At 62.6% G+C, this 56,123-nt stretch carries 55 protein-coding genes and 1 pseudogene (2 of these 56 running past the window's edge); 25 read left to right on the plus strand and 31 right to left on the minus strand.

Features of this window, described 5'->3' with window-relative positions:
- The 5 genes from BLP99_RS05440 to BLP99_RS05460 all read right to left on the minus strand — a co-directional run.
- Positions 1-909, minus strand: the 5' portion of a protein-coding gene (locus BLP99_RS05440) for a CDP-6-deoxy-delta-3,4-glucoseen reductase (protein WP_072390479.1). The gene continues 60 nt to the left of window position 1, outside the view; the window shows 909 of its 969 coding nt (coding positions 1-909); the start codon lies at positions 907-909; its stop codon lies beyond the left edge, outside the window.
- The gene (ubiD, locus tag BLP99_RS05445; RefSeq protein ID WP_072458546.1) at positions 909-2,375 is read right to left on the minus strand and encodes a 4-hydroxy-3-polyprenylbenzoate decarboxylase; all 1,467 of its coding nucleotides are present in this window, start codon (positions 2,373-2,375) and stop codon (positions 909-911) included. The genes BLP99_RS05440 and ubiD overlap by 1 nt, the downstream gene beginning before the upstream one ends.
- A 124-nt stretch (positions 2,376-2,499) precedes the next feature.
- Complete coding sequence (rho, locus tag BLP99_RS05450; RefSeq protein WP_003206716.1) at positions 2,500-3,759, minus strand: transcription termination factor Rho; 1,260 nt, start codon at positions 3,757-3,759, stop codon at positions 2,500-2,502.
- 239 nt (positions 3,760-3,998) lie between these two features.
- On the minus strand, positions 3,999-4,328 hold the full coding sequence (gene trxA, locus BLP99_RS05455) for a thioredoxin TrxA (protein ID WP_072390882.1): 330 nt from the start codon (positions 4,326-4,328) through the stop codon (positions 3,999-4,001).
- A 121-nt stretch (positions 4,329-4,449) separates the two neighbouring features.
- A complete protein-coding gene (locus BLP99_RS05460; RefSeq protein WP_072390485.1) occupies positions 4,450-5,157 on the minus strand; it encodes a FadR/GntR family transcriptional regulator in 708 nt (235 codons plus the stop codon).
- Positions 5,158-5,411: 254 nt separating this feature from the next.
- Here BLP99_RS05460 and BLP99_RS05465 point away from each other — a divergent pair, with 254 nt between their 5' ends.
- The 5 genes from BLP99_RS05465 to ppx all read left to right on the plus strand — a co-directional run bounded on the left by BLP99_RS05465 (position 5,412) and on the right by ppx (position 9,972).
- Positions 5,412-6,197 carry a transporter substrate-binding domain-containing protein gene (locus BLP99_RS05465; protein ID WP_092179891.1) on the plus strand — a complete coding sequence of 262 codons (786 nt, stop codon included), beginning with the start codon at positions 5,412-5,414 and terminating at the stop codon, positions 6,195-6,197.
- Between the two features lie 21 nt (positions 6,198-6,218).
- Positions 6,219-6,899 (plus strand): amino acid ABC transporter permease, encoded by a 681-nt coding sequence (locus tag BLP99_RS05470; protein WP_092179893.1) that lies wholly within the window; start codon positions 6,219-6,221, stop codon positions 6,897-6,899.
- On the plus strand, positions 6,896-7,546 hold the full coding sequence (locus BLP99_RS05475) for an amino acid ABC transporter permease (protein ID WP_076405993.1): 651 nt from the start codon (positions 6,896-6,898) through the stop codon (positions 7,544-7,546). The genes BLP99_RS05470 and BLP99_RS05475 overlap by 4 nt, the downstream gene beginning before the upstream one ends.
- Positions 7,533-8,270, plus strand: a complete 738-nt coding sequence (locus BLP99_RS05480) for an amino acid ABC transporter ATP-binding protein (RefSeq protein WP_072430932.1) — start codon at positions 7,533-7,535, stop codon at positions 8,268-8,270. The genes BLP99_RS05475 and BLP99_RS05480 overlap by 14 nt, the downstream gene beginning before the upstream one ends.
- Positions 8,271-8,469: 199 nt before the next feature.
- Positions 8,470-9,972 (plus strand): exopolyphosphatase, encoded by a 1,503-nt coding sequence (gene ppx / locus BLP99_RS05485; RefSeq protein WP_072390500.1) that lies wholly within the window; start codon positions 8,470-8,472, stop codon positions 9,970-9,972.
- Between the two features lie 222 nt (positions 9,973-10,194).
- Here the strand turns inward: ppx and ppk1 are convergent, their stop codons facing one another.
- Complete coding sequence (gene ppk1, locus BLP99_RS05490) at positions 10,195-12,417, minus strand: polyphosphate kinase 1 (RefSeq protein WP_072390503.1); 2,223 nt, start codon at positions 12,415-12,417, stop codon at positions 10,195-10,197.
- A 17-nt stretch (positions 12,418-12,434) separates the two neighbouring features.
- The gene (hemB, locus tag BLP99_RS05495; protein ID WP_072390506.1) at positions 12,435-13,448 is read right to left on the minus strand and encodes a porphobilinogen synthase; all 1,014 of its coding nucleotides are present in this window, start codon (positions 13,446-13,448) and stop codon (positions 12,435-12,437) included.
- Positions 13,449-13,805: 357 nt separating this feature from the next.
- On the opposite strand from hemB, the gene BLP99_RS05500 reads away from it, so the two are divergent.
- Complete coding sequence (locus tag BLP99_RS05500) at positions 13,806-14,429, plus strand: DedA family protein (protein ID WP_072390509.1); 624 nt, start codon at positions 13,806-13,808, stop codon at positions 14,427-14,429.
- On the opposite strand, the gene BLP99_RS05505 is transcribed toward BLP99_RS05500, so the two are convergent.
- Positions 14,410-15,645 (minus strand): sterol desaturase family protein, encoded by a 1,236-nt coding sequence (locus tag BLP99_RS05505; RefSeq protein WP_072458544.1) that lies wholly within the window; start codon positions 15,643-15,645, stop codon positions 14,410-14,412. The genes BLP99_RS05500 and BLP99_RS05505 overlap by 20 nt on opposite strands.
- Before the next feature lie 123 nt (positions 15,646-15,768).
- Between BLP99_RS05505 and elbB the strand changes: the two genes are divergently transcribed.
- Positions 15,769-16,437 carry an isoprenoid biosynthesis glyoxalase ElbB gene (gene elbB / locus BLP99_RS05510; protein WP_072430933.1) on the plus strand — a complete coding sequence of 223 codons (669 nt, stop codon included), beginning with the start codon at positions 15,769-15,771 and terminating at the stop codon, positions 16,435-16,437.
- 55 nt (positions 16,438-16,492) lie between these two features.
- Here the strand turns inward: elbB and BLP99_RS05515 are convergent, their stop codons facing one another.
- On the minus strand, positions 16,493-18,391 hold the full coding sequence (locus BLP99_RS05515; protein WP_092179895.1) for a cytochrome c/FTR1 family iron permease: 1,899 nt from the start codon (positions 18,389-18,391) through the stop codon (positions 16,493-16,495).
- Between the two features lie 313 nt (positions 18,392-18,704).
- Between BLP99_RS05515 and BLP99_RS05520 the strand changes: the two genes are divergently transcribed.
- From BLP99_RS05520 to BLP99_RS05535, 4 genes are all read left to right on the plus strand, one after another.
- Positions 18,705-20,099, plus strand: coding sequence for a COG3014 family protein (locus BLP99_RS05520; protein ID WP_092179897.1), 1,395 nt, complete (start codon positions 18,705-18,707; stop codon positions 20,097-20,099).
- 18 nt (positions 20,100-20,117) lie between these two features.
- Positions 20,118-20,489 carry a YcfL family putative periplasmic lipoprotein gene (locus tag BLP99_RS05525; RefSeq protein WP_003206754.1) on the plus strand — a complete coding sequence of 124 codons (372 nt, stop codon included), beginning with the start codon at positions 20,118-20,120 and terminating at the stop codon, positions 20,487-20,489.
- A 64-nt stretch (positions 20,490-20,553) separates the two neighbouring features.
- Complete coding sequence (gene lpoB / locus BLP99_RS05530; RefSeq protein WP_072430935.1) at positions 20,554-21,141, plus strand: penicillin-binding protein activator LpoB; 588 nt, start codon at positions 20,554-20,556, stop codon at positions 21,139-21,141.
- 3 nt (positions 21,142-21,144) lie between these two features.
- On the plus strand, positions 21,145-21,888 hold the full coding sequence (locus BLP99_RS05535) for a hypothetical protein (RefSeq protein WP_053148498.1): 744 nt from the start codon (positions 21,145-21,147) through the stop codon (positions 21,886-21,888).
- Between the two features lie 59 nt (positions 21,889-21,947).
- Here BLP99_RS05535 and rhtB read toward each other — a convergent pair whose 3' ends face one another.
- From rhtB to BLP99_RS05550, 3 genes are all read right to left on the minus strand, one after another.
- The gene (gene rhtB / locus BLP99_RS05540; RefSeq protein ID WP_092179899.1) at positions 21,948-22,580 is read right to left on the minus strand and encodes a homoserine/homoserine lactone efflux protein; all 633 of its coding nucleotides are present in this window, start codon (positions 22,578-22,580) and stop codon (positions 21,948-21,950) included.
- Positions 22,581-22,680: 100 nt separating this feature from the next.
- Positions 22,681-23,262, minus strand: coding sequence for a mechanosensitive ion channel family protein (locus BLP99_RS05545; RefSeq protein WP_072390531.1), 582 nt, complete (start codon positions 23,260-23,262; stop codon positions 22,681-22,683).
- Positions 23,262-25,172 (minus strand): ATP-binding cassette domain-containing protein, encoded by a 1,911-nt coding sequence (locus tag BLP99_RS05550; protein ID WP_072390534.1) that lies wholly within the window; start codon positions 25,170-25,172, stop codon positions 23,262-23,264. Before BLP99_RS05550 ends, BLP99_RS05545 begins: the two co-directional genes overlap by 1 nt.
- A gap of 50 nt (positions 25,173-25,222) precedes the next feature.
- On the opposite strand from BLP99_RS05550, the gene BLP99_RS05555 reads away from it, so the two are divergent.
- Positions 25,223-25,687 carry a TIGR02444 family protein gene (locus BLP99_RS05555; RefSeq protein WP_072430937.1) on the plus strand — a complete coding sequence of 155 codons (465 nt, stop codon included), beginning with the start codon at positions 25,223-25,225 and terminating at the stop codon, positions 25,685-25,687.
- Here BLP99_RS05555 and BLP99_RS05560 read toward each other — a convergent pair.
- Complete coding sequence (locus BLP99_RS05560; protein WP_092179901.1) at positions 25,684-26,772, minus strand: AlgP family protein; 1,089 nt, start codon at positions 26,770-26,772, stop codon at positions 25,684-25,686. The genes BLP99_RS05555 and BLP99_RS05560 overlap by 4 nt on opposite strands.
- Before the next feature lie 193 nt (positions 26,773-26,965).
- Here BLP99_RS05560 and BLP99_RS05565 point away from each other — a divergent pair, with 193 nt between their 5' ends.
- Positions 26,966-27,631, plus strand: coding sequence for an FKBP-type peptidyl-prolyl cis-trans isomerase (locus BLP99_RS05565; RefSeq protein WP_072430939.1), 666 nt, complete (start codon positions 26,966-26,968; stop codon positions 27,629-27,631).
- A 57-nt stretch (positions 27,632-27,688) separates the two neighbouring features.
- On the opposite strand, the gene BLP99_RS05570 is transcribed toward BLP99_RS05565, so the two are convergent.
- From BLP99_RS05570 to BLP99_RS05600, 7 genes and pseudogenes are all read right to left on the minus strand, one after another.
- Positions 27,689-28,147, minus strand: a complete 459-nt coding sequence (locus BLP99_RS05570) for an Rsd/AlgQ family anti-sigma factor (RefSeq protein WP_072390546.1) — start codon at positions 28,145-28,147, stop codon at positions 27,689-27,691.
- A 174-nt stretch (positions 28,148-28,321) separates the two neighbouring features.
- Complete coding sequence (locus BLP99_RS05580; RefSeq protein ID WP_072390552.1) at positions 28,322-28,864, minus strand: disulfide bond formation protein B; 543 nt, start codon at positions 28,862-28,864, stop codon at positions 28,322-28,324.
- 242 nt (positions 28,865-29,106) lie between these two features.
- Entirely contained in the window at positions 29,107-30,351 is a 1,245-nt protein-coding gene (locus BLP99_RS05585; RefSeq protein ID WP_072390555.1) for a heme biosynthesis HemY N-terminal domain-containing protein, read from the minus strand.
- Positions 30,348-31,481 (minus strand): uroporphyrinogen-III C-methyltransferase, encoded by a 1,134-nt coding sequence (locus tag BLP99_RS26590; protein ID WP_256327665.1) that lies wholly within the window; start codon positions 31,479-31,481, stop codon positions 30,348-30,350. The genes BLP99_RS05585 and BLP99_RS26590 overlap by 4 nt, the downstream gene beginning before the upstream one ends.
- A gap of 36 nt (positions 31,482-31,517) precedes the next feature.
- A pseudogene (locus BLP99_RS26595) lies at positions 31,518-32,264 on the minus strand (uroporphyrinogen-III synthase); the annotation flags it as partial.
- Positions 32,261-33,202 carry a hydroxymethylbilane synthase gene (gene hemC, locus BLP99_RS05595; RefSeq protein ID WP_072390561.1) on the minus strand — a complete coding sequence of 314 codons (942 nt, stop codon included), beginning with the start codon at positions 33,200-33,202 and terminating at the stop codon, positions 32,261-32,263. The gene hemC and the pseudogene BLP99_RS26595, both read right to left, overlap by 4 nt.
- A 136-nt stretch (positions 33,203-33,338) precedes the next feature.
- Positions 33,339-34,085 (minus strand): LytR/AlgR family response regulator transcription factor, encoded by a 747-nt coding sequence (locus BLP99_RS05600; RefSeq protein WP_072390564.1) that lies wholly within the window; start codon positions 34,083-34,085, stop codon positions 33,339-33,341.
- A 462-nt stretch (positions 34,086-34,547) separates the two neighbouring features.
- Here BLP99_RS05600 and argH point away from each other — a divergent pair, with 462 nt between their 5' ends.
- Complete coding sequence (gene argH / locus BLP99_RS05610) at positions 34,548-35,942, plus strand: argininosuccinate lyase (protein ID WP_072390570.1); 1,395 nt, start codon at positions 34,548-34,550, stop codon at positions 35,940-35,942.
- 125 nt (positions 35,943-36,067) lie between these two features.
- On the opposite strand, the gene BLP99_RS05615 is transcribed toward argH, so the two are convergent.
- Positions 36,068-36,727, minus strand: a complete 660-nt coding sequence (locus BLP99_RS05615) for a glutathione S-transferase family protein (RefSeq protein ID WP_072458538.1) — start codon at positions 36,725-36,727, stop codon at positions 36,068-36,070.
- Between the two features lie 123 nt (positions 36,728-36,850).
- Between BLP99_RS05615 and BLP99_RS05620 the strand changes: the two genes are divergently transcribed.
- The 3 genes from BLP99_RS05620 to BLP99_RS05630 all read left to right on the plus strand — a co-directional run bounded on the left by BLP99_RS05620 (position 36,851) and on the right by BLP99_RS05630 (position 40,552).
- Positions 36,851-37,135, plus strand: coding sequence for a hypothetical protein (locus tag BLP99_RS05620; protein WP_072390577.1), 285 nt, complete (start codon positions 36,851-36,853; stop codon positions 37,133-37,135).
- 149 nt (positions 37,136-37,284) lie between these two features.
- Positions 37,285-37,533, plus strand: coding sequence for a TIGR02647 family protein (locus BLP99_RS05625; protein WP_072390580.1), 249 nt, complete (start codon positions 37,285-37,287; stop codon positions 37,531-37,533).
- Between the two features lie 175 nt (positions 37,534-37,708).
- Positions 37,709-40,552, plus strand: coding sequence for a class I adenylate cyclase (locus BLP99_RS05630; RefSeq protein WP_072430944.1), 2,844 nt, complete (start codon positions 37,709-37,711; stop codon positions 40,550-40,552).
- Between the two features lies 1 nt (position 40,553).
- On the opposite strand, the gene rnk is transcribed toward BLP99_RS05630, so the two are convergent.
- From rnk to cyaY, 3 genes are all read right to left on the minus strand, one after another.
- Positions 40,554-40,964: a nucleoside diphosphate kinase regulator gene (rnk, locus tag BLP99_RS05635; RefSeq protein ID WP_072390586.1), complete on the minus strand. Its 411-nt coding sequence runs from the start codon at positions 40,962-40,964 to the stop codon at positions 40,554-40,556.
- Positions 40,965-41,243: 279 nt separating this feature from the next.
- Positions 41,244-41,462 carry a DUF1289 domain-containing protein gene (locus tag BLP99_RS05645; RefSeq protein WP_092179907.1) on the minus strand — a complete coding sequence of 73 codons (219 nt, stop codon included), beginning with the start codon at positions 41,460-41,462 and terminating at the stop codon, positions 41,244-41,246.
- 4 nt (positions 41,463-41,466) lie between these two features.
- A complete protein-coding gene (gene cyaY / locus BLP99_RS05650) occupies positions 41,467-41,799 on the minus strand; it encodes an iron donor protein CyaY (protein ID WP_072390595.1) in 333 nt (110 codons plus the stop codon).
- A gap of 212 nt (positions 41,800-42,011) precedes the next feature.
- On the opposite strand from cyaY, the gene lptM reads away from it, so the two are divergent.
- The 6 genes from lptM to BLP99_RS05680 are packed head-to-tail and all read left to right on the plus strand — an operon-like array spanning position 42,012 to position 46,616.
- Positions 42,012-42,182: an LPS translocon maturation chaperone LptM gene (gene lptM / locus BLP99_RS05655; protein ID WP_072390601.1), complete on the plus strand. Its 171-nt coding sequence runs from the start codon at positions 42,012-42,014 to the stop codon at positions 42,180-42,182.
- Positions 42,183-42,191: 9 nt separating this feature from the next.
- Positions 42,192-43,439: a diaminopimelate decarboxylase gene (lysA, locus tag BLP99_RS05660; protein WP_072390604.1), complete on the plus strand. Its 1,248-nt coding sequence runs from the start codon at positions 42,192-42,194 to the stop codon at positions 43,437-43,439.
- Between the two features lie 4 nt (positions 43,440-43,443).
- Positions 43,444-44,274, plus strand: a complete 831-nt coding sequence (gene dapF / locus BLP99_RS05665; protein WP_072390607.1) for a diaminopimelate epimerase — start codon at positions 43,444-43,446, stop codon at positions 44,272-44,274.
- A 13-nt stretch (positions 44,275-44,287) separates the two neighbouring features.
- Positions 44,288-45,013 carry a DUF484 family protein gene (locus tag BLP99_RS05670; RefSeq protein ID WP_092179909.1) on the plus strand — a complete coding sequence of 242 codons (726 nt, stop codon included), beginning with the start codon at positions 44,288-44,290 and terminating at the stop codon, positions 45,011-45,013.
- Positions 45,014-45,015: 2 nt separating this feature from the next.
- Positions 45,016-45,915 carry a tyrosine recombinase XerC gene (gene xerC / locus BLP99_RS05675; RefSeq protein ID WP_072390611.1) on the plus strand — a complete coding sequence of 300 codons (900 nt, stop codon included), beginning with the start codon at positions 45,016-45,018 and terminating at the stop codon, positions 45,913-45,915.
- Positions 45,912-46,616: an HAD family hydrolase gene (locus BLP99_RS05680; protein ID WP_072390614.1), complete on the plus strand. Its 705-nt coding sequence runs from the start codon at positions 45,912-45,914 to the stop codon at positions 46,614-46,616. Before xerC ends, BLP99_RS05680 begins: the two co-directional genes overlap by 4 nt.
- Positions 46,617-46,827: 211 nt before the next feature.
- Here BLP99_RS05680 and sutA read toward each other — a convergent pair whose 3' ends face one another.
- From sutA to glnK, 4 genes are all read right to left on the minus strand, one after another.
- A complete protein-coding gene (gene sutA, locus BLP99_RS05685) occupies positions 46,828-47,148 on the minus strand; it encodes a transcriptional regulator SutA (protein WP_072390617.1) in 321 nt (106 codons plus the stop codon).
- Between the two features lie 101 nt (positions 47,149-47,249).
- Complete coding sequence (locus BLP99_RS05690; protein ID WP_072390620.1) at positions 47,250-47,675, minus strand: secondary thiamine-phosphate synthase enzyme YjbQ; 426 nt, start codon at positions 47,673-47,675, stop codon at positions 47,250-47,252.
- A 210-nt stretch (positions 47,676-47,885) separates the two neighbouring features.
- Complete coding sequence (locus BLP99_RS05695; RefSeq protein ID WP_072390623.1) at positions 47,886-49,220, minus strand: ammonium transporter; 1,335 nt, start codon at positions 49,218-49,220, stop codon at positions 47,886-47,888.
- Between the two features lie 33 nt (positions 49,221-49,253).
- Entirely contained in the window at positions 49,254-49,592 is a 339-nt protein-coding gene (glnK, locus tag BLP99_RS05700) for a P-II family nitrogen regulator (RefSeq protein ID WP_002555808.1), read from the minus strand.
- Positions 49,593-50,006: 414 nt separating this feature from the next.
- On the opposite strand from glnK, the gene BLP99_RS05705 reads away from it, so the two are divergent.
- Complete coding sequence (locus tag BLP99_RS05705; RefSeq protein ID WP_072390626.1) at positions 50,007-50,267, plus strand: accessory factor UbiK family protein; 261 nt, start codon at positions 50,007-50,009, stop codon at positions 50,265-50,267.
- Positions 50,268-50,311: 44 nt separating this feature from the next.
- On the opposite strand, the gene BLP99_RS05710 is transcribed toward BLP99_RS05705, so the two are convergent.
- Complete coding sequence (locus BLP99_RS05710) at positions 50,312-51,589, minus strand: sensor histidine kinase (RefSeq protein WP_092179911.1); 1,278 nt, start codon at positions 51,587-51,589, stop codon at positions 50,312-50,314.
- A 200-nt stretch (positions 51,590-51,789) separates the two neighbouring features.
- Here BLP99_RS05710 and BLP99_RS05715 point away from each other — a divergent pair, with 200 nt between their 5' ends.
- Positions 51,790-53,280, plus strand: coding sequence for a YifB family Mg chelatase-like AAA ATPase (locus tag BLP99_RS05715; protein WP_072390632.1), 1,491 nt, complete (start codon positions 51,790-51,792; stop codon positions 53,278-53,280).
- 5 nt (positions 53,281-53,285) lie between these two features.
- Here the strand turns inward: BLP99_RS05715 and BLP99_RS05720 are convergent, their stop codons facing one another.
- Both BLP99_RS05720 and BLP99_RS26960 read right to left on the minus strand, forming a co-directional pair.
- The gene (locus BLP99_RS05720; RefSeq protein WP_072458537.1) at positions 53,286-54,500 is read right to left on the minus strand and encodes an aldose 1-epimerase family protein; all 1,215 of its coding nucleotides are present in this window, start codon (positions 54,498-54,500) and stop codon (positions 53,286-53,288) included.
- A gap of 278 nt (positions 54,501-54,778) precedes the next feature.
- Positions 54,779-56,123, minus strand: the 3' portion of a protein-coding gene (locus BLP99_RS26960) for a methyl-accepting chemotaxis protein (RefSeq protein ID WP_072390638.1). The gene runs 632 nt beyond the window's last position; the window shows 1,345 of its 1,977 coding nt (coding positions 633-1,977); its start codon lies off the right edge, out of view — the gene reads right to left on this strand; the stop codon is at positions 54,779-54,781.

Consider the following 56,123-nt stretch of genomic DNA (forward strand, 5'->3'; position numbering starts at 1 on the left):
TTCGACCAGTGCATCGAGAGTGGCGTAGATCATGGCCGGCGAACCGCTGGCGTAGACATGCACACCGCAGAGATCGTCAATGTCCTGGCATACCGCTTCGTGGAGCATCCCACAGCGTCCTTCCCAGCCACACACGTCGCTGACGACTTTGTGCAGGAACAGATTCGCAAGCTTCTTCCACTCGTCCCAATGCTCGATTTCGTAGAAATCCTCCGGACGGCGCACGCCCCAGTACAGATGGACCGGGTGGTTGAAACCTGCTGCGCGGCAATGCTCGATCAGGCTGTGCATCTGCGCCATGCCGGTCCCGGCGGCAATCAGCACCAGCGGACCCTCCGGCAATTCGGACAAGTGAGTGTCGCCAAACGGCATTTCGACGCGCACGCTGGGGTTGCGACGCAACTGCTCAAGCAGCATTCGCGCACTGTTTTCACGCACCAGCACGTGCAGTTGCAGGTCTCGTCCGGAATGCGGCGCCGAAGCCAGGGAGAAAGCCGACTTCTCACCGTTCTCCCGTTCGATCATCAGGTATTGCCCGGCGTGATAACGCGGCGGCTTGCCCGCTGGCGCACGCAGGTTGACCCGCCAGACATCGCCGCCCACCTCGACGCACTCGACCACCTGGCAGGCCAGGTTGCGCACCGGCAACTCCCCCGGCGCCAGCACCCCATCCCATAGCACCACGCAATCTTCCAGGGGCTCGGCGATGCAGGTGAAAATCTCACCGTGATCGCGCACTTCGCCAGCCTGCTGGACGCGGCCTTCCACCAGCAGCGCACCACAGACATGGCAATTGCCGTTGCGGCAGCTTTGCGGGCATTCATAGCCCAGGCGCCGCGCACCATCGAGAATCCGCTCGGCGGGCTGTATCTCAAGTATCGCGCCGGAAGGCTGCAGGGTTACACGCATCAATCTATTCCTAACTGATTCCAGATGGCATCGATCCGTTGGGTAACGGCTTCATCCTTGACGATAACCCGGCCCCACTCACGAGTGGTTTCACCGGGCCATTTATGCGTGGCATCGAGCCCCATCTTCGACCCCAGGCCGGACACTGGCGAGGCGAAGTCGAGGTAGTCGATGGGCGTGTTGTCGATCATCACCGTATCGCGCTTGGGATCCATGCGCGTGGTGATGGCCCAGATCACGTCGTTCCAGTCCCGTGCATTGATATCGTCGTCAGTGACGATAACGAACTTGGTGTACATGAACTGTCGTAGAAACGACCATACCCCCAGCATCACCCGCTTGGCATGCCCTGGATATGACTTCTTCATGGTCACCACGGCCATCCGATACGAGCAACCTTCCGGCGGCAGGTAGAAGTCGGTGATTTCCGGAAACTGCTTCTGCAGGATCGGCACGAACACTTCGTTCAGCGCCACGCCGAGGATCGCCGGCTCATCCGGTGGACGTCCCGTGTAGGTGCTGTGGTAGATCGGTTTGGTCCGGTGAGTGATGCGCTCGACGGTGAACACCGGGAAGCTGTCGACTTCGTTGTAATAGCCGGTGTGATCGCCATATGGTCCTTCGTCCGCCATTTCGCCTGGGTGGATCACGCCTTCGAGGATGATCTCGGCGGTGGCCGGGACTTGCAGGTCGTTGCCGCGGCATTTCACCAGTTCGGTACGATTGCCCCGCAGCAGGCCGGCGAAGGCATATTCGGAGAGGCTGTCCGGCACGGGCGTGACAGCACCGAGGATGGTTGCCGGGTCCGCCCCCAGGGCCACCGAGACCGGGAATGGCTGGCCGGGGTGTTTCTCGCACCACTCGCGATAGTCCAGCGCACCGCCGCGGTGGCTCAGCCAGCGCATGATGACCTTGTTGCGACCAATCACCTGCTGGCGGTAGATGCCCAGGTTCTGGCGCTCCTTGTTCGGCCCCTTGGTAACCGTCAGGCCCCAGGTGATCAAGGGGCCCACGTCGCCCGGCCAACAGGTCTGCACCGGCAGCATGGCCAGGTCGACATCGTCGCCCTCGATCATCACTTCCTGACAGATCGCGTCCTTGACGACTTTCGGTGCCATGGAAATGATCTTGCGGAAGATCGGCAGCTTGGACCAGGCATCCTTCAGCCCCTTCGGCGGCTCGGGCTCCTTGAGAAACGCCAGCAGCTTGCCGATTTCCCGCAACTCGCTGACGGCCTCGGCCCCCATGCCCAGGGCCACTCGCTCCGGTGTGCCGAACAGGTTGCCCAGGACCGGGATGTCAAAGCCCGTCGGGTTTTCGAACAACAGCGCCGGGCCTTTGGCTCGCAGGGTGCGGTCGCAGACCTCGGTCATTTCGAGCACGGGAGACACCGGCACCTGGATGCGCTTGAGTTCACCGCGCTGTTCCAGACCGCTGATAAAGTCGCGCAGATCGCGATACTGCATGCAAAAGCCTCATGGTGGCCGTGGCGTTCGGGGGCCCGAGTTTAACGCCGCCCGTTCGGAATAGTGAATGCACAGATAGCAAAAAGCCGGGTTTCCCCGGCTTCTACTGCCTGTCCTGCCCGATTTACTTGCGTTTCATCGACAGGAAGAACTCATCGTTGGTCTTGGTGGTTTTCAGCTTGTCCACCAGGAACTCGATCGCTGCCACTTCATCCATCGGATGCAGCAGCTTGCGCAGGATCCACATGCGCTGCAGCTCGTCGTCGGCCGTCAGCAACTCTTCGCGACGGGTGCCGGAACGGTTGATGTTGATGGCCGGGAAGACACGCTTCTCGGCGATACGACGGTCCAGGGGCAGCTCCATGTTGCCGGTACCCTTGAATTCCTCGTAGATCACTTCGTCCATCTTCGAGCCGGTTTCAACCAGCGCGGTGGCGATGATGGTCAGCGAGCCGCCTTCCTCGATGTTCCGTGCGGCACCGAAGAAGCGCTTGGGCTTTTCCAGGGCGTGGGCATCGACACCACCGGTCAGCACCTTGCCGGAGCTCGGGATCACGGTGTTGTAGGCACGGGCCAGGCGGGTGATGGAGTCCAGCAGGATCACCACGTCCTTCTTGTGTTCTACCAGGCGCTTGGCCTTCTCGATCACCATTTCGGCTACCTGCACGTGGCGGGTCGGCGGCTCGTCGAAGGTCGAGGCGACCACTTCGCCGCGCACGGTGCGCTGCATCTCGGTCACTTCTTCAGGACGCTCGTCGATCAGCAGCACGATCAGATGAACTTCAGGATTGTTACGGGCGATGTTGGCCGCGATGTTCTGCAGCATGATCGTCTTGCCCGCTTTCGGCGGCGCCACGATCAGGCCACGCTGGCCCTTGCCGATAGGGGCGCACAGGTCGATGACACGACCGGTGAGGTCTTCGGTGGAGCCGTTGCCGGCCTCCATCTTCATGCGCACCGTCGGGAACAGCGGGGTCAGGTTTTCGAACAGGATCTTGTTCTTCGCGTTTTCCGGACGATCGAAGTTGATCGTGTCGACCTTGAGCAGTGCGAAGTAACGCTCGCCTTCCTTGGGAGGGCGAATCTTGCCAACGATGGTGTCACCGGTGCGCAAGTTGAAGCGACGGATCTGGCTCGGCGAGACGTAGATATCGTCCGGGCCGGCAAGGTAGGAAGCGTCCGCGGAACGGAGAAAGCCGAAGCCGTCCTGGAGAATCTCCAGCACGCCATCACCGGAGATTTCCTCGCCGCTCTTCGCGTGCTTCTTGAGCAGGGAGAAAATCACGTCCTGCTTGCGCGAACGGGCCATATTTTCTATGCCCATCTGTTCGGCCAATTCGAGCAGTTCGGTAATCGGCTTTTGCTTGAGTTCAGTCAGATTCATATAGGAATGACGTAATCATTTATGGAGGGGAAATTAAGCTTTTGGCTTAATGAGGCCGCGCCGCGGAGAAGGCGACAGGATCGCGTACTTATTCGAAAGGAGAGCGTCGGCGACGGCTTGCAGGGGGCACTGGAGAAACCAGTGCGGGGCCGAATGTAACACCTGGATTTACGAGCGTCTAGCCCCGGGGAACGAAAAAGCCCCGCGATTGGCGGGGCTTTTACAACGGCATTCAGCGCTTAGAGGTTGGCGTCGATGAAAGCCGCCAATTGCGACTTCGACAGTGCGCCGACCTTGGTGGCCTCGACGTTGCCGTTCTTGAACAGCATCAGGGTCGGGATACCACGCACGCCGTGCTTGGCCGGAGTTTCCTGGTTTTCATCGATGTTCAGCTTGGCAACGGTCAGCTTGTCCTTGTAGGTCTCGGCAATTTCGTCCAGGACCGGCGCGATCATCTTGCACGGACCGCACCACTCAGCCCAATAGTCGACCAGCACTGCGCCTTCGGCCTTGAGTACATCAGCTTCGAAGCTAGCGTCGCTAACGTGTTTGATCAGATCGCTGCTCATGGAAATCTCCGGGGTCATCAGCAAAAAAACGTGGCCCATCATAACGGCCCTTCCCGGGTTCAGGAAGCCGCAGTTGATTGAGTCTCGCTATGACGAGGCATGCAACCGTGTATCGCCCGGCTCACGAAGCGGCGGGCGCCACAAAGGCGATTCCAGTGCGCAGCGCAGCGTTACGTACATGTTCCTGCATGGCTTTTTGCGCGGGGCCCGATGCACGGCGGGCCAGGGCGCGCAGGATCTTGCGATGCTCCTGCCAGGTTTCCATCGCCCGCTCGGCCCGGATGAACGGTAGCTTCTGGCTCTCCAGGAAGATCTCGGCGCTGGCGGTAAGGATGCTCAGCATCGCCTGGTTGCCGCTGGCCAGCAGGATTCGTCGATGGAACTCGAAATCCAGCCGCGCCGCCGCGTCGAAATGCCCGGACTTCAATTCGCGGCGCATGGCCTCCACATTGTCCTCCAGCACATCGAGCTCGCCAGGGGTCAGCGTCACCGCCGCTATCCCGGCCGCGAAGCCTTCCAGTGCATAACGCAACTGGAAGATATCCATGGGCGAAGCCTGGGCCGCGAACGGCCAGCCCGGCGTCGACTCGTTGCGCGAAACCTCCACCAGCGATTGCACGAACACCCCTTTGCCCGGTTGCACGCTGATCATGCCCAGGGCGCTCAGTGATGAAAGTGCCTCGCGCAGCGACGCCCGGCTCACTCCCAGCTGCATGGCCAGGTCGCGCTGCGACGGCAGCGCATCGCCCGGCCCGATGCCCTGTTCGGCAATCAGTTTGCGGATGGCTTGCAACGCCACTTCAGGAACGGCGCGAGAGATGGAATTCATGTTTTTTTCGACGAACCGGGCCAAGGAGCGGCTAGTTGTAAAACTATTCGTCGTGCCCGGCAAGTCGTGCCCCGCCGGGGTTCGGCGGCCAACACCAACGCTCGATAACGGTGCAAAACCCGGCGCAACTGTTCAGACCAGTAAGACCGCGCGCCGCCTGTAAAACCGTGGCTTTGGCACCTCATGAATCGCTTTGGCACGGCCCGTGCTCTGTCGAAACCCAGAAATCACCTCATCGATTCCGGAGACTCGCCATGATCCAGCGTTGCAGCGCCCTGCTCACTGCCCTGTTTGCCAGCCTGATGCTCTGTCAGCTGCCCGCCCACGCTGATGGCCTGGAAGACGTGGTCAAGCGCGGCACCCTCAAAGTCGCGGTTCCCCAGGACTTTCCGCCATTCGGCTCGGTAGGTCCGGACATGAAGCCCCGCGGCCTGGACATCGATACAGCGCAACTGCTGGCCGACCAGCTCAAGGTCAAGCTCGAACTGACGCCGGTCAACAGCACCAACCGCATTCCTTTCCTGACCACCGGCAAGGTCGACCTGGTGATCTCCAGCCTGGGCAAGAACCCGGAACGGGAAAAGGTCATCGACTTCTCCAGCGCCTACGCGCCGTTCTACCTGGCTGTGTTCGGCCCGCCCGAAGCCGCCATCAATGGCCTGGACGACCTCAAGGGCAAGACCATCAGCGTCACCCGTGGCGCCATCGAAGACATCGAGTTGACCAAGGTCGCCCCCGAAGGCACCACCATCAAGCGCTTCGAAGACAACAACTCGACCATCGCCGCCTACCTGGCCGGCCAGGTGGACCTGATCGCCAGCGGCAACGTGGTGATGGTCGCCATCAGCGAACGCAACCCCAAGCGTGTTCCGGCGCTGAAGGTGAAACTCAAGGACTCGCCGGTGTACGTGGGCGTAAACAAGAACGAGCCAGCGCTGCTGGACAAGGTCAACCAGATCCTGGCCACCGCCAAGACCGACGGCAGCCTGGAGAAGAATTCCCAGACCTGGCTCAAACAGCCGCTGCCGGCCGATCTCTGATCGTCGCTTGAGAGGCTGAGCATGGCTTATCAGTTCGATTTTCTGCCGGTGGTGCAAAACACCGAGCTGCTGCTGCGCGGTGCGCTATTCACCCTGGAACTGACGGCCATCGGCACGCTGCTCGGGGTTGGCCTGGGCATCGTCGGGGCCGTGGTGCGGGCCTGGAACATTCGTCCATTCTCGGCGTTCTTCGGTGTGTACGTGGAATTGATCCGCAACACGCCGTTCCTGGTGCAGTTGTTTTTCATCTTCTTCGGCTTGCCGTCCCTGGGCCTGCAGATTTCCGAATGGCAGGCGGCAGTACTGGCGATGGTGATCAACCTCGGCGCCTACTCCACCGAGATCATCCGCGCCGGTATCCAGGCCATTCCGCGGGGCCAGCTGGAAGCGGCCGCAGCCCTGGCGATGAGCCGCTTCGAAGCCTTCCGCCACGTGGTGCTGCTGCCAGCATTGGGCAAGGTCTGGCCGGCCCTGAGCAGCCAGATCATCATCGTGATGCTCGGCTCGGCGGTCTGTTCGCAGATCGCCACCGAAGAGTTGAGTTTCGCCGCCAACTTCATTCAGTCGCGCAACTTCCGCGCCTTTGAAACTTACGCACTGACCACCCTGATCTACTTGTGCATGGCCCTGCTGATCCGCCAGCTACTGAACTGGCTGGGCCGGCGCTGCCTGTACAGGAACGGCACCGGGAGCAGCCAATGAGCGATTTCACATTCTGGGACGTGGTGCGCAATCTGCTCACGGGCCTGCAGTGGACCGTGGCGTTGTCACTGGTGGCGTTCGTGGGCGGTGGCGTGATCGGCTTGCTGGTGATGGTGCTGCGCATCTCCAGGAACGCCCTGCCCCGTCATGTCGCCCGTACCTACATCGAGCTGTTCCAGGGCACGCCCTTGCTGATGCAGCTGTTCCTGGTGTTCTTCGGCGTAGCCCTGGCCGGGGTGGAGATTTCTCCCTGGATGGCCGCGGCCATTGCCCTGACGCTGTTCACCAGTGCTTATCTGGCAGAGATCTGGCGCGGCTGTGTCGAGGCCATCCCCAACGGTCAATGGGAAGCGTCCTCGAGCCTGGCACTGAACCGGCTGGAGCAGTTGCGCTACGTGATCCTGCCCCAGGCCCTGCGCATCGCCGTGGCGCCGACCGTGGGTTTCTCGGTGCAAGTGATCAAGGGCACGGCGGTCACCTCGATCATTGGCTTCACCGAACTGACCAAGACCGGCGGCATGCTCGCCAACGCCACGTTCGAGCCCTTCATGGTGTATGGCCTGGTGGCTCTCGGATACTTCCTGCTCTGCTACCCCTTGTCCCTCAGCGCGCGCTACCTGGAAAGGAGACTGCATGCCTCTGCTTAGAATTACCGCCCTGCATAAATACTACGGCGATCATCACGTGCTCAAAGGCATCGACCTGAGCGTCGAGGAAGGCCAGGTGGTGGCGATCATCGGCCGCAGTGGCTCGGGCAAATCCACCTTGCTGCGCACCCTCAATGGCCTGGAATCGATCAACGACGGCGTCATCGAAGTGGACGGCGAGTACCTGGACTCGGCCCGTGCCGACCTGCGCAGCCTGCGCCAGAAAGTCGGGATGGTGTTCCAGCAGTTCAACCTTTTTCCGCACCTGACCGTTGGCGAAAACGTGATGCTCGCCCCACAGGTGGTACAGAAAGTCTCCAAGGCCAAGGCCACCGAACTGGCTCGACAGATGCTGGATCGGGTCGGGCTCGCCGAGAAATTCGACGCCTTCCCTGAGCGCCTCTCCGGCGGCCAGCAGCAACGGGTCGCGATCGCCCGCGCCCTGGCGATGTCTCCCAAGGTGTTGCTGTGCGACGAGATCACCTCGGCCTTGGACCCGGAACTGGTCAACGAAGTGCTCAGCGTGGTCCGGCAACTGGCCAAGGAAGGCATGACCCTGATCATGGTCACCCACGAAATGCGTTTCGCCCGCGAAGTGGGGGACAAGCTGGTGTTCATGCATCAGGGCAAGGTGCACGAGGTGGGAGATCCCAAGGTGCTGTTCGCCAATCCGCAGACACCGGAGCTGGCCAATTTCATCGGGACGGCCGAGCCTGTGGCCTGAGATTTGCGCTGCCGGCTCTGGCCTCATCGCGAGCAGGCTCGCTCCCACAGGTTCGCGGTTGCCGGCTATTGCGCAGGCGAGACAAAACAGGTGTGGGAGCGAGCCTGCTCGCGACGGACCGCGAAGCGGTCGCCTTTGCGTTGGCGTAAGCGAGCGATCGTGGCAGGATGGCAAGGTTATCGACCGAGACCTTTTGACCATGCCGCCATCCCAAGCCAAGAATCTGTCCCTGATCGCCGCCATAGACCTGGGCTCCAACAGCTTCCACATGGTCGTCGCCAAGGCCCAGAACGGGGAAATCCGCATTCTTGAGCGGCTCGGCGAGAAGGTCCAGCTGGCCGCCGGCATCGACGAAGAACGCAAGCTGAGCGAAGAATCCATCCAGCGCGGGCTCGATTGCCTCAAGCGGTTTGCCCAACTGATCAACGGCATGCCCTTGGGCGCGGTGCGGATCGTGGGCACCAACGCCCTGCGCGAGGCGCGCAATCGCGGCGAGTTCATCCGCCGTGCCGAAGAGATCCTCGGCCATCCGGTAGAAGTCATTTCCGGACGTGAAGAAGCCCGCCTGATCTACCTCGGCGTGTCCCATACCCTGGCCGACACCCCTGGCAAGCGACTGGTGGCGGACATTGGCGGCGGCAGTACCGAATTCATCATCGGCCAACGCTTCGAGCCGCTGCTGCGCGAAAGCCTGCAGATGGGGTGCGTCAGCTACACCCAGCGTTATTTCCGTGACGGCAAGATCACCCCGGCCCGCTACGCCCAGGCCTACACGGCGGCGCGCCTGGAAATCATGAGCATCGAACACGCCCTGCACCGCCTGACCTGGGACGAAGCCATCGGCTCCTCGGGCACCATCCGCGCCATCGGCCTGGCGCTCAAGGCCGGCGGCCATGGCAACGGTGAAGTGAACGCCGAGGGCCTGGCCTGGCTCAAGCGCAGGCTGTTCAAGCTGGGCGAGTCGGACAAGATCGACTTCGAGGGCATCAAGCCCGACCGCCGAGCGATCTTCCCGGCAGGCCTGGCGATTCTCGAAGCGATCTTCGATGCCCTCGAATTGCAGCGCATGGACCACTGTGAAGGTGCCCTGCGCGAAGGCGTGCTCTATGACCTGCTGGGCCGCCACCATCACGAGGACGTCCGCGAGCGCACCCTGGGCTCGCTCATGGAGCGTTACCACGTCGATCAGGAACAGGCCGTGCGGGTCGAGCGCAAGGCACTGCACGCCTTCGACCAGGTGGCCGACGACTGGAACCTGGGCGATGGCATCTGGCGCGAGCTGCTCAGCTGGGCCGCCAAGGTCCACGAAGTGGGGCTGGACATCGCGCACTACCATTACCACAAGCACGGCGCCTACCTGATCGAGCATTCCGACCTGTCGGGCTTTTCCCGGGAAGACCAGCAGATGCTCGCCCTGCTGGTGCGCGGCCATCGGCGCAATATCCCCAAGGACAAGTTCGCCGAATTCGGCGACGACGGCATCAAGCTGATTCGCCTGTGCGTGCTGTTGCGTTTCGCGATCCTGTTCCACCACATCCGCGGCACCCAGGAAATGCCCCAGGTCGCCCTGCGCGCCGATGGCGATCAACTGGATGTGATGTTCCCCGACGGCTGGCTGGAAGAAAACCAACTGACCCAGGCCGACTTCGCCCAGGAAGCCGAGTGGCTGACCCGGGTCGGGATCGTGCTGAACATTCACTGAGCCCCGCCACAACACAGATCCATTGTGGCGAGGGGATTTAGCGAAACGTCGCACCGCCCCGCCGGGCCGCGAAGCGGCCCCAGAGAGTTGGAAGGTAATCAACCTGACACAACGGGCTGGCAGGTTTCAGGGCTGCTTCGCAGCCCAGCGGGGTGGGGCGACGTTTCGCTGAATCCTTCGCCACAGATACCCTTTAACCATCAGAACTGCATCACCCCGACCTTAACGAACCGCCAGCACCGGGCTGCTCAAGCGCTCCAGCAATGTCGCCTGGGCGCTGCGTGGGTTCTGGTTGCCGGTCGGCGTGTTGCGGATGTATCGGCCATCCGATTGCAGGATCCAGCTGTGGGTATTGTCGGTGAGATAGCTTTCCAGCTCTTTCTTCACTCGCAGGATCAGTTTCTTGCCTTCCACCGGGAAGCAGGTCTCGACGCGCTTGTCGAGGTTGCGCTCCATCCAGTCGGCGCTGGACAGGAACATCTGTTCCTCGCCGCCGTTGAGGAAGTAGAACACCCGCGTGTGTTCCAGGAAGCGGCCGATGATCGAACGCACATGGATGTTATGGGAAACCCCCGGAATACCCGGTCGCAGGCAGCACATGCCACGCACCACCAGGTCGATGCGCACGCCTGACTGGCTGGCCTTGTACAGCGCACGGATGATTTTCGGATCGGTCAGCGAGTTGAACTTGGCGATGATATGCGCCGGCTTGCCGTCCAGGGCGAACTGGGTCTCCCGGGCGATCATGTCGAGCATGCCCTTCTTCAGGGTGAACGGCGCATGCAGCAGCTTCTTCATGCGCAGGGTCTTGCCCATGCCGATCAACTGGCTGAACAGCTTGCCCACGTCTTCGCACAAGGCATCGTCGGAGGTCAGCAGGCTGTAGTCGGTATACAGGCGGGCGTTAGCCGCGTGGTAGTTGCCGGTACCCAGGTGGGCGTAACGCACGATCTCACCGGCCTCACGGCGCAGGATAAGCATCATCTTGGCGTGGGTCTTGAAACCCACCACGCCGTAGATCACCACCGCACCGGCCGCTTGCAGACGGCTGGCCAGCTGCAGGTTGGACTCTTCATCGAAACGCGCCCGCAATTCGATCACCGCCGTGACTTCCTTGCCGTTGCGCGCCGCATCCACCAGGGCATCGACGATTTCCGAGTTGGCACCGCTGCGGTACAGAGTCTGGCGCACCGCCAGGACGTGAGGGTCCTTGGCGGCCTGGCGCAGCAGGTCGACCACGGGTGTAAACGACTCGAACGGGTGCAGCAGCAGGATGTCCTGCTTGCTGATCACGCTGAAAATGTTCTCGCTGTTTTGCAACAGCTTCGGAATCTGCGGTGTGAAGGGCGAGTACTGCAGCTCCGGATGGCTGTCCAGGCCGGTAATGCTGAACAGCCGGGTCAGGTTGACCGGGCCATTGACCTGATACAGCTCGGTCTCGTGCAGGTTGAACTGCTTGAGCAGGTAGTCGGACAGGTGCTTGGGGCAGGTGTCGGCCACTTCCAGGCGGACTGCATCGCCATAGCGGCGGGAGAACAACTCGCCACGCAGGGCGCGCGCCAGGTCTTCGACGTCCTCGGTATCCACCGACAGGTCCGCGTTACGCGTCAGGCGGAACTGGTAACAGCCCTTGACCTTCATGCCCTGGAACAGGTCATCGGCGTGAGCATGGATCATCGAGGACAGGAATACATAATTGTCGCCGGGACCACCGACATCTTCCGGCACGCGGATGATGCGCGGCAGCAGGCGCGGCGCGGGAATGATCGCCAGGCCGGAATCGCGACCGAAGGCGTCGATGCCCTCCAGCTCGACGATGAAGTTCAGGCTCTTGTTGACCAGCAACGGGAACGGGTGCGTCGGGTCGAGGCCGATCGGCGTGATGATCGGGGCGATCTCATCGCGGAAATAACGGCGCACCCAGGTCTTGAGCTTGGTGGTCCAGTAGCGACGACGAATGAAGCGGACCTGATGCTTTTCAAGCTCCGGCAACAGGATGTCGTTGAGGATCGCGTACTGGCGGTCGACATGACCGTGGACCAGCTCGCTGATGCGCGCCAGGGCCTGATGCGGCTGCAGACCGTCAGCGCCGGCCTGCTCGCGGGCGAAAGTGATCTGCTTCTTCAGGCCGGCCACACGGATTTCGAAGAACTCGTCCAGGTTGCTGGAGAAGATCAGCAGGAATTTCAGCCGCTCCAGCAAGGGATAGGACTCGTCCAGCGCCTGTTCCAGCACGCGGATGTTGAACTGCAGTTGCGACAGCTCACGATGGATGTACAGGCTGCTGTCATCCAGGTTGGGGATCGCAATCGCCGGGGCCGGGGTCGGAGCCGGCTCGGCGGCGACCGCAGGAACGGGGTCCAGCTCCGGCGGCGTTTCGGCGACCTGCTCGACCACGGGTTGAGCGTCTTTTACGGCAACTTCAGTGAGTCCTTCGGTATTCATCGCAAGTTCCTGGGAGGCTATTTCTGCTCTCGTAGCAATTGGGCGGCGCGCACGGCGAAGTAAGTCAGGATGCCATCAGCCCCTGCGCGCTTGAAAGCGGTCAATGATTCGAGGATCACCCCTTCACTCAGCCAGCCGTTCTGGATGGCGGCCATGTGCATGGCGTATTCGCCGCTGACCTGGTAGACAAAGGTCGGGACTTTGAATTCGTCTTTCACCCGGCAAAGAATGTCGAGGTAAGGCATGCCTGGCTTGACCATGACCATGTCGGCCCCTTCCGACAGGTCGGCGGCCACTTCGTGCAGGGCTTCCTGGCTGTTGGCCGGGTCCATCTGGTAGGAGGCCTTGTTCGCCTTGCCCAGGTTCAGGGCCGAGCCGACCGCATCGCGGAACGGGCCGTAATAGGCGCTGGCGTACTTGGCCGAATAGGCCATGATGCGCACGTTGACGTGACCGGCCACCTCGAGGGCTTCGCGGATCGCCTGGATGCGACCGTCCATCATGTCAGACGGCGCCACCACCTGGGCACCCGCCTCGGCGTGGGACAGCGCCTGCCTGACCAGCGCATCGACGGTGATATCGTTCTGCACGTAACCGTCTTCATCGAGGATGCCGTCCTGCCCGTGGGTGGTGAACGGGTCCAGCGCCACGTCGGTGATCACCCCCAGTTCAGGGAAACGCTCGCGCAAGGCACGGGTCGCGCGCTGGGCGATACCCTCCGGGTTCCAGGCTTCGGCGGCATCCAGGGACTTGAGCCCCGGTGGCGTCACCGGAAACAACGCCAGCGCTGGAATGCCCAGCTCCACCCAGTTGGCGGCCTCTTCCAGCAGCAGGTCGATGGTCAGGCGTTCCACGCCGGGCATCGATGCCACTTCCTCACGGCGGTTCTCCCCATCCAGTACGAACACCGGCAGGATCAGGTCGTTGGTGGTCAGAACGTTTTCACGCACCAACCGACGAGAGAATTCATCACGGCGATTGCGACGCAGGCGGGTGGCAGGGAACAGACGGTTGGCGGGGGTAAAGCTCACGGCAGACTCCTGAGCCCGCGCAGACGGGCGAGCGTGACAGTTATAAGCGGTCATTATGACGAACACATTACAGAAGTGTTGCATTTGAACCACAGGGCTGCTGCGGCGGCTTTACGGGCAGGCCGGTCGCCGTCTCCCGTCATGGCGGACCATGACCGGGCGCAGCACCTTGCCTGGCAACCGGATCCAATCGCCTCAGCAGGAACATTGCGACCCAGGAGCAGCACTTGCGCAACTGTGACCTGTCGTCGCAGTTATTGTCGTTGTAGGAATTGTTCACGTCGAGACACATTTCGATACTTTCCTGAATGTGTCTGAAGGGTTAGGCTGCGCGTTCATTTCGCCAGCACCCAGACAATGCTCCAACAATTTCTCAATGACTTCGGCTACCTGGCCCTGTTCATCGGCACGTTCTTCGAAGGTGAAACCATCCTGGTGCTCGCAGGCTTCCTGGCGTTCCGTGGCTACATGGACATCAACCTGGTGGTCGTCGTGGCGTTCTGCGGCAGCTACGCGGGCGACCAGCTATGGTACTTCCTGGGTCGCAAGCATGGTCGCAAGCTATTGGCGCGCAAGCCCCGCTGGCAATTGATGGGTGATCGTGCCCTGGAGCACATTCGTCGGCATCCGGACATCTGGGTCCTGAGCTTCCGCTTCGTCTACGGGCTGCGTACGGTCATGCCGGTGGCCATCGGCCTCTCGGGCTATCCGCCGGGCCGCTACCTCTTGCTCAACGGCATTGGCGCAGCCATCTGGGCCACGGCGCTGGCCGCCGCCGCTTATCACTTCGGCGCGGTCCTCGAAGGCATGCTGGGCAGCATCAAGAAATATGAACTGTGGGTACTTGGCGCACTGCTGGTGCTGGGCCTGTGCCTGTGGTTGCGACGCCGTATCAAGAATGCACGCCTGGCTCGCAAGACCCTCGAAGCCGAGCGGCTGGAGCAAGCCAGGCCAGGCGAACCTACGACGCCCAACGAGTGAGGCGATGGCGGCAGCAGTAAAGGCCGATGCAGCTGAGCAGGCTGTAGCAGAGCAAGCCGACCCAAGCCACCGGGCTGGCTGGCCATAATCCGACCAAGGGCGCCAGCCACACCAGGGGCAGGTTCGAAGCCAGGCGCAACAGTTCCAGCCGCCGCGCCCACGGCCGATCCTCCAGGGCCACGCCCAACACGAAGATCCCGAACGCAACCGTCCCCCAGCCCAGCACCAGGGCGGCGACCGGCAGGCTGTTCTCCAGGTTCATCAGATAACTGCCCAGCGCTATGTAGACACAGAACTGCAGCGCCACATACCACTGCTGGCGCCTGTCCAGCGGTACGTCGAACTTGCGGAAACGGCTCAGGTCCGGCTTGTTCAGCGGGTACCTGGCCGCGACGTCCGCCGGCCTCCAGCCTGTGGGCATGAACCAGATGCGCAGCTTGTCCCACCCATGCTCTGCCCGCCGGGCATCCGTCCACAATTGTGCGTAGAACTGCAGGTTGGCCCACAGCGGATTCCAGCTCGCCAGCGGCGTGGTCACGCCAAAGATCACCGGCTCGTTATCGTCTTCTTCCTGGAAGGTGCCGAACAGACGGTCCCAAATAATGAACACCCCTCCGTAGTTGCGATCCATATAGAGAAGGTTCTGCGCATGGTGGGCACGATGATTGGACGGCGTAACGAAGCACCACTCCAGCCAACCGAGCTTGGGAATGTGCTGGGTATGAACCCAGAACTGATACAACAGATTCAACGCCGCGACGCTGACGAACACCACCAGCGGCACGCCCAGCACCGCCAGCGGCAAGTAGAAAATCCAACTCAACACAAAGCCCGTGCTGGTCTGGCGCAAGGCGGTGGAGAGGTTGTAGTCCTCGCTCTGGTGATGCACAGAATGAGCGGCCCAGAGGATATTGCGTTCATGCCCCATGCGGTGCAGCCAGTAGTAGCAGAAATCGTAGAACACGAAGGCCAGCACCCAGACCCAGGTCTGGTCGGCAGGCAACCGCACAATGGCCAGGTGCTCCAGGGCGAAGGCATAGGTCACCAATCCCACGCCCTTGGTCAGCAGGCCGGTAGTGGTGGACAGCACGCCGGTGCTCAGGCTGTTGATCGCGTCGGCGACCCGGTAGTGGCTCACGCCACGCCAACGGTCGGCCAGCAGCTCGACGGCTATCAGGACGAAGAAGAACGGCACGGCATACAGAATGAAATTCATGACGCGACCCGGGCACGCGAGGCAAGGAGATAGTCGGCAGATTAGGTGTAGCCGCCCGAGAACCCTATGGCAACGAGTGACAAATTAGTGGACATTTAACGCCATGAATCTGGAGAAAAGCCCATGAGCAAAAAAGTTGCAGTGATCCTTTCCGGCTGTGGCGTGTACGACGGCGCCGAGATCCACGAAAGCGTGATCACCTTGCTGCGCCTTGATCAGCGCGGCGCGCAAGTGCAGTGCTTCGCCCCCAATATCGCCCAGTTGCATGTGATCAATCACCTGACCGGCGAGGAAATGCCCGAAAGCCGCAACGTGCTAGTGGAGTCGGCCCGGATCGCCCGGGGCAACGTGAAGGACCTGCGCGAAGCCAAGGTCGAGGACTTCGATGCCCTGATTATTCCCGGGGGCTTCGGCTCGGCGAAAAACCTGTCCAACTTTGCCGTCGAAGGGGCCGGTTGCACGGTGCAACCGCAAGTTCTGGAGCTGACCGAAGCCTTCGCCGAGGCCGGCAAGCCGGTAGGACTGATCTGCATTTCCCCGGCGCTGGCCGCGAAGATCTACGGCCCCGGCGTAACCTGCACCATCGGCACGGATGTCGACACAGCGGCGGCGGTGACCAAGATGGGGGGCTCCCACGAAGACTGCGCCGTCACCGACATCGTCGAAGACACTGCGCGCAAACTGGTGAGTACCCCGGCCTACATGCTGGCGCAGAACATCAGCGAAGCGGCCTCAGGCATCAATAAACTGGTGGACCGCGTGCTGGAACTGACCCACGAGAACGACATCTGAAACCGCCGCGGGGGCGAGCCGACTCGCTCCCGCAGCGAACCGAACGGGCAGTCCGTCAGGACGCCTGAACCCGCCGCTTCTCCGCCACCCAACTGCGTCCATACAACACGACAATCGCCACGATCGCGATCACCTGGGCCGCCAACGAATAGGCATCGGCGTGAATGCCCAGCCAGTCGAAGTCAAAGAACGCCACCGGACGAGTTCCGAAGATGCCGGCCTCCTGCAGGGCCTTCACGCCATGGCCGGCGAACACCACCGACAAGGCGCACAGCAACGCCGCGTTGATGCTGAAGAACAGCGCCAGCGGCAAGCGCGCCGAACCGCGCAGGATCACCCAGGCCAGCCCCACCAGTAGTACCAGAGCCGTCGCGCCACCCGCCAGCACGGCGTCATGCCCGGCAGGGCCAGCCTGCAGCCACAGGGTCTCGTAGAACAGGATCACTTCGAACAGCTCGCGATAAACCGAGAAAAACGCCAGGATGGCAAAGCCGAAACGGCCACCACCGCCGACCAGGCTGCTCTTGATGTAGTCCTGCCAGGCCGCGGCGTGACGCCGGTCGTGCATCCACACACCCAGCCACAGCACCATCACGCTGGCGAACAGGGCCGTTGCGCCCTCGAGCAGCTCACGCTGGGCGCCGCTGACGTCGATCACATAGGCAGCCAGGCCCCAGGTCGCCAGGCCGGCCAGCAGCGCCAGCCCCCAACCGACGTTGACGCTGCGAACCGCCGATTGCTGACCGGTATTGCGCAGGAACGCCAGGATCGCCGCCAGCACCAGGATCGCTTCCAACCCCTCGCGCAACAGGATCAGCAGGCCGGAAATGTAGCTCAGCGACCAGCTCAGGCCATCGCCGCCCAGCAAGCCCGCGGATTCCTCCAGCTTGGCCTTCGCCGCCGTCAGGCGCTGCTCGGCCTGCTCCACCGGCAGGCCGTCCTGCAAGGACTGACGATAGGCCATCAAGGCTTTTTCCGTATCCTTGCGCACGTTTGCATCCACGTTATCCAGCGAGCTCTCCACCAGCTCGAAACCTTCCAGATAGGCGGCTACCGACAGATCGTAAGCCTGGTCATGCTCACCGGCACGGTACGCCGCGATGCTTTTATCCAGGGTGGCGGCAGTGTAATCGAGCAATTGCGCCGGGCCGCGCTGGACCTGAGGCGGCTGGGCACGCTGGGCGCGGAAGGTGGCCGCAGCGGCCGGGCCTTGCGTCGCCAGGACTTCGGCCGGCGTCTGGCGAGCCAGGTCGGCGAGATTGAAGGTCTGCTCGCCCTTCGCGGCGGCAGGATCGGCACTGAAGCTGGCGATGTAGGTCGCCAGGTCCCAGCGCTGACGGTCGTCGAGCTGGTCGGCGAATGCCGGCATGTCGGTGCCTTCGACGCCCAGGCCGAGGGTGCTGTAGATGGCATAGAGGCTCAGGTTGTCCAGTCGTTTGCTGTCGCGCAGGTTGGCGGGCGGCGGCTCCAGGCCGACACCGGCAGGGCCATCGCCAGCGCCGCTGTCGCCATGGCAAACCGAGCAGTTCTGAGCGTACAGCGGTGCCCCGCGAGCAGGGTCCGGGGTGATGACCGGTGCCTGGCTGACCTCATAGGCCACCGCCAGCCGGGCCCCCATCTGGCGGGCCATTCGGGCCACCTCGGCGCCATCCTGGCGTTGGCTGATCGCGTTACGCAGGGCGCCGATGCCCTGTGTCAGCTCGGCCTTTTCCGGCTTGGCCGGCAGCGCAACGACCAGCCCCTCCAGCACCTGGATGAATTCCAGTTGTTCGCGGTATTCGGACTCGTCGATGACCTTCCCCGCCTCCACCGTCGCCGGGTAATCCGCACCGATGTAATCCAGCAGATGCAGCGCCTGTGGGGCGCCTTCAAGAGTATCGGCCAGCAAATGGGGGCTACACAGGGCCAGCAACGGTAGCGCAAGCCAGCCCAGAAAACGAAGCGGGGCAATCATCAACAATTCTCAGTTGGAAATAAGAAGTAACACATTGTTCACGTCCACAGCCTTCGACTCAAGCGCCGAGATGCTCCGCAGGTGCTTTTTCATCGGATCTTCATGCTTTGGAAGTGATGTCACAAAAACGGCATTTAGGAATTGAAAAGCCATTACATAGCCAACGGCCATGTTTATAATCCCGCCGCCTTCTCGATGTCCGAGGCAAAAAAAGCTCCTCCGAATGCGAGGAACCGACAGCGTTCCGACGCATGTCCGTGGATCGCCCCAGCCCGACCCGCACACCTGGCTGATACCTCAGGGAAGAATGTTCATGGCCTCCCGTGCCGTTTTCTCGGTCGCTCTCGGTGCGATCACCTTGCTGTCCGGCTGTTCGGTTTTCCGTAATTACGACAGCGAACTGGCCCAGACCAACCAACAGCTCGCCTCCGGCAACGTCGATGCGGCCCTGACCCTGCTGGAAAAGAACAACAGCAAGGACAAGGACCTGCTGTACTACTTCGAAAAAGGGGAGCTGCTGCGGGCCAAGGGCGATCTGTCCGGCAGCCAGACGGCCTGGACCAGCGCGGACCAGCAGGTCGGCCAGTGGGAAGACGCGGTCAAGCTGGACACCGCCAGGTATGCCGCCCAGTTCGGCAGCTTCCTGGTCAACGACAAGGTCCGGCGCTATGAGGGTTATGACTACGAAAAGGTCATGCTGACCACGCAGATGGCCCTGAACCTGCTCGCCGTGAACGACTTCGATGGCGCCCGGACCCAGATCAAGAAAACCCACGAACGCGAAGCGGTGATCGCCGACCTGCGGGACAAGCAGTACCTCAAGCGCGAAGAAGAGGCCGAGCAGCAAGGGGTCAGGACCGAGTACAAGGACCTGCAGGGCTATCCGGTGGCCAGCCTCGACGCGCCGGAAGTGGTCGGCCTCAAGAACAGTTATCAGAGCGCATTCAGCCATTATCTGGCCGGTTTCGTCTATGAGGCCCTGGGCGAGAAAAACCTGGCCGCACCGGGTTATCGCAAGGCCGCCGAGCTGCGTCCCAATACCCCGCTGCTGGAACAGGCACTGCTCAACCTCGACAAGCCTGCCGCAAAGAACGATGACAGCGACGTCCTGATCGTGGTGCAGAGCGGCCTGGCGCCGGCCCGTGATTCGATCCGCATCCCCCTGCCCCTGCCCATCAGCGGCAATGTCGTCATCACGCCATTGTCGTTCCCGGTGATCAAGCCCGACACCTCCACCGCCACCTTCGCCCAGATCGGCGTCGATGGCCGCCAGTTGGACCTGACCCAACTCAACAGCACCACCGCCATGTCCCGCCGCGCCCTGCGCGATGACATGCCGGGCATCATCCTGCGCACCACCGTGCGCGCCATCACCCGTGGCGTAGCGCAGAAACAGATCAACGAAACCAACCCACTGGCCGGCCTGGCCGTAGGCCTCACCTCGGCCGTGCTCGAAGGCGCAGACACCCGGACCTGGCGCACCCTGCCGGACTACACCCAAGTGGTACGCCTGCGCCTCAAGAAAGGCGAGCACGAAGTCACCCTGCCCAACGCCACAGGCGGCTCGGTGGTCAAGGTGATGGTCGACCAGCGTTACCAAGTGGTCAGCCTGCGGGCCGTGGGCAATCAGGTCTTCGCCGGTGGCCTGGCCGCCCGGGTGATCCCGAGCGCCAACCCGACCGCCATCGCCAGCCTCAAGCAACCTTAAGAACGGAGTCTTGCTCACATGCGTTTAAAACTGATCGCCGTCGGCGCCCTGGCCTTGCTGGCCGGTTGCGCCACCCCGCCGCCACCGGAGCCGGGCAGCGCTGCCAGCAAGGTCGTGGCCATGGGCAAAACCAAGAACATCGTGGTGGGTGCCATGCGCGTGGCACGGGAAAACGGCTATATGACCGTCAATGTGCAACTGAGCAATACCAGCTACAACAACAAGACGATGTACTACCGCTTCGCCTGGCTGGGACCTGAGGGTTTCCCTATCGCCGAGGAAGAAACCTGGAAAAGCCTGACGCTCTATGGCGAACAGACCAGCTTCCTGCCGGCCATCGCTCCGACACCAAAGGCCGTGGATTTCCGGTTGGAAATCAATACCCCTTAAAGACGCTCCCACAAAAAACGCCCGAGTGACGCGTTATCCCTTTTTCAGCTTTCGAGAGCCCTACATGTTCGTACGCATTTCATCCCTCGCCCTCGCCGCCCTGCTGGTCAGCGGCTGCGCCAATAACTCCCCGGTGCTGGGCAACAAGAACATCACCTACGGTGACACCAAGGCCGTGGAAACCGTGACCAACGAGTTCGGCTCCACCGACCTGCAGATGATCGCCGAGTCCATGACCCGCTCCCTGGCCCAGTCCGGAGTCCTGCAGGGTCGCCCTGTGGTCCAGGTCTATGACGTGAAGAACAAGACCAGCGAGTACATCGACACCCGCGAAATCACCACCAGCATCAAGACCCAGCTGATGAAGACCGGCGCGGCGCGTTTCGCCAGCGACAACAACGCCATGGACAGCCAGGTCGACCAGCTCAAGCTGCAGAACCAGAGCGGCCTGTACAAGAAGAGCACCGTGGCCAAGACCGGCAACATGATCGCCGCCAAGTACCGTCTCGAAGGTTCCATCAGCTCCATCGTCAAGCGCAGCAGCGACTACAAGGACGTCTTCTACAAATTCAGCCTGCAACTGATCGACGTCGAAAGCGGTCTGGCCGAGTGGATGGACGAGAAAGAAATCCGCAAGACCACGGAGCGCTAAGCCATGCGCACATGGATAGGCATCATGGCCCTGGCCTGTGCGTTCGGCGCGCAGGCGGCCCCGAAAGTCGCCGTCACCGACCTGGCGTACCAGGAGCGGGTGGAGGAATACATCCATACGGTGTCGGCCCAGAGCAACTTCCAGGCGGGCGCCTATAGCGCCAGCGCATCGTCGAGCTACGACGAGATGGAAGCCACCAGCAGCTACATCGAGCAGGGCGAACTGCGCAAATTCACCGGTGACATCAAGGGCGAGATCCTGCGCAGCGGGATGTTCCAGCTGGTGCAGGGCACGCCCTACACCGCGTCGTCCAAAGGCGATGTCTATGACGTGATCAAGCGCATCAAGGCCGGCCATTTCAAGGGCGCCGACTACGTGCTCTTCGGCACCGTGTCGGACATCGACTTCACCCGCGACGTCAACGAACTGGCCAACACCGACAGCTACTCGGCGGTGCTCGCCCTGACCCTGGTGGCCGACTTCAGCCTGATCAACACCAGGACCTTCGAGATCACCTCGGCGTTCACCGCCATGGGTGAAGGCCAGGACACCAAGCTGTTGAACCACCGGGACGTGCGCATCAGCCTGAATCGCCCACGGGTCGTGCGCGAGGTGTCCAAGGCGCTGGGCGAAGATGTGGCGCGGCAGATGAGCGAACAGCTCGGTGGCCCGAGCTACCAGCAACCCGGCGAGCCGGTGCAGCGCAATAACCTGCCCCGGGATAGCGCGCCGGTGATCCTGCGCTGAAGGTTCAGCGATCCCCTGTGGCGAGGGTATTTATCCCCTCGCCACAGGTTTCGTTCGCTTTACACCGCAGCCCTGCGAATCGTCGCCAGCAAGCCCGCCGCGCCGATGAACAATCCGGCAAAGGTCCGGTTCATCCGCCGTTGCTGCTTGGGCGTACGCAACAGGCGCAAGACCTTCGACGCCAGCCCGGTGTAGCCGGCCATGACGACAAGGTCGACACAGATCATGGTCACGCCCAGGATCAGGTACTGCTTGACCAGGGGTGCGTGGGGGTCGATGAACTGCGGCAGTACCGCCAGCATGAACACCAGGGCCTTGGGGTTGCTGATGTTGACCAGCAAACCGCGGAACACCAGCGCCATGGGTTTGCCGATAGGCCGTACGGCCGCATCGTCACTGATATCGCCAGGAATGGCGCGCCACTGCTTGACGCCCAGGTAAACCAGGTAGGCGACGCCAAACCATTTGATGGCATAGAACGCCGTGGCCGACGCGGTGAGGATCGCGCCGACACCCGCGGCGACGATCACGATCTGCAGCGCCAGGCCCAGTTGCAGGCCCAGGGCATTCCAGTAACCGCGCCAGAAACCATATTGCAGGCCGCTGGACATCGATGCGATGGCACCGGCGCCCGGCGACAGGCTGATCACCCAGCAAGCGGCGAAAAACGCCAGCCATGTTTCCAGCAGCATTGCACACCTCGGCCAAGATTCGTCGAAACGAATAAGCTAATGCTCCGCCGCGCGCTTGACCACCGTTATTTTTCAAGACCGGCGCCCCGCCAGGGGTGGGTCACTCGATCAGGCCACCCACCGGAAACGCCTCGCTACCGCGCCAGCGACGGACCGAGCGCTGGAAGAACAGGCTGTTCGGCACCTGGATCATGGAACTGCCGGTGCCGAGCTCCTCGGGCTCGATCAGAGTGGTGTAAAGCAGGTTGATCGCCACCACCCGGCCCTTGATACCGGGCTTGTCGGTGGCTTCCACCAGCTCGACCACATCCCCCAGGCGAAACGGACCGACGGTGTAGATCAAGACGGCGCACAGCAGGTTGGACAGCACGCTCCAGATGGCGAAGAACGCCACCGCCGCCACGGCGACAAACCCCGACAACGCGGTCCACAGCACCGTGGCGGAGACACCCAGGCGTTCGAGCACCACGAGCATCGCGCTGCCCATGATCAACCAGCGCAGCACGCCGCGCAGGATGATCACCAGTTGCGGTGGAATGGGGTAGCGCTCGCCAAGGCCGGTGAGGGCTCGCGCCACGAAACGCTGTGCGATGTAGCCGGCCAGCAGGATCAGCAGCACCTGTACACCGAGCCAGATCGGCTCGATCCACATCACGGGGATGGGCACGGTCAACGCTTCCATCAGGACAGTGCCTCCAGCTCCGCCTGCAGGGTTTCCAGCAACTCCAGGGCTTGCATCCACGCCTCCTCAAGTTCCGCTTCACGAATCTTCAACCGGGCCTGTTCGGCCAACAGATCGCGCAACTCATCCTTGCGCGCCGCTTCGTAGAGACCACTGTCGCCCAGGCTGGTTTCGATCTTCTGCAGTTTTTCGTGCACCTTGCCCAGCTCGGCCTCCAGCTTATCGGCCTCGCGCTTATGGGGCGCCAACTGTTGACGCAGCGCCGCCGCGGCCTGGCGCTGGGCTTTCTTGTCAGTCTTGTCCGGGTTCACCGGCGTGGTGCTGACCGGCGCGTTGCGCTGGCGGTATTCCACCAGCCAGCGCGCGTAGTCTTCCAGGTCGCCGTCGAATTCCTCGACCTTGCCGTCGGCCACCAGGAAGAAATTGTCCGTGGTGCTCTTGAGCAGATGCCGATCGTGGGACACCACCAACACAGCCCCGCTGAATTCCTGCAACGCCATGGTCAGGGCCAGGCGCATCTCCAGGTCCAGGTGGTTGGTCGGTTCGTCGAGCAACAGCAGGTTCGGCCGTCCCCAGGCGATCAAGGCCAATGCCAGGCGGGCCTTTTCGCCACCGGAGAAATTGAGTACCGGTTCGTCGATGCGAGCACCGCGGAAGTCGAAGCCGCCGAGGAAGTCGCGCAACGTCTGCTCGCGCTCGGTCGGCGCCAGACGCTGCAAATGCAGCAACGGGCTGGCCTTGGCGTCGAGGGAATCCAACTGATGCTGGGCGAAGTAGCCCACCACGGTGTTCTCGCCACGGGTCAGGCGTCCGGCCAGGGGCTCGAGCTCACCGGAGAGGTTCTTGATCAGGGTCGATTTACCGGCACCGTTGGGGCCCAGCAGGCCGATGCGCGCACCGGGGGTCAACTGCAGCCTGACCTTCTCCAGCACGGTCTTGTCGCCGTAACCCAGTCGAGCATCCGACAGGTCGATCAGTGGGCTGGAAATCTTGGTCGACTCGCGAAAGACGAAGTCGAACGGCGAATCGACGTGGGCCGCGGACAGCTCTTCCATCCGCTCCAGTGCCTTGATCCGGCTCTGGGCCTGCCGGGCCTTGGTGGCCTGTGCCTTGAAGCGTGCGATGTAGCTTTCCATGTGCGCACGTTGCGCCTGTTGTTTCTCGTAGGCCTGCTGTTGCTGGGCCAGGCGCTCGGCACGGGCGCGCTCGAAAGCGGTGTAGCCGCCGCGATACAGCACAAGCTTGCGCTGGTCGACATGGGCCACGTGATCCACCACGGCATCGAGGAAATCACGGTCGTGGGAAATCAGCAGCAGCGTGCCCGGATAACTCTTGAGCCAGTCTTCGAGCCAGATGATGGCGTCGAGGTCCAGGTGGTTGGTCGGCTCATCGAGCAGCAAAAGATCCGAGGGGCACATCAAGGCCTGGGCCAGGTTCAGGCGCATCCGCCAGCCACCGGAGAAATCGCCGACCTGGCGGTCCATCTGTTCATTGGTGAAGCCCAGGCCTGCCAGCAATTTACGCGCACGGGCGTCGGCGGTATAGCCGTCGGCGGTGTCGAGCTCCGAATGCAGGCGAGCCAGCGCGGCACCGTCGTGAGCCGCTTCGGCGGCTGCCAGATCCCGCTGGACCTGACGAAGGCGCACGTCGCCGTCGAGCACATAGTCCACCGCCAGGCGTTCGAGGGTGTCGACCTCCTGGCGCATATGGGCGATACGCCAGTCGGCGGGCAGCGAGCAATCACCGGAGTCCGGATGCAACTCACCGCGCAGCAGGGCGAACAGGCTGGATTTGCCGGCACCGTTGGCGCCGATAAGGCCGGCTTTGTGGCCGGCGTGCAGGGTCAGCTCGGCGTCTTCTAGCAGACGTTGCGGGCCACGCTGTAAAGTCAGGTTCTGAAGTCGGATCATAATGGCGGCGGAGTCTACCAGCTTCGCTCGCAACTGGCGCGAGTAGCACGATGTCCCCTGACCTGTGGAGTTTTTCCCTCGACCTGTACGCCAGGCCCGGCGTAGAGCAGGCTTGCCTGACGCTGCAAGACAGCGGCGCCAATGTCTGCCTGCTGCTTTGCGGCCTGTGGCTGGCAGAACGCGGCGTGACCTGCGATGAACGAAGGCTGGAGCAGCTTCGGCAATTGACCGAAACCTGGGACATGGAGGTCGTCCAGCCGTTACGCACCCTTCGCACCCAATGGAAAGTCCGCGCGCTTGATGACACTGCGCTCGATGAATTGCGCGAGCAGGTCAAGCAGCTGGAACTCGAGGCCGAGCGAAAGTTGCTGGAGCGATTGCAAGTCGCGACCGGGGAATGGCCTGGAGGGCCCCCCTTAGATTCAGCGCTGTGGCTGCAAGAAATAGTGGCGAGTATCGCCCAACCGAACCGCGACGCGCTGCATCAGCTGCGCGTCGCGGCATCCGGCCGTTAGGAGGCGCTGGTTGGGGTGCTGGTGCCCGACGTCGTGGTGACGCTCGGGTTCAGCGCCGGAGCCGGCGTGCTGGCGGTTGGTGCGGGTGTCGAGGATGGAGCTGGAGCGGCTGTCGCTGGCTTGGCTGCGGTAGGCGTCGCCGGTTTGGCGGCGGCTGGCTTTTTCACAGCCGGTTTCGCCGCAGGCTTGGCGACGGTCTTGGTCGCGGCGGGCTTGGCAGCAGCAGGTTTGGCTGCGGTCTTGGCAGGCGCCTTGGCAGCGGCCGGCTTGGCCGAAGCAGGTTTTGCAGCTGCTGTTTTGGTTGCCGCTGGCTTGGCTGCCGTTTTCGCGGCGACTGGTTTCGCAGCGACTTTTGCAGCAGGCTTGGCCGCGGCGGTTTTCGATGTTGCAGGTTTGGCGGCAGCGGGTTTGGCGACAGGCTTGGCAGCGGACGGTTTGGCTGCTGCAGGTTTGGCAGCAGGCGCTTTCGCGACCGGCTTGGCGGCAGCCTTGACGGCTGGTTTCTTCGCTGCGGGCTTGGCTGCGCTGGCAGCGACCGGCTTGGTCGCCGCAGGCTTGGCAGCCGGTTTGCTCGCCGCTTTGGCAGGCGCCTTCACGGCAGGTTTGGCTGCCACTCTGGCCGGTGTTTTTGCTGCGGCAGGTTTAGCGGCAGGCTTCTTGGCCGATACAGCGACAGGCTTGGCGGCGCGAAGCGTCAGCGCTTTGCCGGCGGCTTCCTGTACACGACCAACGCCTTGAGCCAGCTTCAGGCTTTCCTGGGCATCGCGTTTGAGTTGCAGGATGTAGGCGCGGGTTTCGGACTGACGATCCTTCAAGGCATCGAGCAGGCTCTCGAGTTCTTTCACTGCGTCTTTCGCCTTGGCTTGAGCCTTGGCCTTGCCGGCGGTTGCCGCCTCTTGCAACTTGGTGCGTGACTTGTGCAGTTTTTCCTGAGCCTTGCCGCGTTGTTTTTCCAGTTTGGCGAGCAGTTTTTCAGCATCAGCCAGGGCTTGGGAGCAGGCATTTTCCAAATGCTCGAGCAGGCTGCCCGACAGTTGTTGGAGCAAGTGCAACGGAGTGTTTACTGGCTTCTTGGGGGCCGACATGGTTTACCTCCTGACTGACGTGAGTGCGGCTCATACTAGACCTCTGCTGCAACCGCCGCTAGGGCATGTTGACAGTACACGGGACGTTGCGTTGCAAGGGACGAAAAATCTTCTGTGTCATTGCCAGAGCCACCCATGTCCATCGATACCAGCGCTGGCATAATTCCTCGATTCGAGGCCGGAGAAAGTACACATGTGGCGTCACCTGTTTTTATGTCTGTGCATGGTTTGCTCCATGGTCCAGGCCACCGAGAAAGCCGGCACGAACGATGACCGCGACCTGGCCTACAGCCTGGGCGCGAGCCTGGGAGAACGATTGCGCCAGGACGTACCGGACCTGCAGATCCAGGCGCTGGTGGAAGGTTTGAAACAGGCCTACCAGGGCAAGCCCCTGGCCCTCAGTGACGAGCGTATCGAACAGCTCCTGGCCGAACACCAGGCGCGACTGACCGCGCAGTCGACGACACCGCAGGTCGAAGTAGCGCTGAAGACGGAACAGAAATTTCTCGCTGAAGAAAGGAGCCGCCCTGGCGTGCAGCAGTTGGCGGACGGCATCCTGCTGACCGAACTCAAGCCAGGCCATGGCACGAAAGCCGGCCCCCATGGCAGGGTCCAGGTGTTGTATACGGGTCGACTGCCTGACGGCACCGTCTTCGACTCCAACCGCCAGGCGCAATGGTTCAGCCTCGACAGCGTGATCGATGGCTGGCGCAGCGCGTTGCCGCAGATGCCGGTGGGCGCGAAGTGGCGATTGGTGATTCCTTCGACACAGGCCTACGGCGCCGAAGGTGCCGGGGATGTGATCCCCCCCTTCACGCCGCTGGTGTTCGAGATCGAACTGCTGGGCGCAACGACCTGAAGCCCGGCAATAAAAAACGGTGCGCAATGCGCACCGTTTTTCATTGCCTCAAATCCTTCAAGCCTGGACCGCGGCCTCTTCCTTGTGGGCGTTGTGCAGCACTTCGATCAGGCAGTCCTCCAGCTCGAAACGCTCATGCAACAAGCCACCCAGTTCCTTGAATTTTTCCGCCACGCACTTGCCTTCATCACAGAGGTCGTTGAAGGCCAGCAGCTTTTCGGTGATGACATCGATACGTGGATAGATCTGTTCGGCGAGTTCCAGGCCACGCTTGTCGTTGAAGGCCTTGGCTTCGCTCGTCAATTGCTCGTAGATCTCGAAATGACCGGCAGAGACGTAGTCGACCAGCACACCGCAGAATTCCTGCAACGGCTTGCGGCTCTCTCCCAGCGCTTCAGGCTTGTCGCCGAGAGCATCATAGGCCCGAACCAGTTCGTGACGCTCCTGCAACCAGCGGTCGATCAGCAGATGCACTCCACCCCAGCGTTCCTGAGCATTCTGACAACTTTCGAGCATGGCGATTTCTTCCCTTGTGAGTCATGCCCCTCGCAGCCTGCATACGCCTGATGATTCATGGCAAGCCGGACACAACTTGATCGAGCGGCATAATTCCAATGATACGTGCGGGCCAGATTATGCCCGCACGACAGCTGCTTCAAGGTACGCAGGAGATAAAGTTCATACAAGTGTTTAATCCACAGCACGGACCAACTGCGACGTCTTGCCGCCCAGTGGTCGGATCAGCGCGTTCCAGACAAGGCGAAGCAGCAGGTAGGTCATGGCGATGGACACGGCGAGAAAAAACAGCAGGCTCCATTCGGGAACGCTCAAGTCGAACAACGTCCAGGTGACGCTCGCGCAATCGACCGCGCCGTCGATGACGCGATGCACAGCGCTCCACCATGAGCCCGCTCCCTCCATGCGGGTGAAGCAATCGGGCAACGGCTCGACCGAATGACTTTGTACCAGGACCTGGCGCCAGGCCAATGTCATCGCTCCCGACACCAGGATCAGCCCCACGCCCCCGTAGACGATGCTGCCCTTGTGGCCCGGGCCGTGCACACAGGCCGCCAGGCAGTTCCCCAGGAACAGCAGCAGGCACAACCGCTGCAGGACACACAGGCTGCACGGTGTCAGGCCGACCGCATATTCCAGGTAGCTGGCGATGCCCAGGGCCAGGGCCGCAGCGATGGAAGCCATGAAAAACAAGAAGCGTGAGCAGGCCAAAGACATGGCGGTTCCGTAACAGAAGAGACAGGTAGTTACGGTAGAGGAAAGCCCTCGGGCCTTTCAAGGCGGGCCCGCGCAGACACTTCACCAGGGGTGTAGGGAATTCCCGACAGACACTCGAGGATTCAGCGCGATCCCCTGTAGGACTTTCCCCAGGACATCATCCGAGCCTTGAACCGGACCATTATCGGCGGTCGAATCATTGGCGATGCCAAGACGAACCGCCGACACTGTTGATCGCGGCATCAGCCAGGCAAGGCCTGGGACGCCGGAAGCGGCGCGGCGAGCAGACGCTCGTCCAGCAAGCCCAGGCCTTCCTGGAACAGCTGGTTGCTGCGCTCGGCATCCCCCAGTTGCGCCAGCAGGCGCGCCAGTTCGGCACAGGCTTCCGGGTTGCGCTGGATCCGCAGGCTGCTTTCGAGGTAATCCCTTGCCTTGCCCCACAAGCTGTTCTGCAGACACAGGCGTCCCAATGTCAGCAGCAGGCTGGAGTCGGCCGGATGATCCTTGAGCCAGCCTTCGGCCGCCTGCAATTGCCGGATCGGATCGTTCCCACGGACCAGCCCGTACAGGCGTGCCAGGTGGCTGTCGTAGTGACGCTTGAGCGCCGTGCGCAACACCTCCTCGGCCTCGCCCTGGGCACCCAGTTGGCGCAGTTGTTCGGCGTAGGCCAATACCAGCGCCGACTCCTGGCGCTGTGCGGCGGTCAGTTGCTGCCAGGCACGGTTGAGCGATTGCAGGCCGACGCTACCGTCTTCGTCACGGTGGGCCGCCAGGGACAGGTTTTCCCCCCAGGCCCGACGCTCCAGCTCCGCCAATTCCGCCGGCGGCAGGACCTTGTCCTTGCGCAGTTCCGGCAACAGGCGAACCACCGCCGACCAATCCCCGCGCTGTTGATGCAGGCGCTGCAACTGGCGCAGGGTCTGGGCGTTATGAGGATGGCGATCGTGCATGGCTTGCAGGGTGACCAAGGCTCCGTCGGTATCGCCCCGGTCCATCTGCAACTGGGCGTGAGTCAATGCAATGGCCAGCTCCGCCTGGGGCTGTCGCTCCAGGGCCCGCTCCAGCAGGCTGTCGCTCTGCTCGTAAAGACCTTGTTCATTGGCCGCGCGAGCCGCGCCGAGGTAGTAGAGCAAGGGTTGACGCTCGGCTTCGGCGGCACGATGCAGATGCCGCTGGGCGCTGGCCCAGCGACCTTCGGCCAGATCCAGTTGGCCATGCTCGATCGCCACTTGTACGCGACGACTGCGATTGCGCCGCGACCAGGGATTGACCACCCCGCCGGACGTGGTCACCAATCCGAGCAAGGCCCTCAGGCCCCACCAGAGCAGCCAGAGCAACACCACCAATGCCAGGGTGACCCACAGGCCAGCCTCGTACCGGAAGTTCTTGTACGCCACCAGCACGTAACCCGAATGCTCGCTGATCGCGACGCCCAGCAAGGCGGCGACAGCGATGACCACGAACAGAATCACGTAGAGACGTTTCATGGCGTGGCCCCCTGCTCGCCAGGCTTGGCCAGCGGCTTGACCGACTCTTCGGCGTTCAGGTTGCGACGCTCCAGGTAAGCCTGGACGCTGCTCAGGGCACTCGTCAGGTCCGGTGTGACCACCGTGACCGGTTGCCGGGCCAGCTCAACCACGCGCTCGAGCATGATCCTGCTTTGCGGGTTGTCCTGGTTGAAGTTGTTCTTGAGTACATCGCGGGCCTCGGTCAGCGCCTGGGTGTAGACCGGCGCCTGGCCATTGAGGGCGGCCCACTGCGCCTGTTCCAGGGCGAGGCTCAAGGCCAGGCGCACCTGCATCAGGCTCTGCCCCGCCAGGAGCGGACGGACGTTCTCGTCGGCATTGAAATCGATGCGGATATAGCGCGAGATCTGATCCCACCACTGGGCCCAGCGGCTGGCGCCATCGCCATCGGCGGTCAGGCCCAGCAGCGACTCGCCGCGATCCTTGTATTCAGGTGCCAGTTCCGAGAGTTGCAGCACCTGCTCACGCAGGGCGCCCAGTTGCAGGAACAGCCCGGTCCGGTCCGGCTGTTCGGTGCTGCGCAACGCCGCGAGGGTCTTGGCCAATTGTTCCCGGGCAGCGAACGAGCCCGGGTCATTCTGCTCGCGCAGGATGTCGTCGGCGCCCTGGACCAGCGCCTGGGCACTGGTGATGTCCTGCAAGGCGGAAAGACGCAGGCTGGCCAGGCGCAGCAGGTGCTCGGCCTCGGCCAGACGCCAATCCTTGCGGCTGGCGCCCAGTACCGTCTCCAGGCGCTGGTTCAGATGCTGCTGGTCACTTTGCAACTGGGCGACCAGGCGCCGCCGCTCCTCCAGCTCCTCGGCGGCGGGCAACTGGGCGAGGCGATCAGTGAGGCGCTGCTCGTTGAGCTTGAGATTCTGCGCCTGGTCATTCAGCGCCTGGACCTGGGCGGCCTGCTGTTGGTTGTTGGCCTGCAGGTGCCGCACCTGCCAGACGCCCCAGCCACCCACGGCCACGCCAGCGGCCCCCAGCAGCAACGCAACAATGGCCAACCCGTTGCCGCGACGCGGCGCCGCTGGGGCCGGGGTTTCAACCGGCGCATCGATCGCAGGCCGGTCTTGATCTTCTTTTGGCAAGGCTGTTTCGCTCACGTGTCCATCCTTTGCATTAGAAAACGGCACGGCTTGTTCCCGTAACGCCGCCAGCAAAGCCGCGGCATTGGCGCCACGGCAATCCACAACTGTTCGGGCCCCGGCGGCACGCGCCATCTCGGCAACCCTTGGGCTTGGAACAAACAATGGCAGCCGCGCCAGGGCGGGCCACGCTGAGCCGGCCAGTCGGTGCAGATGCTCGAAACTCTGCCCACTGCTGACCATCAGCGCGTTCAGGCGTTCCGCTTGCACCTTCGCCGGCAATTCACCTTCGCGGTACCGTGGCAGGGTGCGCCGGTACAACTCCAGATAGTCGACACTAGCACCTTGCTCACGCAAACGCTCAGCCAGCAAACCGCGTCCACCCTCGCCACGCACGATCAACACTCGTGGCTCGGGCCCGGTGAGAGCCTGACGCAAGGCGGGAAGTTCAAGCAAGGCTTCGCTGTCGTCGCCATTGTCCGGGTAGAACACGCACAGGCCGGCATCGGCGAGGATCTGCCCGGTGGCGGCGCCCACGCTGAACCACGGCAGCGCCGGTGGTTCGGGCCAGTGCTGACGCAATTGCTCCACGCACAAGCGGGCTGCGGGCTTGCTGGCCACGATCACGGCACAGTACTGGTCCAGGCGCTGGAGAATCGCCCGTGCGGAATCGACGATGGGAAGCGGCTCGATATCCAGCAGCGGCAGGCTGCTGGTGAATATACCGGCATCGGCCAGTACGGCCGCCAGGGCCGACGACTCATCCGCCGGCCGGGTCAACAGCAGCCGCCAGCCCGTCACGCGTGGCCGGCCTCGCCGTAGACTTTCCTGAGGATGTCGTCGGCGCCCTGGCTCAGCAGGTCTTCGGCCACACGCACGCCCAGGGCTTCGGCGTCGGCGCGCGGCGCGCGGCCTTCGGCGCCCAGCAGTTGGCCGCCATTCGGATCGCCCACCAGGCCGCGCAGCCAGACCTGCTCGCCTTCGAGCACGGCATAACAGGCGATGGGAACCTGGCAGCCACCATTGAGGTGTTTGTTGAGGGCACGCTCGGCGAATACCCGGGTGGCGGTGTCGTCGTGGTGCAGAGGCGCGAGCAAGGCATGGATTTCGCTGTCGGCGCTGCGACACTCGATGCCCACCGCGCCTTGTCCGCCGGCGGGCAGACTGTCGTCGACGCTGATGGCCGAGGTGATGCGGTCTTCGAAGCCAAGGCGGATCAGGCCGGCGGCGGCCAGGATGATCGCGTCGTACTCACCGGCATCGAGCTTGGCCAAGCGCGTATTGACATTGCCGCGCAGGAAGCGGATCTGCAGGTCCGGACGACGGCTCAGCAACTGCGCCTGGCGACGCAGGCTGGAGGTGCCGACCACGCTCCCGGCAGGCAAGGCATCAAGGCTGGCGAAGGTGTTGGAGACAAACGCATCCCGCGGATCTTCGCGCTCGCAGATGCAGAACAGACCCAGGCCTTGCGGGAAATCCATGGGCACGTCTTTCATCGAATGCACGGCGATGTCGGCTTCGTTGTCCAAAAGCGCGGTTTCCAGTTCCTTGACGAACAGGCCTTTGCCGCCGATTTTCGACAGCGGCGAATCCAGCAGCTTGTCACCGCGGCTGACCATGGGCACCAGGGTCACGATCAGGCCGGGATGGGCCGCTTCCAGGCGGGCTTTGACGTATTCGGCCTGCCAGAGGGCCAGGGCGCTTTTACGGGTGGCGATGCGGATCTCGCGAGGGGACATGGATCAATCCGTACTTAAAAGATACGGCGAATAATAACAGCTCAGCCAAATACGCTTTGACTTGAATCACGACCCCGGGGCCTCCCTGCCCGTCAATATCCTGGAAAGGGAGCGCATGGACGCTCCGCAGTGGCGGTTAAAGCTGTTGCATCATCTTGCGCACGCCAGCCACGTGCCGCCGGCTGACGATCAGGGCATCGCCATTGAGGCCCTTGAGGAACAGTTGGAAATGCCCCAGTGGGGTCCGTTGCAGACGCTCGATACGCTCGCGTGCCACGAGGGCGTTGCGGTGGATGCGTACGAACCGCTCGCCGAACTCGTCTTCGAGGGCCTTGAGTGGCTCGTCCAGCAGGACTTCGCCGCTCTCATGGCGCAAGGTCACGTATTTATGGTCGGCAATGAAATAGACCACCTGATTGAGCGGAATCAGTTCGATACCCTTGCGGGTACGCGCGCTGATGTGACTGCGCGGACCGCTGCCGCTTTCGGCTGCAGGGCGGGTCAATGCCGCCAGTTGCGCCCGGTTGGGCCGCTCGGCCTTGCGCAAGGCGTCGAGCAACGCCTCGGAGGCCACTGGCTTGACCAGGTAGCCCACGGCACCGGCCTGCAACACATCGGGGGGAAAGTCGTCCCGTGTGGTGCAGAACACCACCGCGGGCGGCGACTCTCGCTCGCACAGCTTCGCCGCGACCTGCAAGCCATCCAGGCCAGGCATGCGGATGTCGAGCAGCACGATATCCGGCTTGTGGCTGTCGATAAGGGCCAACGCCTCTTCGCCATTGGTGGCGCTCGGCTCCAGGACACTGTAACCCTCGAGCTCGCCAACCATTCGGCTCAGGCGCTCGCGGGCCAGGGGTTCGTCATCAACGATCAGGACATTCATATTGCGCTGGATTCCTGCGTGAGTCTCGCACAAGGATAGCGTAGACAGGGGAAGTGACATCCGTCACCGCGATCCACGCTAAGACTCGTTCGAGGGCCAAAAAGTGCCGCGAGGCGGTTGCCTATCTTTACCAGCGCTTGCCGACCGATGCTCGGGGCCCGTTGTCGCACGGCGTCGCCGTAAGGGTTATCAAGACTCGATCCGATCAATATGAGCACCTCCGCGTCTGGGTTCGTCCGATGCACCATGGATTAAAAATCCGACGTCCTATCGTCCACTGTAGACGGTTGCCGGGATGATATTGCTCAATCGGAAAATATCGTTGTGCAAACCCTCCGTCGAAAGCCGGGGCCGCCACCGAAAAAACCTGCCGGGCAGTGCCAGCGCCAGCCCCGGTAACCCTGCTATCATCCGCCGCAGCCTTTACCGCTACTTTTTCCACAGCCGATCACGAGCGAATTCATGAGCACTGACAAGACCAATCAGTCCTGGGGCGGCCGCTTCAGTGAACCCGTCGACGCCTTCGTCGCCCGCTTCACCGCCTCCGTCAACTTCGACCAGCGCCTGTATCGCCACGACATCATGGGCTCGATCGCCCACGCCACCATGCTGGCCAAGGTCGGCGTACTGACCGATGCCGAGCGCGACAGCATCATCGATGGCCTGAAGACCATCCAGGGCGAGATCGAGGCCGGCCAGTTCGACTGGCGCGTCGATCTCGAAGACGTGCACATGAACATCGAGGCACGCCTGACCGACCGCATCGGCGTGACCGGCAAGAAGCTGCACACCGGCCGCAGCCGCAACGACCAGGTTGCCACCGACATTCGCCTGTGGCTGCGCGATGAAATCGACCTGATCCTGGGCGAAATCACGCGCCTGCAAAAAGGCCTGCTGGAACAGGCCGAGCGCGAGGCCGAGAGCATCATGCCGGGCTTCACGCACCTGCAAACCGCTCAACCTGTAACGTTTGGGCATCACATGCTGGCCTGGTTCGAAATGCTCAGCCGCGACTACGAGCGCCTGGTGGACTGCCGCAAGCGCACCAACCGCATGCCCCTGGGCAGCGCCGCGCTGGCCGGCACCACCTACCCGATCGATCGTGAATACACCGCGCAGTTGCTGGGCTTCGACGCCGTGGGCGGCAACTCGCTGGATAACGTCTCGGACCGCGATTTCGCCATCGAATTCTGTTCCGCAGCCAGCATCGCGATGATGCACCTGTCCCGGTTCTCCGAAGAGCTGGTGCTGTGGACCAGCGCGCAATTCCAGTTCATCGACCTGCCCGATCGCTTCTGCACCGGCAGCTCGATCATGCCGCAAAAGAAAAACCCCGACGTGCCGGAACTGGTACGGGGCAAGAGCGGCCGGGTATTCGGCGCACTGATGGGCCTGTTGACCCTGATGAAGGGTCAGCCGCTGGCCTACAACAAGGACAACCAGGAAGACAAGGAGCCGCTGTTCGACGCCGCCGACACCTTGCGCGACTCGCTGCGAGCCTTCGCCGACATGATCCCGGCCATCAAGCCCAAGCACGCAGTGATGCGCGAAGCAGCCTTGCGCGGCTTCTCCACCGCCACCGACCTGGCCGACTACCTGGTGCGCCGTGGCCTGCCGTTCCGTGATTGCCATGAGATTGTCGGCCATGCCGTGAAATACGGCGTGGACACCGGCAAGGACCTGGCGGAAATGAGCCTGGATGAACTGCGCCAGTTCAGCGACCAGATCGAGCAGGACGTGTTTGCCGTGCTGACCCTCGAAGGCTCGGTCAATGCCCGTGACCACATCGGCGGCACCGCGCCGGCCCAGGTCAAGGCAGCGGTTGTGCGGGGCCAGGCGTTGCTCGCCAGCCGCTGAAAGCCAGAAGCATCGCGAGCTCGCTCCCACGACGGATCTTTGGTGAACACCCCTAGTGAACATCCAGAGATTCAAACGCGGGAGCGAGCCTGCTCGTGATAGCCGGCTTCAACTCACCGAAAAGCTCACTTCTTGGCGGCGATCATCGCTAAAAACGTCGGCATCGCTGCTTCCTTGTCTGCCGCAATCCTTTGTACGTTCGGGTTCTGCTCCAGATGCTCCATCAGCGCCTTGGCTGCCGGCACGTCGGCCAACAGATCGATATCGAACAGCTTCCTGCCCACCTGTAACGCCAGCGAGACACTGTAGAGAAAGTACAGATCGGCAAGGCTCATGCTGTCACCCGCCACATAGGGTGCGAACTTGCCGTGGCGGCCGAGCGTGGCGAACCCCAGCAGCAGTTCGGTCCTGGTCTTTTCCTTGATGGCGTCGGGCAACGTCATGCCGAAAAATGCCTCGGCGTAACACGCCCGCCCCGGCAGCTCGATGTACAACTCGATTTCCCTGCACAGGGCCAGCACCTGGGCACGGGCGTACGGGTCTTCGGGCAGCAGGGGCTTGCCTGGCTGGGTTTGCTCGATGTACTCGAGGATCACGCTGGTTTCATTGATGAAGCCCTGGTCGGTCTTCAGTACAGGAACTTTGCCCCGGGGGCTGATGGCCAGGGTTTCGGGAGCCTGGTTGCCATAGAACGGCACCTCTGCGAAGGGCAGGCCCTTCTCCAGCAGCGCCAGCTTCACCATGTTGTAGTAGTTACTGACAGAGAAACCATAAAGCTCAAGCATTGCAAGCCTCCAGGCCGTGCGGGGTTGGCAGCCTTGCGTTATAGACGGTCGGGGCACTTCCCGCCAGGCCCATCAGCCTGGCGAATAGGGGTAGACTGGCGGCCTTTCTCAAAGGAGCCTGCCATGAGCGAGCCAACCGACATCGACAACGACGAAGAAGAGTTCGTCGAAACGACGCTGATCGAAGCCATCGAAAACCAGATCGAAAGCGACAACCCGCCCGCCGCCAAGGCAACCTTCAACAAACTGACCCTGGTCGGGTACGAACGGGAAGAAATCCTGAACCTCATGGCCCATGTGCTGGCCCATGAGATCGACGCCATGCTCGAACAGGATCGCCCGTTCGATGCCCAGTGGTACGAAACCGCGTTGCGTGCCCTGCCCGAGCTGCCACCGGAAAAGCAATGAGCCCCAGGCGCACGGCTCTTGTGCCTGGCAGAACAGCGGTGTTGCGTCACTCGAAACCAAAAAGCACGACACTGGTACTGGACAGTTCGCCAGAGTGCGCTCAACTTAAGGGCGCTGTCGTCCAAATTCCTAGAAAGTCTGGAGTCCTTATGTCGCTTACCCCTGAGCTGGTTGCCGAACTGGAAATCCTTGCACTCTTCAACCTGGACAGTTCCCAGGAAGGCCTGAAAATCCATCAGACCGCTGCCCCTTCTGCCATCGCCGCCGCCAAACGCCTTTACGAAAAAGACCTGATCACCCAGTCCGACGGCGGTTACCTGACCAGCCTGGGCCGGGATGCCGCCGAGCACGTGCAAGGCCTGTTGACCATTCTCAACGTCGTATCGCAAGCCGCCTGACCTTCCTGTCGCCCACGGAAATCCCTGCGCCGGGGTTTCCGCAGGCGCACTGCGCCCCCTGTAGAAATTCCGGCGTCAAAAATCATATTTCAGCTTAAGAATTCCACGCCCCGGACGCTAAACTGCCATCACCTTCGATCTCCCACGTTCGACGCCGCGAGCGGTTTGAGCCGACATGACCCGCAATCACGAAATACGCCCCGATCTGGATGAGGGAATCGACCGCAAGGTCTTGAGCCAGTTGCGCGCACGTTTTCTCAAGCTCAACACCATCCGGATGGAACGTGCCCTGGAAGGCCTCTCGCCTCGCCAGCAAAGCGTATTGACCTTGCTGCCCCTGTTTTTCCACGTCAATCACCCCTTGTTGCCCGGCTACGTCTCGAGCACGACTCCGGCAGGGCTGTCGAACTACGAACCCGACGCCAGCGTCCTCACCGAGGCCCAGCGGCTGACCCGCTCCTTCTCCTACAAGCCGCGCCACGGCAGCAACCCACCAAGGCCGATCCTCGGCCTGTTCCTGATGGGCAGCCTGGGCACGCTCGCCCAGGCGGATCAGAGCGACATGGACGTATGGGTCTGTCACGGACCGGACCTGAGCGACGATGAACTGGCCGAGCTGCGCAAGAAATGCCAGTTGCTCGAGGCCTGGGCGGCGACCCAGGGCGCCGAAGCCCACTTCTTCCTCATCGACCCGGCCCGGTTCGTACGGGGCGAAAGGGACAACCAGCTCAGCTCCGACGATTGCGGAACGACCCAGCACTACCTGCTGCTGGACGAGTTCTACCGCACCGCGATCTGGCTGGCGGGGCGTACGCCGATCTGGTGGCTGGTGCCGGTCTACGAAGAAGACAACTATGAGCAGTACACCCACACGCTGATTTCCAAGCGCTTTATCCGAGCGGACGAGACACTGGACCTCGGACACCTGGCCTACATCCCGCCGGGAGAGTTCATTGGCGCCGGCCTCTGGCAGTTGTTCAAGGGTATCGAGTCCCCTTACAAGTCCGTGCTCAAGCTGCTGCTGACCGAGGTCTATGCCAGCGAGCACCCCGACGTCCGGTGCCTGAGCCTGCGCTTCAAGCAGGCGGTATTCGCCAATCGCCTGGACCTGGAAGAACTGGACCCGTACATGCTGATCTATCGCCGCATCGAGGAATACCTCAAGGCCCGCGGCGAGCCCGAGCGTCTGGAACTGATCCGGCGCGCGCTCTACCTGAAGGTCAACCGCAAGCTCACCGGCCCGGCGCGCAGCAGCGGCTGGCAACGCACGCTGCTCGAGCGCCTGGCCAGCGAATGGGGCTGGGATCAGCGCCAACTGGCGCTGCTGGACAGCCGCAGCCAGTGGAAGGTGCGCCAGGTCAGCAACGAAAGACGGGCCCTGGTCAATGAACTGACCTACAGCTACCGCTTCCTGACCCAGTTCGCCCGCACCGAGAAAACCGTCAGCCTGATCAACAAGCGTGACCTCAACGTCCTTGGCCGACGGTTGTACGCGGCGTTCGAACGCAAGGCCGACAAGGTGGAGTTCATCAATCCCGGCATCGCGCCGGACCTGGCCGAAGACACCCTGACGCTGGTTCAGTCACCCAACAAGAAAGAACCCGGGCAAAACCAGTGGGGCCTTTATAACGGCAGCCTCAATGCCCTGGAGTGGGAGAATTTCGCGCCGATCAAGCGCAGCCGGGAATTGCTGGAGCTGCTGACCTGGTGCCATCGCAACGGCGTGATCGACAGCAGTACGCGGCTGGCGCTGCACCCCGGCGAGAGCGACCTGAGCGAGTTCGAGCTGTTCAACCTGCTGGGCAGCCTGCAACAGGCCATCGCGCTGCCCCTGGCCACGGTCGACGAAGAACGGCTGCTGCATGCCAGCGTGCCCAGCGAGGTGCTGATCCTGGTAAACGTCGGCATCGACCCGCTCAAGCATCACCGCGACCTGAACATCCTGATGACCACCGAACGCACCGACTCGCTGAGCTATGCCGGTGTCCGGGAAAACCTGGTGCTGACCCTCGACCAGGTCACGCTCAACAGTTGGAACGAAGTGCTGGTCAACCGCTTCGACGGCGAGCACGCGCTGCTCGACTGCCTGCGTGACTACCTCAACGACCTGCCCTCCGGGCCGCGCCAGCCGCGCTTGCAGGTCCGCTGCTTCTGCCACAACCGCGCGCAGTTCATTGCGCGAAGGGTCGAAGAAGTCATCGAAACGGCCCAGACGCTGCTGCTCAGCAACCTCAACCATCGCTATCTGCTTCAGGTCCAGCAGCACTACCATGTGCTGGAACTGGTGCCCGGCCAGGTCAACCACATTCCCCTGGCCAGCCTCTCGGCGCTGATGGATTACCTGGGTGAAGAGCTGGCCGCCTACAGTCCGCTGCACCTGGACTCGATGGCCCTGGAAGATCATGACCTGGCACTGGTCCTGCCCATGGGCCAACCCGAGTGCATCCAGGTGTTCTACCGGGTCAACGAGGACGACGCCGACCTGTACGTGCTCGACGAACTCAACGCCCTGTGGCAGCAGCGCCTGCCCTATCACGACGAGCAAAGCCTGCTGGTGCCGCTGCAACGCTTCCTGCAATCGGTGCTGTACCGCCGCGACGCCCTGCTGCCAATGGATGCCGCCCAGCCGTTGAACCTGGAAACCCTGTATTACCAGTTGCTGCCCTCGGGCAACGGACGGGCGCGGCGGATCGAGGCACGCCAGGCTCCGCAGACACCGGTGAACAAACCGTTCTATGACGTACAGGCCATCATCGGCAAAGCGGCCCATGGCCAGGTGCACGTCACCCTGTACTGCAACCAGCAGGAGTTCTCGGAACTGGAACACGGCGACCAGCTGTTCCGCGTGGTTGCCGGGGAAATCGTCGGCCAGCGCCGCGAGGCCGAACGCTATCGCTGCTACATCACCGACCTGGACCTCTCGGGCCTGGTGGGTGACGGTGCCTGCTCGAGCAATCTGTACCTGCGCTACAAGGCCGACCTGGAACGCGCCCTGAACGAGGCGCTGACCCTGGTCTGAATCAGAGGTGGAAATCGCCGCCCGCTTCGGGCTGGTATTCCACGGCCAGCAATGTCAGCTTCAGGGTCTTGCCGCCCGGCGCCGGCCAGTCGATGTGCTGGCCCACCTTCAGGCCCAGCAGCGCGCTGCCTACCGGCGCCAGGATCGAGACCTTGCCTTCATCGGCATTCGCGTCCTGTGGATAGACCAGCGTCAGGCGATAGTCCTTGCCGCTGCCTTCCTCGCGGCAATGCACACGCGAATTCATCGTCACGACGTCGGCGGGCACGTCTTCATGGCCCACCAGGGTCTCGGCGCGATCCAGTTCGGTCTGCAACGCGATCACGCCCGGGAGCGTTTCGTCCAGGCTGTCGATCAGACGCTCCAGACGCTGAACGTCCAGGCGGGTAAGGGTGATGGAAGGTGCGGTCATGATCCAGGCAGACTCCTTTCTTCTGCACGAAAAAAGCAAAACCCCGCCACAGGAAGACGGGGTTTTCACGGGCCTCGGCAAGGTGAGGCATAGCCGGACACTAACACAGCTCAATAAATATACAAGTCGGGGGGCTGGCACACCCAACTGTGGCGTGAGGATTTATCCCAGCTGGGCTGTGCAGCCCTGAACTTGCCTGCCCGATCGACCTGCCTGGCTGCGTTCAGTCTTTCGGGCTGCTTGGCAACCAGCGGGGATAAATCCCCTCGCCACGGATGGTTACACCTGAGGTTTGCGCCTGGCCGCCTCGGCACAGATGACCCGACGCCGCTCATCATCGGCCGAGCGCCACTCGCGGATATCCTCCACATGACGAAAGCATCCGAGGCAGACCTTTTGCTCGTCAAGTCGACAAAGGCTGATGCACGGCGACGGCACGGCGGGGCTGACGTTGCTGTAGAGCGGCTTGGGTGGCCGAACCGGGGCAGTCTGGCTCACGCGATCACAAGCCTTCGAAGTCGAATTCCACACCAGCCTGCTGCTTAACGATGCGTTCGAGCATCTCGCCCAGTTGCTCTTCGCTCTTGTCGCACAGCCAGCGTCCGCTCTCCTCGTCGTAGTCGAAGTGGAAGCCACCCGAGACCGCCGCCAGCCAAAGCTGGCGCAGTGGCTCCTGGCGACTGAAAATCAATTGGGTACCGTTTTCGAACTTGACAGTCAGCACGCCGGCGGAGCTTTCCAGGTCGATATCCAGCTCGCTGTCTTCGAATACATCCTCCAGGGTTTGCTGGGTCGCATCGACCAGATCGTGGAAACGGGCTTCAGTCAAACTCATTGCGGCAACCTCGAAAATGTCTGCTTATGCTCAAGCGCCGCAAGATACGGGCGCTTCCCGACGATTGCAAAGGATATACCGACCAACGACAACCGCAGCCACCGCAATCGATAACGGCGCCAGCCCCGCCGGACGGGAGGCCCGTTGCATAGGCAAGCCGCCGGGTGGCCGGTATACTCCGGCGCAATTAACGCATTTTCAAGGATTTCGCCATGAAGCGCCTGATCTCTTCCCTTGCTGCGCTCGTCGCGGTTGCCTGCCTTGTGACAGCCTGTGGTCAAAAAGGTCCGCTGTACCTGCCCGACGACAGCAAGTCTCCCGAAGAGCAGGCCAAGTCGTCACAATCCAGGTCCCACTCCCACGACACCCAGACCACTTACTAAGGGATTGCCATGGACGCTTTTAACTACCGTGGCGGGGAGCTGTTCGCGGAAGGGGTTGCCCTGTCTGCGATCGCCGAACGTTTCGGCACGCCGACCTATGTCTATTCCCGTGCCCACATAGAAGCGCAATACCGGACCTTCGCCGACGCCCTCGTCGGCATGCCGCACCTGGTGTGCTTCGCCGTCAAGGCCAACTCCAACCTGGGCGTGCTCAACGTCCTGGCACGCCTGGGCGCCGGCTTCGACATCGTCTCCGGTGGCGAGCTCGAACGCGTCCTGGCCGCAGGCGGCAGTGCCGACAAGATCGTGTTCTCCGGCGTCGGCAAGACCCGCGAAGACATGCGCCGCGCCCTGGAAGTCGGCGTGCACTGCTTCAACATCGAATCCACCGACGAGCTCGAACGCTTGCAGCTTGTCGCCGCCGAACTGGGTGTGCGCGCGCCGATTTCCCTGCGCGTGAACCCGGACGTCGACGCCGGCACCCACCCGTACATCTCCACCGGCCTGAAGGAAAACAAGTTCGGCATCGCCATTGCCGACGCCGAAGACGTGTACGTGCGCGCCGCCCAACTGCCGAACCTGGAAGTGCTGGGCGTCGACTGCCACATCGGCTCGCAGCTGACCACCCTGGAGCCCTTCATCGATGCCCTCGACCGCCTGCTGGCATTGGTCGACCGCCTCGGCGACTGCGGCATCTACCTGCGCCATATCGACCTGGGCGGCGGTGTCGGCGTGCGCTACCGCGACGAAGAGCCGCCCTTGGTGGCCGACTACATCAAGGCCGTGCGCGAGCGCCTCGAAGGCCGCGACCTGGCACTGATGTTCGAGCCTGGTCGGTACATCGTGGCCAACGCCGGCGTGCTGCTGACCCAGGTCGAATACCTCAAGCACACCGAGCACAAGGACTTCGCCATCGTCGACGCGGCCATGAACGACCTGATCCGCCCGGCGCTGTACCAGGCCTGGATGGACGTGTCCGCGGTTCGCCCACGCGATACCGCCCCACGCAGCTACGATATCGTCGGGCCGATCTGTGAAACCGGCGACTTCCTGGCCAAGGGCCGGGAACTGGCATTGCAGGAAGGGGATCTGCTGGCCGTGCATTCGGCCGGAGCCTACGGGTTTGTCATGAGTTCCAACTACAACACCCGGGGCCGTTGCGCCGAGGTGCTGGTGGACGGTGATCAGGCATTCGAAGTACGTCGCCGCGAGACGATAGCCGAGCTGTTCGCCGGCGAAAGCCTGCTGCCGGAGTAAGACCATGCTGCTGCGTTTCACCAAGATGCACGGCCTGGGCAACGATTTCATGGTCCTCGACCTGGTCAGCCAGCACGCGCACATCCTGCCCAAGCACGCCAAGCAATGGGGCGACCGGCACACCGGCATCGGTTTCGACCAGTTGCTGATCGTCGAAGCGCCCACCAACCCGGATGTGGACTTCCGCTATCGGATCTTCAACGCCGACGGCTCGGAAGTGGAGCAATGCGGTAACGGTGCGCGCTGCTTCGCCCGCTTCGTGCTGGACAAGCGCCTGACCGCCAAACGCAGGATCCGCGTCGAGACCAAGAGCGGCATCATCGAGCTGGACGTGCGCAACGATGGCCAGATCGGCGTCAACATGGGCGCCCCGCGCCTGAAGCCGTCAGAGATTCCGTTCGAAGCGCCGGCCCAGGCCCTGAGCTACCCGCTGGAAGTCGATGGCGCCACGGTGGAACTGGCCGCGGTGTCCATGGGCAACCCCCATGCCGTACTCCGGGTCACCGACATCAACAGTGCGCCGGTGCATGAGCTGGGGCCGAAGATCGAGCATCACCCGCGCTTCCCAGCGCGCGTGAACGTCGGTTTCCTGCAAGTCATCGACCGTCACCGCGCCCAACTGCGCGTCTGGGAACGGGGTGCCGGGGAAACCCAGGCCTGCGGAACCGGCGCCTGCGCCGCCGCGGTCGCCGCGATCAGCCAGGGATGGATGGATTCGCCCCTGCTGATCGACCTGCCGGGCGGGCGCCTGTCCATCGAATGGGCAGGCCCCGGCCAACCGGTGATGATGACCGGCCCGGCAGTTCGCGTATACGAAGGACAAGTTCGTCTTTGAATGAGCCAAACCCATGACCGACAAGCCACAGGTTCCAGCCTCGCAGCCCGACGAATCCCCTGGCCAGCTTCCGAATGCCGCGGCAGTGGCCGCTTATCTGGAGGCTCACCCGGACTACTTCGTCGAGCGTGAAGACTTGCTTTCAGTGATGCGCATCCCCCACCGACGCGGCGATACGGTGTCGCTGGTGGAGCACCAGATGAAGATCCTGCGCGAACGCAACATCGAGATGCGCCATCGTCTCTCGCACCTGATGGACGTCGCCCGGGACAACGACCGGCTCTTCGACAAGACCCGTCGCCTGATCCTGGCCTTGATGGACGCCAACACCCTCGAAGACCTGGTGATGAGTGTCGAAGACAGCCTGCGCCAGGACTTCCAGGTGCCTTTTGTCAGCCTCATCCTGTTCAGCGACAACGCCATGCCGGTGGGTCGCTGGGTGACCCACGCCGACGCACAGACGGCCATCGGTGGCTTGCTGACTGAAAACAAGAGCGTCAGCGGCAGCCTGCGCGAACACGAGCTGGACTTCCTGTTCGGCGAAGAACAGCGCAAGCAGATCGGCTCCACCGCCGTCGTCGCCATTGCCCATCAGGGCGTGCATGGCGTTCTGGCCATCGCCAGTCGCGATCCCCAGCACTACAAGAGCTCGGTGGGCACGCTGTTCCTCAGCTACATCGCCGAGGTCACCGGCCGGCTGCTGCCACGGTTCACCGGCTCGCTGCGCTCGGTACGCTGATGATGGAGCGGCAGCTGGACGCCTACTGCGAGCACCTGCGCAGTGAGCGCCAGGTGTCGCCCCATACGCTGGCAGCCTACCGTCGCGACCTTGCAAAAGTGCTGGGCTGGTGTCAGAAACAGAACGTCGGCAGTTGGTCGGCACTGGACATCCAGCGCCTGCGCAGCCTGGTCGCCCGCCTGCACCAACAGGGCCAATCCTCCCGCAGCCTGGCCCGCCTGCTGTCAGCGGTGCGCGGCCTGTATCACTACCTCAATCGCGAAGGCCTGTGCGATCACGACCCGGCCACCGGCCTGGCGCCCCCCAAGGGCGAACGCCGGTTGCCCAAGACCCTCGACACCGACAGGGCCCTGCAACTGCTCGAAGGAGCGGTCGAGGATGACTTCCTGGCGCGACGGGACCAGGCGATCCTCGAGCTGTTCTATTCTTCCGGCCTGCGGCTATCGGAGCTGACGGGGCTGAATCTCGATCAACTGGACCTGGCCGACGGCATGGTCCAGGTGCTGGGCAAGGGCAGCAAGACTCGCCTGCTGCCCATCGGCCGCAAGGCCCGGGAAGCCCTGGAGCTGTGGCTGCCGCTACGGGCACTGGCCAACCCCGCCGATGATGCCGTTTTCGTCAGCCAGCAGGGCCGCCGCCTCGGCCCCAGGGCGATCCAGCTGCGGGTCAAGGCCGCCGGCGAACGTGAACTGGGGCAGAATCTGCATCCGCACATGCTCAGGCACTCCTTCGCCAGCCATGTCCTGGAGTCATCCCAGGACCTTCGCGCTGTCCAGGAGCTGCTAGGCCATTCGGACATCAAGACCACCCAGATCTACACCCACCTGGACTTCCAGCACCTGGCGACGGTCTATGACAGTGCCCATCCCAGGGCCAAACGCATCAAGGGCGACGAATCATGACCATCGAGCTGATCACTTTCGACCTGGACGACACCCTGTGGGACACCGCCCCGGTGATCGCCAGCGCCGAAGCCGTCTTACGCCAATGGCTGGCCGATAACGCACCGAATCTGGGCGGTGTACCGGTGGAGCATCTCTGGACGATCCGCGAACAGGTGTTGCGCGAAGAACCGGGCTTGAAACACCGCATCAGTGCATTGCGCAGGCGCGTGCTGTTCCGTGCGCTGCAAGAAGCCGGCTATGACCAGTGGCAAGCCTCCGAGCTGGCAGACCAGGCCTTCGAGACCTTCCTGCACGCCCGCCATCAACTGGAGGTGTTCCCCGAGGTGCAACCCACCCTGGAGATCCTGGCCAACCACTTCGCCCTGGGCGTGGTCACCAACGGCAACGCCGATGTACGCCGCCTTGGGCTGGCCGATTACTTCAAGTTCGCCCTGTGTGCCGAAGACATCGGCATCGCCAAGCCTGACGCCCGGCTCTTTTACGAGGCCCTGCAACGCGGTGGCGCCACTGCGCAGACCGCCGTGCACATCGGCGACCACCCGGGCGACGATATCGCCGGCGCGCAACAGGCTGGCCTGCGCGCAGTGTGGTTCAACCCGGCGGGCAAGACCTGGGATGCAGAGCATGCGCCGGACGCCGAAATCCGCAGCCTGACCGAACTGCCAAGCCTGCTGGCGGGCTGGCATAGCCAGCGCTGAACGCTGCTTCACAGTCGCCAGAACCCTCCCCCTCCGTGGGAGCGAGCTGGCTCGCGAAGGCGGTGGCATAGCCAACATCAATGCCAGCAGAGCCACCGCTATCGTGAGCAGCTCGCTACACAGGAACTGCGCCTGATTCGGGAAATACAATAGCGCCCATGAAAAAGCCCGCGACGACGGCGGGCTTTTTCGGCAAGCAAGAAGCAGAAGCTCAGATAGGACGGCTGCCGTACTTGTTGTCGGGCTTCTTGGGCGGATCGGCGACCACATTGGCCTCCACTTCCTGCACCTTTCCGCCCCTGGCCAGGAATTCTTCCATGGCCTTGGCGAGCGCATCACGCTCCTTGTTCTTGGCCTCTACGCTCGGCAACTCGTCGATCGATACTGCTGCCTTGGCCTTGCCCTTGGCAGGCGCCGGGACATCGGCAACATCATCGTCGGCCACATCTTCAGCCGCCGCTTCCAGACCGTCTTCGGCCTCGTCTTCGTCACCTACTTCGAGGTCGTCGTTTTCCAGATCATCGTCGCTCATGTTCTACCTCATGACTTGCGAAAAGCAGATTAGTTATAGCCCAGCTTCGCCATCTGTCGAAGGCTGCCAGAAAAAATTCAACATCCACCGGCAATCGGCGGTCATGCCCCTTCACCGTACAAGGTGGCGAGGACTTTACGGGCACCGCCATGATCACGGTGCTCGCCCAGATAAACACCTTGCCAGGTGCCCAGTGCCAGTCGCCCGTCCGTTACCGGCAGGCTGAGCTGACATCCCAGCACACTGGCCTTGAAGTGCGCCGGGAGGTCGTCCAGGCCTTCGTCGTTGTGCTCATAGTCGGCATTTCCTTGTGGGATCAGCCGATTGAAAAATCGTTCGAAGTCTCGACGTACCGCCGGATCGGCGTTCTCGTTGATGGTCAACGAGGCCGAGGTGTGCTGCAGCCACAGATGCAACAGACCGACACGACACGCCCTGAGTTCAGGCAGGCCGGCGAGCAACTCGTCCGTCACCAGGTGAAAGCCCCGGGGCCTTGCCCGCAGGGTAATCAGCGTCTGTTGCCACATACAGTTCTCCGCACGTTCGGCGCGCATTCTAGCGCGCTCTGGGAAAAAACAAAGAGCCTAATATTCCTCCTTCGATGTAAGCCTTTGACGGTAGAAAAGTCCTGTCGCCTGCATGGCAAAAAGCGCCTGGAAAACGGCCCCTTCCTTGAGCAATGACAAATTCCAGACAAAAAAATGCCCGGCAAGCCGGGCATATTTTTTTGCGTGCGCTTACAGGTTGTAGCCACGCTCGTTGTGCTGGGCCAGATCCAGGCCGACAGCCTCTTCTTCCTCGGAGACACGCAGCCCCATGACCGCATCCAGAACCTTGAGGATGATGAAGGTGACGATCGCGGTGTAGATCACGGTGAAACCCACGCCCTTGATCTGGATCCACACTTGCGCACCGATATCGGTGACGGTGCCGAAGCCGCCCAGGGCCGGCGCAGCGAACACGCCAGTGAGGATCGCACCGAGAATACCGCCGATACCATGCACGCCGAAGGCATCCAGGGAGTCGTCGTAGCCGAGCTTGCGCTTGAGGGTGGTTGCACAGAAGAAGCACACCACGCCTGCCGCCAGGCCGATGACCAGGGCGCCCATCGGGCCCACGGTACCGGCTGCCGGAGTGATCGCGACCAGACCCGCCACCACGCCCGAGGCAATGCCCAGTGCGCTTGGCTTGCCGTGGGTGATCCACTCGGCGAACATCCAGCCCAGCGCCGCGGCGGCGGTAGCGATCTGAGTCACCAGCATGGCCATGCCGGCGGTGCCGTTGGCGGCGACGGCGGAACCGGCGTTGAAGCCGAACCAGCCGACCCACAGCATGGCGGCACCCATCAGGGTGTAACCCAGGTTATGCGGCGCCATCGGCGTGGTGGGGAAGCCCTTGCGCTTGCCCAGTACCAGGCACGCCACCAGGCCCGCGATACCGGCGTTGATGTGCACCACGGTGCCACCGGCGAAGTCCAGCACGCCCCAGTCCCACATCAGGCCACCGTTGCCAGACCAGACCATGTGTGCGATCGGTGCATACACCAGGGTGAACCACACGCCCATGAAGATCAGCATGGCGGAGAACTTCATCCGCTCGGCGAAGGCGCCGACGATCAGGGCCGGAGTGATGATGGCGAACGTCATCTGGAAGGTGATGAACACCGCTTCGGGAAACAGCGCCGCCGGACCGGTCAGGCTGGCCGGGGTGACGCCTGCCAGGAACGCCTTGCCCAGGCCGCCGACGAAGGAGTTGAAGTTGACGACGCCCTGCTCCATGCCGGTGGTGTCGAACGCAATGCTGTAGCCATAGATGACCCACAGGATGCTGATCAGACCGGTAATGGCAAAGCACTGCATCATCACGGAAAGAATGTTTTTCGACCGGACCATGCCGCCATAGAACAGCGCCAGACCGGGAATGGTCATGAACAGCACGAGAATCGTGGCAGTCAGCATCCAGGCGGTGTCGCCGGAATTCAGTACGGGGGCTGCCGCTTCTTCCGCCATGGCCAGGCCAGGCATTACGAAGGACAACAGGGCTCCTAGCCCTGCGAATTTACGCAGAGTCATATTGTTTTCTCCTGGGGCGTTGGGTTTGGCGGCTTAGATGGCGTCGGTATCGGTTTCGCCGGTACGGATGCGGATAGCCTGTTCCAGATTGACCACAAAGATCTTTCCGTCACCAATCTTGCCGGTGTTGGCAGCCTTGGTAATGGCCTCGATGACCCGGTCAAGATCCTTGTCGTCGATGGCGACGTCGATCTTCACCTTGGGCAGGAAGTCGACCACGTATTCCGCGCCGCGATACAGCTCGGTGTGGCCTTTCTGCCGGCCGAAGCCTTTGACCTCGGTAACGGTGATGCCCTGCACGCCGATTTCGGACAGCGACTCGCGCACGTCGTCCAACTTGAACGGCTTGATGATGGCAGTGACTAGCTTCATGAAACTCTCTCCCGAATTGGTGGACTTGCCCCAGGAAAACAAACCCGACTCAAGTCTAAGCGCAGTGCCTGGCTTTGTAACGCGTCGTCGGCCCAAGTTGCCCGACCAGCGCCAGTTAACCGTTCCTGACGGAGCTCCCCGCTCCGTCCGCTGCACTGCATTCGTCACAACGACTGCATCAGTGCATGGGTCACCAGCCTCTAAGCAGAAACCTTGCCATCTGTGCCCAAACCCTCTGATTTCAGTCTCTTACCTGCACAGCCAGCCCGCATGACGCCACGAACCGCAGCGATACGCACAACAACGGTGCGACAGCGCCCGCCCCCATGCGCGAAAAGCGTGCATCCCGGGCTTGCGGATTGACTATAGACACTGCGTGATACACTGCCCGTCATCGTTTCCAGGACACCTGCCATGCTTGCGCCAAAAGACCTCCTCGACGCCCTGAGCGGCCACGCCTCCCGCCTCCTGAGTGGCGACACGCCCCTGCCCAGGAGTGAAATCGAAAGCCAGCTCAAGGCCCTGCTTCAAAGTGGCTTCAGCAAGCTGGACCTGGTGAGCCGGGAAGAATTCGACAGCCAGATGGTCGTGCTGGCCCGCACGCGCGCGCGCCTCGAGAGCCTGGAGGCGAAGGTGGCGGAGTTGGAAGCCAGGCTGGGCTCGGCGGCCGAGTAACGAAGACGCATCAAGGGGCACAGGCCCGATCGGCTTTTCGCCGTTCAGCCACTGAGCACCTGCCGAGCCTGCTCCGACAGCGTCACCATCGGCAACTCCAGGATGAAGAGCGCCCCCTGCCCCGGACCGGCGCTCTGCACCGCCAGGTCACCGCCCATCTCATGCGCGGCCAGGATGCAGCTGTGCAGGCCAAAACCGTGGCCGTCGGCCCGTGTCGTGAAGCCATGCTCGAAGACATGGGAGATATTGCCCATGGCAATGCCTTCGCCGTTGTCCTCGACTTCGATACGTGCCCGCTGATCACCCACGGCTTTCAGGCGAAGGACGATCCGTGACGGGCGGTCCGTCACCGACTCGAGCGCCTGCCGGGCGTTGTTGATCAGGTTGATCAGTATCTGCAGCACCTTGTGCTTATCCAGTGCCATCAGCGGTATGTCGTCGAGCTCCTGGACCAGCGTCACGTCATGGCGAGCCAGGGATCCATGGCAGATGCGGACCACGTCCTCCATCAGCTCTTTCAGTGAACCTGGCTCCAGCACGCTGGAATTGCCGGCATAGGACTGCTGGGTGGCGACGATCTCCTTGATGTGGTCGATGCTCCTGGTGAGCAGGGCCAGCTCCTTGATCATGCTCTCGCGCTCGGCCGCCAGCGATTCGGCCAGCATGCCAAGGTATTCCGGCAGCGCGCGGCCTTTCGGATCGCGGCTGATGAAATCCCCCAGGTTGTCCGAATGCTCTCTCATCAGTTGAACGACCTTGGCCACCCCCACCGCCTTCGATGCGTGCACCTTGTCGTACAGGACCTGGGCCGACACGTTGACGCTGTTGAGCACATTGCCCACGTTGTGCAGCACATTCGTCGCGATTTCCGCCATGCCGGCCCGACGCGCCGTGGTGACCAGCTCGGCCTGCGCCTCGCGCAGTTCATCGTTGACCCTGGCCAACTGCTGCGGACTGGGGATCCTCAGCGCAGCGGGCACCAGCCGGATCAGGAGAATGGCAGTGATCACCGAGGCAATCGCCGTGACCACCTTAATCAGCGCCGACAACCAGTAGTAGGGTTGCCAGATCGTCAGGATTTCGATCAGGTGGCTGGTGCCACAGGCCAGGATGAAGACGCCGAAGGCCGCCAGCATCCAGTCGAACGGCACGTCCTTGCGCTTGTGGATAAAGTAGATGAGGGTGAAGGGGATGGTGACGTATGACAGGGCAATGAGGCTATCGGCGATCACATTGGTCCAGAGCAGGTCCGGGCGCCACATGTAGCAGTGCCCATGGGGCATGAAGCGTTTGTCGGTCAACAGCGCCAGCAGATCGTCCATGGCCGCGTCCTCCCTGTGCCTTTGAACCGACAGATGCCGATCAAATGCAGTCTAGCAGAGGCCCGGGACGCTCAGGACCGCCCGGGCCTTCGGCAACATTCTGCGAAAATTTGCGCTGCAATTGCCGCTCCGACGCACTCTGTCACGACTACCCTTCAGGAACCGCAGGACGCGGCCCTTATTCACTCAAGGAACGATTCATGTCGCTCGCCATCATCCATAGCCGCGCCCAGGTAGGGGTGCAGGCTCCCGCCGTTACCGTAGAGGTTCACCTGGCCAACGGCTTGCCGTCGCTGACGATGGTCGGTCTGCCCGAGGCCGCGGTGAAGGAAAGCAAGGACCGGGTGCGCAGCGCGATCATCAATTCGGGGCTGAACTTTCCGGCCCGACGCATCACCTTGAACCTGGCGCCGGCCGACCTGCCCAAGGATGGCGGGCGGTTCGACCTGGCGATTGCCCTGGGTATCCTGGCCGCCAGCGTGCAGGTGCCGACCCTGGCCCTGGAAGATGTGGAATGCCTCGGTGAGCTGGCCTTGTCCGGCGCGGTGCGCCCGGTGCGCGGGGTTTTGCCCGCAGCGCTGGCGGCACGCCAGGCGGGGCGGACGCTGCTGGTTCCACGGGCCAATGCCGAGGAAGCCTGCCTGGCGTCGGGCCTGAAGGTGATCGCCGTCGACCACCTGCTCGAAGCGGTGGCGCACTTCAACGGCCACACCCCGGTCGAGGCCTTCGTGTCCAACGGGCTGCTCGCCGCCAGCAAGCCATACCCCGACCTCAACGAAGTGCAAGGCCAGGTCGGGGCCAAGCGTGCCTTGCTGATTGCCGCCGCCGGTGCCCATAACCTGTTGCTCAGCGGGCCACCGGGCACCGGCAAGACGTTGCTGGCGAGCCGCCTGCCAGGGCTGCTGCCGCCCCTGGCCGAGTGCGAGGCCCTGGAGGTCGCGGCGATTCAGTCGGTCGCCAGTTGCGTGCCGTTGAGCCACTGGCCGCAGCGGCCGTTTCGCCAGCCCCATCATTCGGCGTCCGGTCCGGCACTGGTCGGCGGCGGGTCCAAGCCGCAGCCGGGGGAAATCACCCTGGCCCACCATGGCGTACTGTTTCTCGACGAACTGCCGGAGTTCGACCGCAAGGTATTGGAGGTCCTGAGGGAGCCGTTGGAATCAGGGCATATCGTGGTCTCACGCGCCCGTGACCGTGTGCGATTTCCAGCGCGTTTCCAGCTGGTGGCGGCGATGAACCCCTGTCCCTGCGGTTATCTGGGTGAGCCCACCGGGCGCTGTTCCTGCACGCCGGACATGGTGCAGCGCTACCGCAACAAGCTTTCCGGCCCCTTGCTGGATCGCATCGACCTGCACCTGACCGTTGCCCGGGAAGCCACGGCACTGAATCCCAAGGGTGAACCGGGCGAGGATACGGCCACCGTTTCCGAGCAAGTGGCCGAAGCCCGTGAACGCCAGCAAAGACGCCAGGGCTGCGCCAACGCTTTCCTCGACCTGCCAGGCCTGCGGCGACATTGCACGTTATCCCCGGCCGACGAGACCTGGCTGGAAACGGCGTGCGAACGACTGTCCCTGTCCCTACGCGCTGCCCATCGCCTGCTCAAGGTCGCCAGGACACTGGCGGACCTCGAGCAAAAGGGCCGCATCAGCCGGGATCATCTGGCCGAGGCGTTGCAGTATCGACCCTCCGCCTGACCGCGTCATGGCTTGCTCAGGTCGACCAGGGGCATCTCCCGCACCTCGGTTTTCTGGCCGTTCTGGATCGAATCGATATGCTTGAGCGCCTTGTCCACAGCGCCCTTATCCGCCAGCAGGCTGTAGTGGATCATGAACTGGCGGTGCTCTTTCGGCCCGATGACAGGCACCAGGCCCAACGGCCTCTGGTAGCGACGGTTATAGGAAAAACTGGTACCCGGCTCCAATCCGGTCACGTACCCCTGGCCTTGGGTATCGGTGTTTTTCCACAGGGAAAACACCGGGAGCGTCGCGGTGTTGAAACCCACCGATACGCCAAGGTTACCGGCCCTGTTGTGGAGGACGGTAAGCGTGTCGCCCTTGGCATCGGCATAGGGCACGACGTTATAGACAGTTTCGTCGTAGTCCCTGGTAGGCCCCCGGTAGGTTTGCCAGTCGGCCAGGTCGCCCTTGGCCTTGTCGTTGAACGGCGAGACCTGCTTGACCGGCGCAGCGAAGCGGGCACCCTGCTCGAGGAACGGCGTGCTGAAATTGCTGTGATAAAGCGCCTGGTACTCCTTGGGATAATCGCCATTGTTGGTCAGGGTATCGTTGAGCGAAAAGGTCACGCTGCCAGGTTCGGTGACCAATTCGGTCTGCACCGAGAAATCCACCTTCTTGAAGGCCTGTTCCTTCAGCTCGCCCCGCAGGGTGATCGCGTACGGCGGCTTTTCATCGATATGCAGGGTGACCTTGTTGGCCGGGATGTTGGCGGCGCGACCGTGGAGGGTCAGCAACTCGCCGTTATCCATGCCAGGGTGGCCCACCCATTCGTAGCCACAACGCGTCACCAGTTCGTTGAACCCTTCGAGCCATCCCAGTCCGCCTCGGCCGTTGAGCTCGATGAAAGCCGGGTTGACGACTTCCTTGACCGGCGAATCCCAGCCCATGCGCACATTCCCCACCGAGGCCTGCAACACATTCATGCCCCGGGTCGGGACCACAGAGAGTTTCAGGGTGCCATTGTCGATGTCGACGACGCTGACACCCTCCTGCCGCCCACCGTGCAGTGTGCGCAGGGTGACGGAAAATGGCTTGTCGGTCTTGACGCCCAGCTGCTGGCTGGTGATCTGCCAGGGTTGGGCGGCTTTGTCGGTGTCCAGCAGGACATAGTCCCAGGCCATGGCCTGGGAGGCAGCGCCCAAGGCGCCAAGGGCAATGATAAGTCGGAGCGGAGTCATGGAGATGGCCTTCTTTTTTGGAGTTGTGCGGGTTTTATAGTCTTGGAGAAACGTTTCAGCAAGACGAAAAACCGCAATCGATCAAAAACGAGGCGATGGAAAAGAGGGGGCGGGGGCAGCAGCGGGCTTACCCGCAAGGACGACGGAACAACGGGTGCCAACGATCAACGCTAACGCGGGGGGTGGTTCGCTGATCGGGGATGCAAAGATCGGCGTACACGGCAATTCCTGTGGAAGCTGGCCTGCTTCCACAGGAATGGGGGGCGTTCGGCTAAGCCTCAGCGAAACCGATCAACTTCCTGACGCAGGTCCTGGGCCAGCTTTTCCAGTTCCTTGGCGGTGATCGCCAGGTTAGAGACCACTTCACGCTGTTCGCTGTTGGCCATGGCAATGCTCTGCAGGTTGCTGCTGAGCAAGGTCGCGGTGCTGCTCTGCTCCTGGGTGGCGGTGGTGATGGCCGCGAATTGCTGGCCGGCGGAGCGACTCTGCTCGTCGATGCGCGCCAGCGCCGAGGCCACATTGGCGTTGCGCGACAGGCCTTCCTGCATCAGCAGGTTGCCCTGCTCCATGGTGCTGATAGCGTTGCCGGTTTCCTGCTGGATGCTGGTGATCATGCTGGAGATTTCATCAGTGGCCTGACGAGTACGAGACGCCAGGCTACGGACTTCGTCGGCCACCACCGCGAAACCGCGGCCCTGCTCACCCGCACGAGCCGCTTCGATGGCGGCGTTCAGGGCAAGCAGGTTGGTCTGCTCGGCGATGGACGTGATCACGCCCACGATGCCGCCGATTTCCTGGGAGCGCTGGCCCAGGGTATTGATGACCGTGGCGGTGCTGTTGAGCGCCCCGGCAATCTGCTCCAGGGAGGACGACGCTTCGTCCATCGAGGTACGACCGATCTGGGTCTGTTGCGCGTTTTCCTGGGCCAGGCGCTGGGTATTGCCCATGTTGTCGGCAATGTTCGCCGACGTTGCACTGAACTCCTCCACCGCACCGGCCATGCTGGTGATCTCGCCCGACTGCTGCTCCATACCCTCATACGCACCGCTGGACAGACCGGACAGGGCCTGGGCGCGGCTGTTGACTTCATGGGAGGCCTTGCGGATGTGCTCGACCATGGTCGACAGGGCCTGGCTCATCTGATTGAAAGCCCGGGACAGCTGACCGATTTCGTCGTGGCTCGATACGTTCAAGCGCACACTCAGATCACCGGCTCCCAAGGCTTCCGCCTGGCGTACCAGATCCCCCAGCGGCGCCAGCTTGCTGCGCAGCAGCCATACCGCCGCACCAACAGCCAGCAGCATCGCCAGCAGGCTGCCGATGGCCAACTGGGTGCCCACGCTCCAGGTCACCGCGTTGATCTCGGTTTTCGGCATGCTCGCCACGACGGCCCAGGGCCCGCCTTCGAACGGCACGGCAACGCTGTAGAACGTCTCGGCGCTATCGCTCCAGAACTCACCCTTGCCCGGCGTCTTGACCAGCTTCTGGATCGTCGTGCTCGCCTGGTCCAGGGCCTGCACGCCGGCAGGCGGCACCAGCCATTTGTTTTGCTCGTCCAACAGGGCCAGCGAACCGGTCTGGCCAATGCGGAAGCGCTTGAGATTCTCGAATTGCGCGTTTTGC

Source organism: Pseudomonas sp. NFACC32-1 (genome assembly GCF_900101215.1).
In the GTDB taxonomy this organism is placed as follows: Bacteria; Pseudomonadota; Gammaproteobacteria; order Pseudomonadales; family Pseudomonadaceae; genus Aquipseudomonas.

Coding starts and splice junctions, on each gene's coding strand:
- ubiD (WP_072458546.1), bottom strand. CDS start 2,375: ATGCAGTATCGCGATCTGCGCGACTTTATCAGCGGTCTGGAACAGCGC.
- rho (WP_003206716.1), bottom strand. CDS start 3,759: ATGAATCTGACTGAACTCAAGCAAAAGCCGATTACCGAACTGCTCGAA.
- trxA (WP_072390882.1), bottom strand. CDS start 4,328: ATGAGCAGCGATCTGATCAAACACGTTAGCGACGCTAGCTTCGAAGCT.
- BLP99_RS05460 (WP_072390485.1), bottom strand. CDS start 5,157: ATGAATTCCATCTCTCGCGCCGTTCCTGAAGTGGCGTTGCAAGCCATC.
- BLP99_RS05465 (WP_092179891.1), top strand. CDS start 5,412: ATGATCCAGCGTTGCAGCGCCCTGCTCACTGCCCTGTTTGCCAGCCTG.
- BLP99_RS05470 (WP_092179893.1), top strand. CDS start 6,219: ATGGCTTATCAGTTCGATTTTCTGCCGGTGGTGCAAAACACCGAGCTG.
- BLP99_RS05475 (WP_076405993.1), top strand. CDS start 6,896: ATGAGCGATTTCACATTCTGGGACGTGGTGCGCAATCTGCTCACGGGC.
- BLP99_RS05480 (WP_072430932.1), top strand. CDS start 7,533: ATGCCTCTGCTTAGAATTACCGCCCTGCATAAATACTACGGCGATCAT.
- ppx (WP_072390500.1), top strand. CDS start 8,470: ATGCCGCCATCCCAAGCCAAGAATCTGTCCCTGATCGCCGCCATAGAC.
- ppk1 (WP_072390503.1), bottom strand. CDS start 12,417: ATGAATACCGAAGGACTCACTGAAGTTGCCGTAAAAGACGCTCAACCC.
- BLP99_RS05500 (WP_072390509.1), top strand. CDS start 13,806: ATGCTCCAACAATTTCTCAATGACTTCGGCTACCTGGCCCTGTTCATC.
- BLP99_RS05505 (WP_072458544.1), bottom strand. CDS start 15,645: ATGAATTTCATTCTGTATGCCGTGCCGTTCTTCTTCGTCCTGATAGCC.
- elbB (WP_072430933.1), top strand. CDS start 15,769: ATGAGCAAAAAAGTTGCAGTGATCCTTTCCGGCTGTGGCGTGTACGAC.
- BLP99_RS05515 (WP_092179895.1), bottom strand. CDS start 18,391: ATGATTGCCCCGCTTCGTTTTCTGGGCTGGCTTGCGCTACCGTTGCTG.
- BLP99_RS05520 (WP_092179897.1), top strand. CDS start 18,705: ATGGCCTCCCGTGCCGTTTTCTCGGTCGCTCTCGGTGCGATCACCTTG.
- BLP99_RS05525 (WP_003206754.1), top strand. CDS start 20,118: ATGCGTTTAAAACTGATCGCCGTCGGCGCCCTGGCCTTGCTGGCCGGT.
- lpoB (WP_072430935.1), top strand. CDS start 20,554: ATGTTCGTACGCATTTCATCCCTCGCCCTCGCCGCCCTGCTGGTCAGC.
- BLP99_RS05535 (WP_053148498.1), top strand. CDS start 21,145: ATGCGCACATGGATAGGCATCATGGCCCTGGCCTGTGCGTTCGGCGCG.
- rhtB (WP_092179899.1), bottom strand. CDS start 22,580: ATGCTGCTGGAAACATGGCTGGCGTTTTTCGCCGCTTGCTGGGTGATC.
- BLP99_RS05545 (WP_072390531.1), bottom strand. CDS start 23,262: ATGGAAGCGTTGACCGTGCCCATCCCCGTGATGTGGATCGAGCCGATC.
- BLP99_RS05550 (WP_072390534.1), bottom strand. CDS start 25,172: ATGATCCGACTTCAGAACCTGACTTTACAGCGTGGCCCGCAACGTCTG.
- BLP99_RS05555 (WP_072430937.1), top strand. CDS start 25,223: ATGTCCCCTGACCTGTGGAGTTTTTCCCTCGACCTGTACGCCAGGCCC.
- BLP99_RS05560 (WP_092179901.1), bottom strand. CDS start 26,772: ATGTCGGCCCCCAAGAAGCCAGTAAACACTCCGTTGCACTTGCTCCAA.
- BLP99_RS05565 (WP_072430939.1), top strand. CDS start 26,966: ATGTGGCGTCACCTGTTTTTATGTCTGTGCATGGTTTGCTCCATGGTC.
- BLP99_RS05570 (WP_072390546.1), bottom strand. CDS start 28,147: ATGCTCGAAAGTTGTCAGAATGCTCAGGAACGCTGGGGTGGAGTGCAT.
- BLP99_RS05580 (WP_072390552.1), bottom strand. CDS start 28,864: ATGTCTTTGGCCTGCTCACGCTTCTTGTTTTTCATGGCTTCCATCGCT.
- BLP99_RS05585 (WP_072390555.1), bottom strand. CDS start 30,351: ATGAAACGTCTCTACGTGATTCTGTTCGTGGTCATCGCTGTCGCCGCC.
- hemC (WP_072390561.1), bottom strand. CDS start 33,202: ATGTCCCCTCGCGAGATCCGCATCGCCACCCGTAAAAGCGCCCTGGCC.
- BLP99_RS05600 (WP_072390564.1), bottom strand. CDS start 34,085: ATGAATGTCCTGATCGTTGATGACGAACCCCTGGCCCGCGAGCGCCTG.
- argH (WP_072390570.1), top strand. CDS start 34,548: ATGAGCACTGACAAGACCAATCAGTCCTGGGGCGGCCGCTTCAGTGAA.
- BLP99_RS05615 (WP_072458538.1), bottom strand. CDS start 36,727: ATGCTTGAGCTTTATGGTTTCTCTGTCAGTAACTACTACAACATGGTG.
- BLP99_RS05620 (WP_072390577.1), top strand. CDS start 36,851: ATGAGCGAGCCAACCGACATCGACAACGACGAAGAAGAGTTCGTCGAA.
- BLP99_RS05625 (WP_072390580.1), top strand. CDS start 37,285: ATGTCGCTTACCCCTGAGCTGGTTGCCGAACTGGAAATCCTTGCACTC.
- BLP99_RS05630 (WP_072430944.1), top strand. CDS start 37,709: ATGACCCGCAATCACGAAATACGCCCCGATCTGGATGAGGGAATCGAC.
- rnk (WP_072390586.1), bottom strand. CDS start 40,964: ATGACCGCACCTTCCATCACCCTTACCCGCCTGGACGTTCAGCGTCTG.
- cyaY (WP_072390595.1), bottom strand. CDS start 41,799: ATGAGTTTGACTGAAGCCCGTTTCCACGATCTGGTCGATGCGACCCAG.
- lptM (WP_072390601.1), top strand. CDS start 42,012: ATGAAGCGCCTGATCTCTTCCCTTGCTGCGCTCGTCGCGGTTGCCTGC.
- lysA (WP_072390604.1), top strand. CDS start 42,192: ATGGACGCTTTTAACTACCGTGGCGGGGAGCTGTTCGCGGAAGGGGTT.
- dapF (WP_072390607.1), top strand. CDS start 43,444: ATGCTGCTGCGTTTCACCAAGATGCACGGCCTGGGCAACGATTTCATG.
- BLP99_RS05670 (WP_092179909.1), top strand. CDS start 44,288: ATGACCGACAAGCCACAGGTTCCAGCCTCGCAGCCCGACGAATCCCCT.
- xerC (WP_072390611.1), top strand. CDS start 45,016: ATGGAGCGGCAGCTGGACGCCTACTGCGAGCACCTGCGCAGTGAGCGC.
- BLP99_RS05680 (WP_072390614.1), top strand. CDS start 45,912: ATGACCATCGAGCTGATCACTTTCGACCTGGACGACACCCTGTGGGAC.
- sutA (WP_072390617.1), bottom strand. CDS start 47,148: ATGAGCGACGATGATCTGGAAAACGACGACCTCGAAGTAGGTGACGAA.
- BLP99_RS05690 (WP_072390620.1), bottom strand. CDS start 47,675: ATGTGGCAACAGACGCTGATTACCCTGCGGGCAAGGCCCCGGGGCTTT.
- BLP99_RS05695 (WP_072390623.1), bottom strand. CDS start 49,220: ATGACTCTGCGTAAATTCGCAGGGCTAGGAGCCCTGTTGTCCTTCGTA.
- glnK (WP_002555808.1), bottom strand. CDS start 49,592: ATGAAGCTAGTCACTGCCATCATCAAGCCGTTCAAGTTGGACGACGTG.
- BLP99_RS05705 (WP_072390626.1), top strand. CDS start 50,007: ATGCTTGCGCCAAAAGACCTCCTCGACGCCCTGAGCGGCCACGCCTCC.
- BLP99_RS05710 (WP_092179911.1), bottom strand. CDS start 51,589: ATGGACGATCTGCTGGCGCTGTTGACCGACAAACGCTTCATGCCCCAT.
- BLP99_RS05715 (WP_072390632.1), top strand. CDS start 51,790: ATGTCGCTCGCCATCATCCATAGCCGCGCCCAGGTAGGGGTGCAGGCT.
- BLP99_RS05720 (WP_072458537.1), bottom strand. CDS start 54,500: ATGACTCCGCTCCGACTTATCATTGCCCTTGGCGCCTTGGGCGCTGCC.